The organism is Bradyrhizobium sp. ORS 86 (assembly GCF_045571475.1).
Taxonomy (GTDB): domain Bacteria; phylum Pseudomonadota; class Alphaproteobacteria; order Rhizobiales; family Xanthobacteraceae; genus Bradyrhizobium.
Map to the genome: position 1 here is coordinate 3,251,079 of NZ_CP120699.1, position 57,671 is coordinate 3,308,749.

Consider the following 57,671-nt stretch of genomic DNA (forward strand, 5'->3'; position numbering starts at 1 on the left):
ATCGGAATGGCCTTGGCGCTGCGGCCGCAGCTCCTGCTGCTGGACGAGCCGACCGCCGGCATGTCGCCGGAGGAAACCTACAAGACCGGCGAGCTGGTCAAGTCGTTCAATGCCGAGGGCATGACGGTTCTGGTGGTCGAGCACGACATGGCCTTCGTGCGCCAGGTCGCCCAGCGCGTCACCGTGCTGCACCTCGGCAAGATCTTTGCGCGCGGCAGCCTCGATGCGATCCTGCAAGACGAAAAGGTCGCCGACATCTACCTGGGTCAGAGCCATGCCCACTGATCGCATCCTGGATGTCTCGGGACTGTGGGCGGGCTACGGCGCGACGCCGATCCTGCAGGGCGTCAGCATGTCGGTCTCGCGCGGCGAGATCGTCGGCGTGATCGGCCGCAACGGCGTCGGCAAGTCGACGCTGATGCGGTGCCTGATCGGCTTGCTCCAGAGCTGGCGCGGAACGATCACCTTCATGGAGCGGGACGTGACCCAGCTCGAGGCCGATGCAAGGGCGCGTGCCGGCTTCGGCTATATCCCCCAGGGTCGCGACGTGTTCCCGCAGATGAGTGTCGAGGAGAACTTGCAGGTCGGCGAACTGATCGGCGGGCCTGACGGCAAGAAGCTGCCCGAGCTGGTCTACGAGTATTTTCCGCGGTTGAAGGAGCGCCGGCGCCAGATCGCGGGCACCATGTCGGGCGGCGAGCAGCAGCAGCTCGCCATCGGTCGCGCATTGATCGGCAATCCGACGCTCATGATCCTCGACGAGCCGTCCGAAGGCATCCAGCCGTCGATCGTGCAGCACATTTGCGAGGCGCTGAAATCCTTCCGCGACGAGCTCGGGACGACGATCATCTTCGTCGAGCAGAACCTCGACACGATCCTGGCGATCGCCCAGCGCTGCTACATCATGGAGAAGGGCAAGATCACCCGATCGCTGGCCGGGGAGGAGGTCAATGCGGACAATGTCCGCGCGCAATTGCTGCTGTGATCGGCGGGTCGGGAAACGGCCGCGTCCTGTATTCAATAACAAGGAGGGAACGACAGATGGATCTGGGACTCAAGGGAGCAAAGGTTCTCGTCACGGGCAGCACCAGGGGAATTGGCCGGGCGATTGCCGACACCTTCGCCGCCGAAGGCGCCGATGTCGGCATCTGCGCGCGCAATCAGGGCGACGTGGATAGCGCCGTTGCCGCGATCAAGGCCAAGGGTGTTGCCGCGTTCGGCAGCGCCGTCGATGTCTCTGATGGCGCGGCCCTCAAGACCTGGGTCGCCGACATGGCAACGAAGCTTGGCGGCCTCGATGTCGTGGTCGCCAATGTCAGCGCGCTGTCGATCGGGCAGGACGAGGAGAGCTGGGAGAAAGAGTTCTCAACCGACATGATGGGGACGGTGCGCCTCGTCAATGCGGCGATGCCCTATCTGGAAAAGAGCCGCGCCGCCGCGATCGTGACCATCTCCAGCGTGTCGGGGCGCGAAGTCGATTTTGCCAGCGGGCCTTACGGCACCTTCAAGGCCGCGATCATCCACTACACGCAGGGCCTGGCCTACCAGCTCGCGGCCAAGGGCATACGGGCGAACTCGGTGTCGCCGGGCAACACCTATTTCGAGGGTGGCGTCTGGAACATGATCAAGGACAACAACCCCGAACTGTACAAGACCGCGTTGGCGCTGAATCCCACCGGCCGCATGGGCACGCCGCAGGAGATGGCGAACGCCGCCGTGTTTCTCGCAAGCCGTGCGGCGAGCTTCATCACCGGGACCAACCTGGTGGTGGACGGCGCCTTGACGCGCGGCGTCCAGTTCTAGGCGCCGCGCAGGCAGCGAAGGCATGAAACCGCGCCGCCCGCGGCGCAGGCAACCATTTCGACAACAGCGGGGCATCAGATGTCAGCGGAACCGTTACACTACAAGTCGATCACCGAAATCTCCGACCTGTTTCGTCGCAGGGAGGCGCGTCCTTCTGAAATCACCGAGGCGGTCCTGAACCGGATTGCGCGGCTCGATGGCGAGTTTCACAGTTATGCCGTGGTGCTCGCGGAGCGCGCCATGGCACAGGCGAAGCGCTGCGATGACGAGATCGCCAAGGGCATCTGGCGCGGGCCGCTTCATGGTGTTCCGATTGGGCTGAAGGATCTCTGCTACACGACGTTTGCGCCGACCGCGGGCGGCACCACGATCCACGCCAGGTTCGTGCCGTCCTTCAACGCGACGATCGTGGATCGGCTGGAGCGCGCCGGTGCCGTCACGCTCGGCAAGCTCAAGATGACCGAGGGCGCCTATACCAGCCATCACCCCGACAATCAGGCGCCGCTCAATCCCTGGAATACGAATTATTGGGTCGGCTCCTCGTCCACCGGCTCGGGCGTGGCAACCTCGGCGGGGCTCTGCTACGGCGCGATCGGCAGCGACACCGGCGGCTCCATCAGGTTTCCGTCGGCGACCTGCGGCTTGACCGGGATCAAGCCGACCTGGGGCCGGGTCAGCCGGCACGGCATCTTTCCGTTGGCTGACTCGCTCGATCACGTCGGACCGATGTGCCGCAGCGCCGCCGATGCCGCCGGCATGCTTGGCGTCATCGCCGGCGCCGACGCCAATGATCCGACGGCGCTGCGGGCGCCGGTGCCGAACTATCTGGCCGGACTCGGTGACGGCGTCCACGGCCTGCGGATCGGGGTGGACCGCAGATACACCCAGGACGGCATCGACCCGCAAGTGGTCGTTGCGCTGCTGGAAGCCGAGCGCACCCTTGCTGAACTCGGCGCCGACATCCGTGAGGTCAAATTTCCGCCCTACGAGAAGCTCGTCAGCATGTGGATTCCGATGTGCTCGGTGGAGACGGCGGAAGCGCATCTGGAGACCTATCCGGCGCGCAAGTTGGAATATGGCCCGGACCTCGCGCTGCTGATCGAGCAGGGCCGCTCGGTCAGTGGCGTCGAGATCGCGGCCATTCATCACGAGCGGCTCAAATTCTCCGGGAGTCTTGCTGCATTGTTTTCGGACATCGACCTGCTGCTCGTCCCGACGATGCCGGTCCCGATACCGACCCTTGCTAAGATGAGCGAATATGGCGCCGATCCGAGCATATTGCTGAGCATCCTGCGCTTCACCGCCGTCTTCGACTTCAGCGGCAGCCCGACGATCACCCTGCCGATGGGGATGGCATCGGATCGCATGCCATTGAGCATGCAATTGGTCGGGCCGCATCTGTCCGAGGATGTGCTTGCGCGCGCCGGTCATGCCTTCCAGTCGGTGACGGACTGGCATACGCGGCGACCTCCGGTCGACTGAGATCGGAGCTGCGCGGCGATGGGGCTGGCTTGCTGGCCGGTTGAATGCGATCGCAAGGACGTGGCGCGAACTATTTGGCTGGAGACGGCATCATCCTCTATGAGTGACGAGGAGGGGGACACGCGCGGCTCGTCGTGTCCCGCTCGCTACGACTGGAAGGTGCCGAATGACTGCTCTCGACATCGAGATCCGGCGACTGACGGCCGCAGACGCTGCGATATATCGCGACATCCGCCTCGAGGCGCTGCGCGCAAACCCTGAAGCGTTCGGCAGCGCGTTCGAGACCGAAAGCGTCTGGCCCGTTGGCTGGTTCGCGGAACGGCTCGCGGGTGGCGCAGCGATGCTCGGGGCATTTCGCGGGAGCGAGCTCGTCGGCACCCTCGGATTGCTGAAGGCCGACGGACCGAAGCGGCAGCACAAGGGCATACTGGTGGGAATGTATGTGCGGCCCGCGGCACGGCGCGGCGGTGTCGGCCGCCGGCTGCTCGATGCCGCGCTCGATCTTGCCGCGCAATCGGTCGAGCTGGTCCAACTGAGCGTGGTGAAAGGCAACGAGCCGGCACATCGGCTCTACCAGAGCGCCGGTTTCGTGGAATACGGACTCGAGCAGCGCGCCCTGAAAGTCGACGGCCGCTACTACGACGATATCCTGATGGCGAAGGATCCGATCGGGGCCTGAGGGCGACGTCGCGCAACGACGCCATGACCTGCTCGGACACGGCACGGTGAGCCCGAGCCGCAACGGGCGGTTCCCGCACGAGAACGCGGCGCGGCGCCGGATCCGGCGTTGCGGAAGAGCCGGCGCGGCACCAATTTCAGCGCTGTGCAGGTGTTCGGATGGTGCTCATGACGGAGTGGTACTTCGTTTGGATCGACGGTCCGCGCGGACCGGAGCCCCAAAAATGGTCTGCGGACGGGCTGTGGGGGCAGCTCGGCCGCCAGGATATCATCGTCCGCTTTCCGTTGAGCGAGCGAGAAGCCGATCTGCCGCTCGACCAACTCGCAAGGCTGCACCCCATTCCCGGTTGAACGGGCGCCGCTGTGCCTTCGGGTCGTCGTCAAACCACGAGCCGTCGTCGCTGCGCGACGGTGACTCGCGCTCTCCTTCCCGAATTGAGACGACGTGCAGACGACCAGTGCGCGGCGTGTTGCATCGCGCTGTGGCACCAGACGTCTATCGATATCGGTCGCGCGCGAAAGCCAACACCACCATCGCGTGCATCGAGTCACGCGATGAGAGTTCTCGGGTTCCAGATCATCAATCGCTGGCAGTGCGCGACGAAGCATGAAACAGTGCTTGTCGGTGGTGGCAGTGGGAGTAAGCTTGATGCTAGCGACGCGGATGCTGCAGGGCGCGGTTGCGTGCATGACAACAACGATTGCGCTGCCATTATTCTGCCTGATCAGCGCGTTCGGAATTGTGCACGACGCCGCCGCGAGCGAATCCCTGCAGATCGTGGACGCGCACGTGCCAGCGGTCGACAAGGAGGGCGGGGATCTTCCCTTGACGATGACGATCAGGAACGAGGCCGACAGCGCCGACGCACTGCTTCGCGTCCGCTGTCCAGTTGCGAATTTCTCCGAGCGTCACACCGTCGACCGCGGCGAAGGCGCGCCCGCCATGCGGTCGATCCCGAACATCCCGGTCCCGGCCAAGGGAACGCTCGAGCTGAAGCGCGACGGCTACCACGTCATGCTGCTCCAGTTGCGTCAGGCGCTTGCGCCCGGCGAGTCGTTCAAATGCGCGATCGTTTTTCAGAAAGCAGGAACAATCGAGACGGAGGTGATGGTCCAGAAGTGACCACGGACGGCGGCGGGTCGACAGTCCACCCGCCGGGACTCAAGGCTTCTCACCCGAACACCCCGTATGTGACGGGCAATTCGATCAATGAAGATGCTAGATCCGGAGGAAACGACTATGACGAGGTTGAATTGGGCTAAATCCCATGTGCTCGCAGCGGCCGTAGCATCCGCTGCGACCATCGCCGGCTCTTTCGCATTCGCGGAAGATGTCAGCCAGGAGCGACTGCTCAATGCTGACAAGGAAGCCGGCAACTGGCTGCACCATCACAAGGACTACGCGGCCAACCGGTTCTCGACACTCACCGAGATCAACCATGACAACGTCAAGAACCTGAAGGTCGCCTGGACCATGGCGCTCGGCGGCGTCGAGGGCGGCGGAATCTGGTCGCATGGCGGCCTGGAAGGGACGCCGATCGTCGAGAACGGATTCATGTACGTCACCGACGGTTGGGGCTCGGTCTACAAGATCGATGCCCATGGCGGCAAAGGCACATTGCTCTGGAAGATGGATCCCAAGACAGATCACGACTGGGCCGGCGCCGTCGCCTGCTGCGGCGTCGACAACCGCGGCGTCGCGCTGTGGAACAACCTCGTCATCTCGCACACGCTCGACGGCCGCCTGATCGCGACCAACAAGGAGACCGGTCAGGTCGCCTGGCAGCGTCAGGTCGCCGATCCCGACAAGGGCGAGGTGGTCACCGGTGCGCCGCTGATCGTCAAGGATATGGCGATCACGGGCGTGGCCGGCGCCGAATACGGCATTCGTGGCTGGATTGCCGCCACCGATCTGAAGTCCCAAAAGGAACTCTGGCGCACGCACACGATCCCGGGCAAGGACGATCCCGGCCACGAGACCTGGAAGGACGACAAGAGCGCCGCCGCAACGGGAGGAGGATCGACCTGGGTCACCGGCAGCTATGACCCGTCGACCAACACGATCATCTGGGGTGTCGGCAATCCCGGCCCGGACTGGGATAATGAATACCGGCCCGGTGACAATCTCTATACCGACAGCTCGCTCGGGCTCGATGCCGACACCGGCAAGATCAAGTGGCATTACCAGCACACGCCGAACGATCCCTACGACTATGACAGCGTGGCGGAGAATGTGCTGGCCGATGTTCCCGGTCCGAACAACACGACGCTGAAGCTCGCGCTCGAGGCCGATCGCAACGGCTTCGCCTATGCGATCGACCGCACCACCGGCAAGTTCATCTGGGGCTTGCCGTTCGTGAAGAAGGTGACCTGGACCAAGGGCCTCGATCCGGAGTCGGGCAAGCCGGTGGAGTACGATGCGAAGCAGGGCGTGCAGCGCTACAACGTGTCGGTCACGCCGAGCCGGCAGAACAAGGTGACGGATATCTGCCCCGGCAACATGGGCGGCAAGAATTGGCCGCCGACCGCGTACAATCCGAACCTGAAGCTCTGGTACATCCCGGTGATCGAGAGCTGCAACCGGATCACGGTCGAGGAGATGACGCCGGAGAAGATCAAGCCGCGCGAGTTCTTCACCGGCGGCGGACCGAGCCAGCCGGTCAAGATCACCGGCAGCGTGACTGCGATCGACGTCACCACCGGCAAGGTGGCGGGGAAGGCGGAGACGGAGTTCCCGAACCTCGGCGGCGTTCTCGCTACACCTGACCTGGTGTTCTCCGGACAGCCGTCCGGCGAAGTGATCGCCTATGACGCGAAGTCCTTGCAGAAGCTCTGGGAGTTCAACACCGGCGGCGGTGTCAACGCGCCTCCGATGACGTTCTCGGTGGACGGCAAGCAGTACGTCGCGATCCTGGTCGGTCTCGGCGGTGCCTGGGACAAGTGGTTCATCGACGCCACGCCCGAGCTGAAAAAGATGCAGCCGGGCTCGATGCTCTACGTGTTCGCCCTTTGACCTCGCAGGCGCGGGAGGCTTCGGCCCGAAGCCTCCCGCGTCGACCGCAGCGCTTTCGAGCGAGGTGGATTACCGCCTCGCGTGAAGAAAACGCGACGAAACAGGAATCGCGAGCTCCGTTCCGATTCCGTCGGAACGGAGCGGGCTCTGGCCAAGAGAAACAAAAGCAAATGAAGCAAACATGGTTGGTTGGCGCGTGGCTCGGCTGCGTGCTCGTGATGGGATGTGTGGGTGGCGCGCATGCGCAGGCGGCAAGCGATCCGACCGATGCCGGCAAGGCGGTGTTCAAGCGGGCAAACTGCATGGGTTGCCACAAATGGCACGGCAACGGCGGCGGCGGCTATGGCGGCGACGCGCTGTCGCTTCGCAAAACCGAGCTGACACGCGAGCAGATCGTCGAGACCGTCAGTTGCGGACGGCCGGGCACCGGCATGCCGTTTTTCGTGCGCGGCTCCTACGACACCACCAAATGCTACGAGATGACGCGTCAGGATGTCGGCGATCGCATGCCGCCGGAGGCCAACGTCTTTCTGCGGCCCAACGAGATCGAGGCCGTCGCCGACTATGTGCTGGCTCATGTCAAGGGCAAGGGCGAGCCGACCTATGACCAATGCATCGCGTTCTTCGGCGAGGGCTCGCGCGTCTGCAACATCTACAAGGGGGACGGGCACGCCGCCGCGCCGTCAGATCAGAACGACAAGGCAAAACCATGAGCAAGCAGGGATCAGCAATTCGTGGCCTGGTCTTTGCGGCTACCGTCACGGCAGCCGTGCCGGCGATGGCGACCGCCGGAGACCTGCGCGACATCAGCGTCGGCATGCCGATCACCAGCGCCCCGAGCACGGGATATGTCAACCTGAGCTGTGCCGGCGACAAGGCGCACAAGCTGTCGGGCTGGACGCAGTGGTCGGACTGTCCGGCCGGCGCGGACCAGTTGCGCGCGATCCACTTTGAGTACGACCCGGCGACGTCGCGGGAAGGCACGTTGGTCGGCGGCCACCCGGCCATTCTCACCGTCATGGTCGATCACGACGCCAGGGTCGCGGCCCTGACGATCGAGACCGATCCGAAGGCGCGACTGTATCTGCGCAAGAAGGCGTTCCTGCTCGGGCTGCAGGCCAAGTCCCGCTACGGCGCCGACGGATGGACCTGCTCGGACGCGCAACCGGCCGGCGACAAGCAGGCCGTCGGCGGCAGCTTTGTCGACGAGCATTGCAGCAAGACGACCGAAGGCCGATCGATCGAGATCGAACGGCACCTCTATCGCGAGCCGAACAAGGAGCTGAGGGATTTCACCGACGAGACCCGGATCACGATTCGCCGCGCCGGGTCTTGAGGCGAAGCGAGTCTCTGGTCAGGTCGATTTGACCTGATCTAATGCCGCGCCAGGAGCACCACGATGATCACGGCGAGGATGGCGCACAGCACCTTCCAGAACATCACGGGATCGCGGTCGTGCAGCGATTTCCGGCCTGTTACCGCGGGGCCGGCCCAGGTGGCGCCGTTTTCCAGCTCATGGGCAAACTCGATGACATCGCCGTAGCGCTGAGCGGGCTCGATGCTGATCGCCCTGCCGATGACAGCGTCGAGCCAGGCCGGCAGGTCCGGGCGGTAGCGCGACAGCGGCGCTGGCTTGCCGAAGCGCGGCCGCGAGAACGGCTCGATCTCGCCGAATGGATAATTCGCCGTGAACATGCGGTAGACAGTGACGCCGAGCGCGAACAGGTCGGAGGCCTCGTTGCCCGCCGTGCCGCCGAATAGCTCGGGGGCCATGTAGCTCGCGGTGCCCGGAATGTCCTCGGCTGGAAAATCCTCCAGCAGGGGCACGCGCGCAACCCCGAGGTCGACGAGGCGCAAGCCGCCGTCCTTCAGCAGGATCACATTGTCCGGCTTGATGTCGCGATGGATGATGCCGGCGCGGTGCAGCGCCGTGACGGCGCGCACCAGCTTGGTCGCAATCGCGATCCCGTCGGCGAGCGATAGTCGCGGCGCGCGCTTCAGGCGCTGCTCCAGCGTCTCGCCGTCATAAAGCGGCATCGCTGAATAGAGCCGCGTCTGCCGCTCCGCCGGCAGTTCGATGATCTCGCCGATCCACAGGCTGCGCACCCGCGCAGCGACCCAGGCCTCGCGCACGAAGGCGAGGCGGTAGGAGCCTTCGCCGGCCACGCGCGGATGCGGAAACTTCAGCACGACCTCGCGGCCGACCCGCTTGTCGACGGCCTTGAACAGGCGGCTGTAGCGTCCGTCGGACAGGACATCGCCGAGCACGAAATCATCGATGACCTCGCCTGACGCAGGCAGGTCGAGGATCGGCAGCGCGGCGATCGCATGGGTAAGCTCGTCGCGGTCTGCGGGCGGCAGGTCGACGATGTCGAGCACCAGCGCAGTGGCGTTGTCGCTGCCGTCAGCGGCGAGCGCGGCCTCGACGATGGCGCGGGCAGTTTCCTCCGGCGGCGTACGCTCCTCGAGCAATTGCTGGATGCCAGCATCGCCGAGCGCGCCGTGCACGCCATCACTGCAGATGACGAGACGGTCATGCTGCCGAAGCCCCACGCTCGTGTAATCGAAGCGCGCGAATTCCTCGAACCCGATGGCCCGGTTGAGCATGTGCGCGAGGTCGCCGCGGCCGGCGATGTGATCCTGCGTCAGCCGCTCCAGCCGCCCCTCGCTCAGCCTGTAGGCACGGGTATCGCCGATATGGATGACATGACATTGCCGCCGCGCCAGCACGATCGACGAGAAGGCGCAGGCCATGCCGCTGCGTGCGGCGTCGACGCGGCCCTGGGCGTGGATCCAACTGTTCGCGGCCTCCAGCGCGCGTGCGGCGCGTCGGCGGACGCCGAGCGTCTCGGAAAGCGAATAGTACGCGTCGATGAAGCTGCGGACGGCGACCTCGGCGGCCTCTCGCCCGCCCTTGTGGCCGCCGACGCCATCTGCCACGGCCGCAACGACGTCGGGACTGAGGGTGCCGGGCCTACCGAGGCAGGCCGCGACATAGTCCTCATTGGCGGCGCGCTTGCCGGTCTCGCTGGCGAAACCGACGCGAACTCCGAGATCTCGTTGCAAGCCGTTCGCCACGTGCGTTCTGTCCTGCCGCGCTTGGGAGCGCGAGTGGGGTTCAGACGCGCGCTCCGGATACGGCGCCCCAGGTGGTGCGCCAGCGGACCTTGACCATGGCAAGTCCGATGAAGCCAAGCAACGCCAGCCCGCCGAAGAACAGGAAGCCGGCACCGAAGCCACCGGTCATGGCCTTGGCAGTGCCCAGCGTCTGCGCCAGGAAGTAACCGCCGATGCCGCCGGCACAGCCGACGAGGCCGGTCATCAGTCCGATCTCGTGACGGAAGCGCAGCGGGATGAGCTGGAACACGGCGCCGTTGCCCATGCCGAGTGCCAGCACGCCGATCGAAAACAGGAGGACCGAGATCCAGGCGATGCGCGGCATCGCGGTCAACGCCCAGCCGCCCTGGGCCGGTGCTACAGGACCCTCCGGCATGAAGGCGATCACGAGATAGGCCGCGACCACGACGCCGAACAGGATCGATAGTGCGCGGATGCCGCCGATACGGTCGGCGATCAGGCCGCCCACGGGTCGGAAGCCGGATCCGAAGGCGACGATCAAGGCCACCAGCAGGCCCGCTGCGACGCCAGAGACATGATACTGCACGGTGAAATAGAGCGGCAGCGCGTTGGCCAGTCCGACGAAGCCGCCGAAGGTGATGAAGTAGAAGAACATGAACCACCGGCTGTCGGAATCCTTGAGCAGGGTGCCATAGGCCTTCAGCGAGATCGGCTTGCGCTCGCCGGGCGCGTCCTTGGCGGCGGCGACGTAATAAGCGAGCACCATCAGCATCGGGATCAGAAGGCAGCCGAACACGGCCTGCCAGCCCCAATGTTCGGCAATGCTCGGCGCGAGCAGCGTGTCGAGCACCACACCCATGTTGCCGGCGCCGGCGATGCCCATCACGACGCCCTGGTATTGCGGCGGATACCAGCGGCTGGCCTGGGGCAGGGCCACTGCAAACGAGGCACCGCCGATGCCGAGCACCATGCCGAACAGTTCGATCGCAAGCTTGCTGGTCAAGCCGAACTGCCAGACTGCCACCGTCGCGGCGATCACGACGAGCTGGGCGATGATGCCGGTGCGCTTGGCGCCGATCACGTCGGCGAGCAGGCCCATCGGCACGCGCAGCAGCGCGCCAGCCAGCACGGGAATTGCAACCAGCGTGAACTTCTCGTTCACCGCCAGGTTCATGTCGCGCGCGATATAGACGATCAGCGGGCCGAGCGAGACCCACGCCATGAAACTGATGTCGAAGTACAGGAAAGCCGCCAGCAGCGTCGGCCAGTGACCTGCCTTCTTGAATTCAGCGAACTTCATTGTTCATTGCCTCGCGATGCTGCGACGAAGGCAGCCGCGTGAGGTGCGGCCGGTCTTGGCGCAAATGGACAGAATGGGGATGAAGGACGAGAGCGCTCGTCGTTGAGACGTTCCCGATCAGCAGGAACTTCAGCAATAAGCGTGCCATTCGAAATCGACGGCGATGCTTCGTCAGCAATCGCAAGGCGTTGTCCCGGTGCTCCCGGTCTGTCTGCGACAACTCCGATTGCTGTCGTGCGCAGCAGGCGCCGCCGCGCAAACGCGCATGGTGGTGCTTTTTTGAGCGCCGTGCCGAACGCGCGTGGTTGCACGTCAATCCCGCCTCGGGAACCGCACGAATGCTTCTTACGCTGTCATGCACAAGAGATCATCGGCGTGGCTAAAAAATCGGCCGGCGATCCGCGCGCCCCCGATCCGGAGGTTTTTGATGTCGCCGGAAACCATTTGATTTTGCTGCCGGATTCGGCCGCGCCGAATTGGCACGCGTTTTGAATATCAGTCTGCAAAGGAATATCGATCGTCAGTGACGACGGTCTGCGCCCGCGGCTGGGCTTCCGAACAATCCCATCTTCAATCGACGTTGATCGACGACGTGTGCTGCGTCGCTGCGCAGCGTCGTCGGAATCGAAAGGCAGACCATGCTCGATAAGGTGACGAAGCAAAAGCTTGTTGTGATCGGCAACGGGATGGCCGGCATCCGCACCGTGGAGGCGTTGCTCGAGCGTGCGCCCGATCTCTACGACATCACGGTGTTCGGTTCGGAACCCTACGGCAACTACAACCGCATCCTGCTATCGCCGGTGCTCGCCGGCGAGAAGACCGTCGACGACATCATGCTCAACACCGTCGATTGGTACGAGGACAACAACATCACGCTGCGCAAGGGCGAGACGGTCACGATGATCGATCGTCGCACCTGCGAGGTCGTCACTGAGGCCGGCGATCGCGTTCCCTACGACCGCCTGCTGATCGCGACGGGCTCGAATCCGATCATGCTGCCGCTGCCGGGCAAGGACCTGCCGGGCGTGATCGGCTTCCGCGACATCTACGATGTCGATCGTATGATCAAGGCCTCGACCGACTATCGCAACGCGGTCGTGATCGGCGGCGGCCTGCTGGGCCTCGAAGCCGCCAACGGGCTGATGAAGCGCGGCATGAACGTCACGGTCGTGCATCTGCTAGATACGCTGATGGAGCGCCAGCTCGATCCGGTCGCCGGCGGGCTGCTGCGCAAATCGCTGGAAGAGCGCGGCATGGTGTTCAAGATGCCGGCGCAGACGCAGGCCATCCTGGGTGAGGACCGCGTCACCGGTGTCCGCTTCGCCGACGGCACCGAGCTGCCGGCCGATCTCGTCGTGATGGCGGTCGGCATCCGGCCGAACTTCGAGCTGGCGAAGAAGGCCGGGCTCTATTGCGAGCGGGGCATCGTCGTCTCCGACACCATGCAGACCTATGACGGCCGCATCTATGCGGTTGGCGAATGCGTGCAGCACCGCCGCCAGACCTACGGTCTGGTCGCGCCGCTGTTCGACCAGGCCAAGGTCTGCGCCAACCACCTCGCGATGAAGGGCTTTGCCACCTATGACGGCTCGGTCACCTCGACCAAGCTGAAGGTCACCGGCATCGATCTGTTCTCGGCCGGCGACTTCGCGCCGGGGCCGGACAAGGAGGAGATCGTGCTGCAGGACGCCAATCGCGGCGTCTACAAGCGCATCATCCTGAAGGACAAGAAGATCGTCGGCGCCGTGCTCTATGGCGACACCATCGACGGCCCCTGGTACTTCCAGCATCTCCGCGACGGCACCGACGTCTCGCACATGCGCGAGCGCCTGGTGTTCGGCGCGGCCAATTTGGGCGACGGCGGCGTCAGCGGCCAGAGCTCGGTTGCCGCGATGAGCGACGAGACCGAGATCTGCGGCTGCAACGGCGTCTGCAAGGGCACGATCGTCAAGGCGATCACCGACAAGAAGCTGTTCACGCTCGACGACGTCCGCGCCCATACCAAGGCGTCGTCGTCCTGCGGCTCCTGCACCGGCCTGGTCGAGCAGGTGCTGGCATTCACGCTCGGCGGCGATTACTCGGCGGCGCCGAAGGTCAAGCCGCTGTGCAAATGCACCGATCACAGCCACGATGATGTTCGCCGCGTGATCGTCGAGCAGCAGCTCAAGACCATTCCCGCCGTGATGCGCTTCATGGAGTGGAAGACGCTGAACGGCTGCCATTCCTGCCGCCCGGCGCTGAACTACTATCTGCTCGCCACCTGGCCCGGCGAATATCGCGACGACCAGCAGTCGCGCTTCATCAACGAGCGCGTGCATGCCAACATCCAGAAGGACGGCACCTACTCGGTGGTGCCGCGGATGTGGGGCGGCGTCACCACGCCGAGCGAGCTGCGCGCCATCGCCGACGTCGCCGAGAAGTTCAACATCCCGACGGTGAAGGTTACCGGCGGCCAGCGCATCGACCTGCTTGGCGTCAAGAAGGAGGACTTGCCGGCGGTGTGGGCCGATCTGAACGACGCCGGTATGGTGTCGGGTCACGCCTACGCCAAGGGACTGCGCACAGTGAAGACCTGCGTCGGCTCGGAGTGGTGCCGCTTTGGCACCCAGGACTCGACCGGCCTCGGCATCAAGCTCGAGAAGTTCATGTGGGGTTCCTGGACGCCCGCCAAGGTCAAGCTCGCGGTCTCCGGCTGTCCGCGCAACTGCGCGGAGGCGACCTGCAAGGACGTCGGCGTGGTCTGCGTCGATTCCGGTTACGAGATCCACTTCGCCGGCGCCGCCGGGTTGCACATCAAGGGCACCGAGTTCCTGACCAAGGTCGAGACCGAGGATGAGGCGCTCGAGGTGATCGTGGCGCTGACCCAGCTCTACCGCGAGGAGGGCTGGTATCTCGAGCGGATGTACAAATGGTGCGACCGTGTCGGGCTCGAGCAGATCAGGAAGCGCGTCGTCGACGATGTCACGAACCGCAAGGCGCTGTTCGGACGCTTCGCCTACTCGCAGCAGTTCGCGCAGACCGACCCGTGGGCCGAGCGCGCCAGCCGCGGCGTCGACCGCAACGAATTCGCACCGCTTGCCGAATTGGAGATCGCATGACCGGCTGGATTGAAATCGGCGCGCTGGACGAGATTCCGCGGCTCGGCTCGCGGGTGGTCCGCACGCCTCACGGCAACATCGCGGTGTTTCGCACCGAGAGCGACGAGGTGTTCGCGCTCGACGACCGCTGTCCGCACAAGGGCGGGCCGCTGTCGCAGGGCATCGTGCACAACAAGCGGGTGACCTGTCCGCTGCACAATTTCGTCATCGAACTGGCGAGCGGTCAGGCGGTCGCGCCCGACGAGGGCTGCACACACACGTATCCGGCCAAGGTCGAGAACGGCGTGGTGTGGCTGTCGGTTCGGCAGACGGCGGCGGTGAGCTGAGCGACAGGCGATGTCGATCAAGACCACGTGCCCCTATTGCGGCGTCGGCTGTGGCGTCGTCGCGCGCAAGGATGCGGACGGCACCGTCCGCGTCGAGGGGGACCCGCAGCATCCGGCGAACTTCGGCCGGCTCTGCAGCAAGGGCTCGGCGCTTGCCGAGACCATCGGTCTTGAAGGGCGGCTGCTCGAACCGCTGATCGGCGGCGCGCCGGCGACCTGGGACGACGCGCTCGACCATGTCGCTGGCGGCTTCAGCCGGATCATCCGGGAGCACGGGCCCGATGCGGTGGCGTTCTACGTCTCGGGGCAGCTCCTGACCGAGGACTATTACGTCATCAACAAGCTCGCCAAGGGCTTTGTCGGCACCGCCAACATCGACACCAATTCGCGGCTCTGCATGGCCTCGAGCGTCGCCGGGCACAAGCGCGCGTTCGGCAGTGACACGGTGCCGGGCTGCTACGAGGATCTCGAACAGGCCGATCTGTTGGTGCTGGTCGGCTCCAACGCCGGCTGGTGTCACCCGATCCTGTATCAACGCATGCTGGCGGCTAAGGAGAAGAACCCGGCCTGCAAGATCGTGGTGATCGATCCGCGCCGCACCGCGACGTGCGAGGGCGCCGATCTGCATCTGCCGTTGCGCTCCGGCAGCGACTCCGTGCTGTTCAACGGGCTGTTCGCGTACCTCGCCGGCAGCAATGCGGTCGATCGCAGCTTTGTCGGCAATTGCACGACAGGCATCGTCGACGCCCTCAAGCAGGTGGCCGGCCAGACCCTGGCGCAGACCGCTGCGACCTGCGGCCTGACCGAAGGCGCGGTCGGGCTGTTCTTCGACTGGTTCACCCGCACTGAACGCGTCGTCACGCTGTATTCACAAGGTATCAACCAGTCGAGCAGCGGCGTCGACAAGGTCAACGCCATCATCAATTGCCATCTATTGACGGGACGGATCGGCCGTCCCGGCATGGGACCGTTTTCGCTCACCGGCCAGCCCAACGCGATGGGCGGCCGCGAGGTCGGCGGCCTTGCCAACCAGCTTGCCGCGCATATGGAGCTCGAGAAGCCCGAGCATCGCGAGAAGGTGCAGCGGTTCTGGCGGGCGCCTGTCATCGCGGAGAAGGGCGGACTGAAGGCCGTCGACATGTTCGACGCCATCGCCGACAAGCGCATCAAGGCGGTCTGGATCATCTCGACCAACCCGGTCGTCAGTCTGCCCGATGCGGATCGCGTGCGCGCCGCGCTCGAGGCGTGCGAGCTCGTCGTGGTGTCCGACTGCATGCGCGACACCGACACGACGCGTTATGCCGACGTGCTGTTGCCCGCGCTGGCGTGGGGCGAGAAGGACGGCACCGTCACCAACTCCGAGCGCCGCATCTCGCGGCAGCGGCCGTTCTTGCCGGCGCCGGGCGAGGCGCGCGCCGACTGGCGGATCATCTGCGACGTCGCGAGCCGCATGGGCTATTCCGGCTTCGACTACGCTTCCGTCGCCGAAGTGTTCCGCGAGCACGCCGCGCTATCCGGCTTCGAGAACGAGGGGACACGGGATTTCGACATCTCGGCGCTGGCGACGCTCGATAACGGCGGTTACGCCGCTCTGGCGCCCGTGCAGTGGCCGGTGACATCTGATCATCCGGCCGGCACGGCGCGGATGTTCGACACCCAAAAATTCTTCACGCCCGACCGCAAGGCCCGCTTCATCCCGGTGGCGCCGCGCCCGGCGGGCAACGCGACCAGCCGCGACTATCCGCTGGTGCTCAACACCGGCCGCGTCCGCGACCAGTGGCACACCATGACGCGGACCGGAAAGACGGCGCGGCTGCTGTCGCACATCTTCGAGCCCTATGCCGAATTCCACCCCGAGGACGCGCGTCTCGCCGGTCTGCAGCACGAGGGTCTGACCCGGCTGACGAGCCCGTGGGGCGAGATGATCGCGCGGGTCGTGGTCAGTGCCGATCAGCGCCGCGGCTGCGTGTTCGTGCCGATGCATTGGAACGAGGAGTTCGCCGGCGCGGGGCGCGTCAACGCGCTGGTCAATCCGGTGGTCGATCCGCTGTCGGGGCAGCCGGAATCCAAGCACACGCCGGTCAAGGCCGATCCCTACGCGCCGAAATGGCATGCCTTCATCCTGAGCCGCAACGCGATCAGGCGTCCCGCGACCGGCTATTGGGTTCACGGCAAGGCCGGCGATTGCTGGCGGCTGGAACTGACCGGCGATGCGCGCCCGGAGAGCTGGCGCGACTGGGCGCGGGCGCAGCTCGGCCTCGAAGGGGTCGAGATCGAATGGATCGCCTATCGCGATCCGGCCGCGGGACGGTTCCGCTACGCGGCGGTGCGCGACGGCAGGCTGGAAGGCTGCGTGTTCATCGCGCCCGACCACACGCTGCCGTCGCGGGCGTGGCTGGCCGGGCTGTTCGCGGAAGCGCAACTGTCGGCCAATGCGCGGATGTCGCTGCTGGCCGGCCGGCCATTCGGGGCAGGCGAGGACAAGGGGCCGATCGTCTGCTCGTGCTTCGGCGTCGGGCAGCACCAGATCACCGATGAGATCAGAAAGGGCGCCGACAGCGTCGCGGCCGTCGGCCGCAGCCTGAAGGCCGGCACCAATTGCGGCGGCTGCAAGCCCGAGATCAGCAAGCTGATCGGCGCCAGCGCGCCGCCGCGGCAGGCGATCGCGTCGTAGGCCTAGAGCATGATCCGGAAAACTGTGAAGCGGTTTTCCGAAAAGATCATGCTCAAACAAGGAGCTAAAGCGCGATGACGATTCGCCCCAATCTCATCGCGCTTTAGCAGCCGCGGCAGATGCTCTTCAGCTTGCTGTTGAGCAGGCGATCCTCCTCGTCCGAGGCCGCGTTGATGTAAGGATCGTCGGCGTGGCGCTTATCGGCGGCAAATGCCCCGGCGCCGGCTGCGCCGCCGCCGTGCATGCGATGCAAATGGCGCCCGCCGTGTCCGAATCCGTGCCCACCGCCGCGTGCGTCGGCCGCCGCCGTCGAGCCCGCCAGCACGGTCAGTGCCAGCGCCATCATCGTGATCGTCTGCATATCCGGCCTCCTTGCGGCGCCAAAATACCGTTGAAGGCGCCAAAACCGTGTCGGCTTCTTTCACAATTTCGCGCGGCGGCAATCAGCGGTCAGTTCCCGCACAGCGCCGCCGGGATCCGGCACATAGGCCGCAAGCGGATGGCTTCATGCCGACAATGCAGTGCTCGCCGCGCCAAAATGGTGTATCGGCAAGCTCGGCCGCGCGCGGGCAGAGGTCCGGCGCCGCACAATCAACATATCGGAGGAAGGTTCATGTCGGCTCTGCCACTCTCGGGCATCAAGATTCTCGACCTGACGCGGGTGCTCGCGGGCCCGTTGTCGGCCCAGATGCTGGCGGATCTCGGCGCCGAGGTGATCAAGATCGAGCGGCCCGGCGGCGGCGACGACGCCCGCGCCTTCGGCCCGCCTTACCTGACCGATCCCGAAGGCAAGCAGAACAACAACAACTCGTTCTATCTCTGCGCCAACCGCAACAAGAAGTCGGTCACCGTCAATATCGCCAAGCCCGAAGGGCAGGAGATCATCCGTGAGCTCGCCAAGACGGCTGACGTGATGATGGAGAACTACAAGGTCGGCGATCTCAAGCGTTACGGCCTCGACTACGAAACCATCAAGAAGCTCAACCCCGGCATCATCTATTGCTCCGTGACCGGCTTCGGCCAGACCGGCCCCTATGCGCCGCGCGCCGGCTACGACGCGATCCTCCAGGCGATGGGCGGGCTGATGAGCGTCACCGGCCATATCGACGGCGAGCCCGGCGAGGGCCCGATGAAGGTCGGCCCTTCGATCGTCGACTACATGACCGGCATGAATACCTCGATCGGAATTCTGTCGGCGCTCTACCATCGCGACGCCAATGGCGGGGAAGGGCAGCACATCGACGTCTGCCTGTTCGACACCGTGATCGCCTCGCTGTCGCATTGGCTGCAGATCTACCTCGTCAACGGCAAGACTCCGCCGCGCCGCGGCACCTGGGGCAATGGCGGCATGCCGGCCGGCGTGTTCCGCTGCACCGACGGCGAATTGATGCTGGTGGTCGGCAATGACGGCCAGTTCCAGCGCACCTGCGCCGTGCTCGGCGAGCCCGAGCTCGCCAACGACAAGCGCTTTATCAAGAACAACGACCGCGTCGTGCACGGCAAGGAGATCATGGCGATTTTCGCCGGCCTGTTCCTGAAGAAGCCGGTCGCGTACTGGCTGGAAAAGCTCGAGGAGGCCGGCGTGCCGTCCGGACCGATCAACAATTTCGAGCAGGTGTTCAGCGATCCGCACGTGCAGTCGCGCGGCATGCGGGTCAAGGTCAACCATCCGTTCGAGCCGAACCTGTCGCTGATCCGCAACGCGCTAACCTTCTCCGGCACGCCGATCACCGACTACCGTGCCCCGCCGCTGCTCGGCGCCAACACCGACGAGGTGCTGGCGACAATCGGTTATGACGCAGCTAGGGTGGAAAAGCTGAAGGCGCAGGGGATCCTGTAAGCCGAGTTGGCGACACGTGCAGCACGCTTTTCCGTCATCCTGAGGAGGCCGCGCAGCGGCCGTCTCGAAGGATCGACGGCCACCAGCCGGGCCGTTCATCCTTCGAGGCTCGCTCCGCTCGCACCTCAGGATGACGGTTAGACGGCGACGCTGCTTGAACCCGACGTGCCGGCCGCTTGACCTCTCCAATGGGAGAGGTGACGAACTCGCGGCGAAGCGTCAATCGCCGCGTACCGTGCGTGCAGGTGCGCTTCACAAATCCTGCCGCGTCAGGCGGCCGTGCATGGCGGCTGGCCGCGCGGGCGGCGGCGCGACGGCTGCGGGTTGGCCCTTCGACAGCGCCATCACGGTGACGGCGACCACGCGGTCGATGATGGCCTGCACGTCGTCGAGATCGCATTTGCCTTCGGAAAGCCGTAGCAGGCGCTCCTTCTCGCGGATGGTGTGATGGGCCATCGCCAGCGCGAAGTGCAGGCCCCAATAGAGCTCGGTGTCCTCGCGGCCGGGCATCGCGCGGCGCATTGCCGCGGCGAATTTGCGCAAGTGATCGACCTCGCGGTTCTTGATGCGGCGGATCGGCGGCACCGATTCAATCGACGCCCGGATCATGAAGCGCGCGGCGGTGGAGCCCTCGCGATCGGGCCCGAGGCAGCCGCGTAGGGTCGGGCCGACGAGGGCGCGCATGATGTCCTCGATTGAGGCGCGTCCGCCGCCTCTCTCCTCTGCCGCCTTCAGTTCATTGAGACGTTCGCGGTTGGTCTGGATGCTGCGGGTCACGAACAGCTCCGCGATCAATTCGTCCTTGGAGCCAAAATGGTAATTCACTGCCGCGAGGTTGACGTTCGCTTCCGCGACGATGTCGCGCAGCGTGACGTCGCCGAAGCCGCGGTCGGCATAGAGCCGTTCGGCGGCGGCGAGAATGGCGGATCGTGTCTGATCGCTGGCCATGGCCTGGAGCCTTTCGTCATTCCGGGGCGCGACGAGGTCGCGAACCCGGAATCTCGCGCCGCAACTTCTGGATTCCGGGCTCGGCGCTGGTGCGCCGCCCCGGAATGACGAAGACGGCAGGGAGTTGCATTTCAAACATTTGTATGAAACTATCGTTTGAAGAGCCGGAAATGTCAATCCGCCGATGTCGCGGCTGGCGTTCTGGCACACCACGATCGCGATCCCGTGAACGTCCTTGCGGCGTGCGCGCGCGGGGTGGACAGTGCGGCCCAAAGTCTAGGAACAACGAGGAGCGTCCCATGGATTTCACGATGTCGGCTCGGCAGAAGGAATGGCTCGAGCGCGTGCAGGCCTTCATGAAGGACCATGTCCGTCCCGCGGTGCCGAGCTACGAGAAGCAGGATGCCGAGGGCCCGCGCTGGAAGGTGATCCCGATCCTCGAGGAGCTGAAGAAGAAGGCGAAGGCCGAAGGCCTCTGGAACATGTTCATGCCGCCGTCCTCGCATGAGGACGATGAATTCCACGGCGCGGGATTGACCAACCTCGAATACGCGCTGCTGTCGGAGGAGATGGGCCACATCTCCTGGGCGTCCGAAGTGTTCAACTGCTCGGCACCCGATACCGGCAACATGGAAGTGTTCATCCGCTACGGCACCAAGGAGCAGAAGCGCAAATGGCTGCGCCCGCTGATGGACGGCGAGATCCGCTCCGCCTTCCTGATGACCGAGCCCGCCGTGGCCTCGTCTGACGCCACCAACATCGAAACCCGCATCGAGCGCGACGGCGATCACTACGTGATCAACGGCCGCAAGTGGTGGTCGTCCGGCGTCGGCGATCCGCGCTGCAAGATCGCGATCCTGATGGGCAAGACCGACCCGAGCGCCGCCAAGCACCAGCAGCAGTCGCAGATCCTGGTGCCGCTCGATACGCCCGGCATCAAGGTCGAGAAGATGCTGCCGGTGTTCGGCTTCGACGATGCGCCGCACGGCCACGCCCAGGTGCTGCTCGAAAACGTCCGTGTCCCGAAGGAAAACATCCTGCTCGGCGAAGGCCGCGGCTTCGAGATCGCGCAGGGCCGCCTCGGCCCGGGCCGCATCCATCACTGCATGCGCACCATCGGCCAGGCCGAGGAGGCGCTGGAGAAGATGGTGAAGCGGCTCGCCTCGCGTACCGCGTTCGGCAAGAAGATCATCGAGCATTCGGTCTGGGAGCAGCGCATCGGCGAGGCCCGCACCGACATCGAGATGAACCGCCTGCTGTGCCTCAAGGCCGCCGACATGATGGACAAAGTCGGCAACAAGACCGCGCAGCTCGAGATCGCGATGATCAAGGTCGCAGCCCCCAACATGGCGCTGAAGATCATCGACCAGGCGATCCAGGCCTTCGGTGGCGGCGGCGTGTCCGACGACGCCGGGCTGGCGCGCGCCTATGCGCATATCCGCACGCTCCGTCTCGCCGACGGTCCGGACGAGGTGCACAATCGCGCCATTGCCAGACTTGAGCTTCGGAAGTATGCAAACACGTCGCACTAAGATTGCTGCGTCGTAAATGCTTACCCCTCATCCTGAGGAGCCCGCGAACAGCGGGCGTCTCGAAGGATGCAGGCCGTTCCGCGCCCCTCACCACGAGGGGATGACGGAGTGAACCAACGGGAGCGCCTGCTGGCGCTCTCCAAGAACAGTTGAGGGAGCGTCACCGTGGCGGACGGCGTCAGGAAGGACGAGGAATTTTCCGGGACAAGGGAAGTCGAGGAGCGTCATCGTATCAACGAGGCGAATCTCGACGTCTGGATGCAGGACAACGTCGAAGGTTATCAGGGGCCGCTCAAGGTCCTGCAATTCAAGGGCGGTCAGTCCAACCCAACCTACAAGCTTGAGACTCCCGGCCGCAACTATGTGATGCGCCGCAAGCCGTTCGGTAAATTGTTGCCGTCGGCGCATGCGGTCGATCGCGAGTTCCGCGTCATCGCCGCCCTCGGCAAGCAGAACTTTCCAGTCGCGAAAGCCTATGCGCTGTGCACCGACGATGCCGTGATCGGCGCGGCCTTCTACATCATGTCGATGGAAGAGGGGCGGGTATTCTGGGACCCGACGCTGCCGAGCCAGCCGCCGGAGGCGCGCCGGAAAATCTTCACCAGCAAGATCGAGACGCTGGCGAAGCTTCATCTGTTCAATCCGGAAGCGATCGGACTCGCCGATTTCGGCAAGCCGGGAAATTATTTCGCGCGGCAGGTCGATCGCTGGACCAAGCAATACCGCGCGTCCGAGACGCAATATATCGAGGAGTTCGAAAAGCTCGCCGAGTGGCTGCCGAAGACCGTACCGGTACAGCAGCGCGTCTCGATCGTGCATGGCGACTATCGGCTCGACAACATGATCTTCCATGCCACGGAGCCGCGCGTACAGGCGGTGCTCGATTGGGAGCTGTCGACGCTCGGCGATCCCATGGCCGACTTCACCTATCTGTTGATGCAGTGGACCATGCCGGGGCTGGCCGGCGCCGATCTCAAGGCATTGAACATTCCAAGCCAGGACGAGGCCGCCGAGATCTACTGCAACGTGACCGGCATCCCGGTGCCTGATCTCAACTGGTATTTCTCCTACAACCTGTTTCGCCTTGCCGGCATCACGCAGGGGATCGCGGGACGGGTCCGCGACGGCACCGCGTCGAACGCCAAGGCCCTCGAGTCGGCCAAGCGCACCGTGCCGCTGTCGAAGGCGTCATGGGAATACGCGCAGAAAGCCGGCGCGCGGTAGCAATTGAGCGGCGCGATCCTTGAACAGGGGCGCGCCGTTTTCTCTTAACCTCGCCCCGCCTGCAGGGAGAGGTCGGATCGCATCGTCAGATGCGATCTGGGTGAAGGGGACTCTCCGTGAGTTCGTCTTTCACCGACTTTGCCGAGGCAGCCCCTCACCCCGACCCTCTCCCCGCAAGAGCGGGGCGAGGGAGCAAATCCCATCGCGACTGATCGCCTTGCTGTCGGCAGCGCAAATCGTTCGATAAGTGCGTTCCAGCCGGACCCTCATCTTGCACCTTTCTTCCAACCTTCGCGGCAGCCTGTTCATGGCCGCGGCCATGGCCAGCTTCACGATGAACGACACCATCACCAAGGCGGTGTCGTCGGAGCTCAACATCGGGGAGATCCTGGTCGTCCGCGGCGGGTTCGCGATCGTGCTGATCACGGCGCTCGCTTTCCATCGCAAGGCGCTGCGCAGCTTTCGGACGCTGTTGATCTGGCCGGTCGGCTTGCGGGTCGTCGGCGAGATCGGCGGCACGCTGACCTATCTCGCGGCGATCGCGCAGATTCCGCTTGCGAACGCCTCGGCGATCTTCCAGGCGCTGCCGCTCGTCATCACGCTTGGCGCGGCACTGGTGTTCGGCGAGCCGGTCGGCTGGCGGCGCTGGCTCGCGATCGCGGCCGGCTTCATCGGCGTGCTGGTGATCGTCCGGCCGGGCGCCGAGGGTTTCAGCCAGGCCGCGCTGCTGGCGCTGGCCTCGGTCGGCTTCTGCGCGGTGCGCGATCTTGCGACGCGCCGCATCCCGAAGGAACTGCCGACCTTGTTCATCACGTTGCTGACCACCGTGACGGTCAGCACGGCAGGCGCCGTGATCCTGTTTCCACTCGGCGGCTGGAAGCCGCCGTCCGGCCACGCAACAGCGCTTCTCGCGCTCGCCGCGGTGCTGATCCTGATCGGCTATCAATGCATCATCGTGTCGCTGCGCACGGGCGATATCTCGGCGGTGGCGCCGTTCCGTTATCTCGCGCTGCTATGGGCGATGCTGACGGGCTATCTCGTGTTCGGTCACAAGCCGGACAGTCCGATGCTCGCCGGCGCCGCGATCATCGTGACATCAGGTCTCTACGCGTTCTATCGCGAGCGCAAGCGCGACAAGCTGCGTCCCGCCGCGACCGGTCCCGGCCAACCGCCGGACGGGCTGTGATCCATCCGCGAAGCGATACCCGAGGAGCGTCCCGCTACACGATTGGTGCGGCTCAGGAGGGCGGATTCGCGCGACGTAATCCGCCCTCCGTCCATCACAACGTCATGGCCTGATACTTGAGCATCAGCCACCTCAGTGAAGGCCGCCCGTGACGTGCAACGTTTCACCGGTCACGTAGGAGGCGTCGTCCGAGGCAAAGAAGGCCACGGCTGCTGCGATCTCCTCGACCTTGCCGATCCGCGCCAGCGGTGTGACGGACTCGATCCACTTGCGCATGTCGCCCTCGGAAAGGCCGGCAGAAACGACACCTTCGGTCGCGATCATGCCGGGGTTCACGGTATTGACGCGGATCTTGCGCGGCGCCAGTTCCTTCGACAGCACCGAGGAGATCGCGTCCACCGCGGCTTTGGTCGCGGTGTAGACGGCAGTGTTCGGCGGCGCGATCGTCGACACGCCAGAACTGATATTGATGATGCTACCGCCGGCCGCATTGAAGTGCCGTGCGGCTTCCTGCGAAACCAGCAGCAGGCCAAGCACATTGAGATCGAAATGCTTATGGAAGTGCTCGGCGGTGATGCCGTCGAGCGGCGCGAATTCGTAGATGCCGGCGTTGTTGACCAGGATATCGATCGGGCCAAACGCCCTGGCGGTCTCGGCTACCACCGACTTCACGTGGCTGGGGTCGGTGAGATTGCCGTGGACGGCGATGGCTTTGCCGCCCTTGCCGGTGATCGCATCCACGACACGCTCGGCCGCCTGCTTGCTGGCGCTGTAGTTGACGGCAACCTTGGCCCCTTCAGCGGCGAGGCGGATCGCGATTTCGGCGCCGATGCCCTTTGACGCGCCGGTTACCAGCGCCACTTTGCCTTCGAGTTTCTTGGTCATCTTGTTCTCCATGCCCGAGATGGCCAAATCGACTCTGTCGAACCACTTCCGCGTCTTGCGGGAAGCCGGTTTGATTCGAACCACGAAAAAAGGCGTCGAGCACCGCAATGTGGTGCGCGAAGCCGATATCAACGCGCGCTTTCCCAAATTGCTGAAGACGATTCTGGGTTATCCGGAAAGCGCGTAGGGCGGATCCGCCGAAGCCGTAGTGCGCCCTCCGGATTTGCAGTTCATTTTGCGCAATGCGCGATGAGCCGCGCGACGAAGTCGCCGCAAGCCTCGAGCTGCGACATCTCGACGAACTCGTCCGGCGTATGCGCCTGCGCGATTCCGCCGGGGCCGACCACCACCGACGGAACGCCCGCCATGCTGACGAACAGGCCGGCCTCAGTGCCGAACGCGACCTTGGCGTGGTCGTTGCGGCCGGCAATCTGCTTGGCGAGCGTGACGAAGGGATCGCTGGCTGGCGTATCGAGGGCAGGATAGTCTAGGATCTCTTCGAAATCGATGCCGCATTCCGGATGGCGCTTGCGCATCGCAGGCTCGATCTCGGCCTTGGCCCAGGCGATGATCGCATCCGTCACCTGCTTGGACTCGCTGATGCCGATTCCGCGGCATTCGAATTCCACCATGCAATGGTCGGGCACGATGTTCAGCGCCGCGCCACCATGCACGATGCTGGTGAGCAGGGTGGTGTGGGGCATGTCGTACAGTTCATCGCGGTCGCCTTCCGCGGCGAGCCGTTCGGCGCGACGGCGGATCTCGGTAATCAGCTCGGCCGCATATTCGATGGCGTTGACGCCGTCGGGCGCAATCGAGGAATGGCGGGCGAGCCCGCGGAACGTGGCGCGGACGCCGTGCTTGCCTTTGTGCCCGATGATCACCTGCATCTGGGTCGGCTCGCCGACGAAACAGCCGAGCGGCTTCACCTTCTTGCGGCTGAGCTCGCGCAGCATCGGGCGCACGCCGACGCAGCCGATCTCCTCGTCATAGGAGATCGCAAGGTGGATCGGCGTCTTCAGTCCGGCGCCAAGCATCTCCGGAACCATGGCGAGGCAGACCGCGACAAAGCCCTTCATGTCGGTGGTGCCGCGACCATAGAGCCGACCATTACGCTCGACGAGTTCGAACGGATTGTGAGTCCAGTCCTGTCCCGCAACCGGCACCACGTCGGTATGTCCCGACAGCACCAGGCCGGGCTTGTCGGCGGGGCCGATGGTGACCCACAACGAGGCCTTCTGCCCGGTTTCGTCCACGATCCGCTCAGCGCTGACGCCGAGCGAGGCGAGGTAGCTCTCGATATAGGCGATCAGCGGCAGGTTCGAGCAGTCGCTGACGGTGTCGAAGGCGACGAGGTCGGTCAGCAGTTTGCGGATACGGTCGGGGCGTGGGCTTGGCATGGTGCGGCTCATTCGCAGAAACTGAGATTGTACCACTTTGAAGGCATTGAGTTGCCCGACAGGTCAAGCCCTTTGCGTAAAAATATTTCGGTTTTCACGAAGTTCAACTCAGTGTATGAATCACCAGTCTCACCCGCCTGAGGGGCGCTTCGCGATCGTCACGAGTGCTGGGTCGAGATGCGGTGGACGCTGATTGTGCAACTGACGAGCGCGCATGTGGCGGACGGCGAAATCGTGCAGGCCTGACGCCCTAGTGGCAGGTGTCCTGTTGCAAGACGCAATTGCGTCTTGCAACGGCGGTGACAACCAAGCCCAGTCTCGCCGGGGCGAGCACGTATAAGCCGTAACCCATCGCGCAGGGAAAGCCGGGATTGCTCCGGTTACACCTGTGGTCCTACCCCCGAGCTTTCTACCATTGCTCGGGGCCCATGGGTGCGATCGGCACCCGGCTTTCCCTGCGCCCTCTCTTCACGAGAGGGCGGAACGAGATGCAAAACTCGGACAATTCATGTCGCGAGAATGCAAAGCCGTATCTTCACGCCTGTCATCGCCCGCGAAGGCGGGCGATCCAGTATTCCAGAGGCAGCAGTGATTAATCGGAAAGGCCGCAGCGTACTGGATCCCCCGCATGCGCGGGGGATGACGCCGGAGCGATCGATTGCGCCTTGCCAAGGCTTCGGCGGACGAGTCGTCGCTTTCAGCACAAAATTGCTTTGCAATTTCGTCGCTACCCTCCTCGCAATGACGGCACGAGGCATCGAGCGAGAACTATCGTCAGCGTCGTCCCGGCGAAAGCAGGGACCCATTACCACGAACGGTCATTGTTGAGCGATGCCGGAACAGCTAGTCCCGTTCACAATACCCGCCGCGGCGTATGGGTCCCGGCATTCGCCGGGACGACGGCAGTGGGCGAGGGCCAGGATGGCGGTGATGAACCTAGAGCCATCCGGACCAGGACAGTGACACGAGAAAGCCCTTGCTAAACCGGCTTGCCCGTATACGGCATCGAAGCGGTGAGGCCGCCGTCGACCGGGATGGCCTGGCCGTTGACGTAGGATGCTTCGTCGCTTGCCAGGAACAGGCCCATCGCGGCGAGCTCGTGGGGCTGGCCGGCACGCTTCAGCGGATTGAGCTGGCCGATCTTGTCGGAGGTGCCGCGTTCCTTGGCGCGGTCGAACACGGGTTTCGTCATTCCGGTTTCGATCAGGCCGGGGCAGACCGCGTTGATGCGCACGCCGGTGCCGGAGAGCGAGTAGGCGGTGGTCTGCACCAGGCTGATGACGCCGGCCTTGCTGGCGCCGTAAGGATGGCCGCTCGCGCCGGCCTTCAGACCTGCGACCGAGGCCGTGCAGATGATCGAGCCGAAGCCCTGCTTGGTCATGTGCGGGATCGAATGCTTGATGGCGAGGAACGGGCCGATCAGGTTGACGCGCAGCACTTCCTGCCAATGCTCCACCGTCTGGTCGGCGAGCGGCACCAGGCCGCCGCTGACGCCGGCATTGGCCCAGATCGCATCGAGCTTGCCGTATTTCGTGACCGCCTTGTCGATGAAGGCCCTCACATCAGCTTCGGCGCCTGCATCGGCCGTCACGGCCTCGACGGTGCCGCCGGCATCGCGCACGAGCTTTGCGGTCTCATTGACCCCGTCGGTGCGATCGACCGCGATCAGCCTGGCGCCTTCCTTGGTGAACAGCAAAGATGCGGCGCGGCCGATGCCGCTTCCCGCGCCGGTGATGATGACGGATTTGCCTTCGAGGCGGCCCATGCGTTTCTCCCTGGTGGCGTGATCCGTGGCGCCTGCCGCGCGACGGAATTCAAACAAGATTTCAAACGTCCGAAGCACTTGAGACGATGTGCGGCGTGACGTACAGCGACGTGGGACACTATTGAAGGGCTCATCCGATGTCCAACCCAGACAAGTCCAACGTGACCGTGACGCGATGGTGGTGGGTTCGCCATGCGCCGGTGCGCAGCGACGGCGGCAACATCTACGGTCAAGCTGATATCGAGTGCGATACCGGCGACACGGAAGTGTTCGAAGCGGTCGCAAAAATCTTGCCGCGCAATGCGGTGTGGTACTCGAGCAATTTGAAGCGCACGCATCAGACGGCGGAAGCGATCTGGGCCGCCGACTTTCCGAAACCGGAGAGCATGACGCAGGAGCGCGACTTCGCCGAGCAGCATCTCGGCCAGTGGCAGGGCATGAACCGCGCCGCGCTGCTCGCCAGCCGTCCGCCCGGCAATGCCTGGTTCGCCGACGTCAACGAGCCGGCGCCCGGCGGCGAGAGTTTCATGGACCTCTACACGCGCGTCTGTCGCGCGATCGTGCGCATCAACGCGAAGGAATCGGGCAAGGATGTGATTGCGGTCGGTCATGGCGGTGTGATCAGAGCCGCGGTTGGTCTTGCGCTCGGCGGGCAGCCGGAGCGGGGGCTGTCCTTCGATATCGACAATGTCTCGGTGACGCGCCTCGATCACATCGCCGCACCGGGCTTTTCCACGTGGCGGCTGCCGATGGTGAATCAGCAGCCCTGGATCGCCGATCCCAGGCACGCCGCGATGCATCAGCCGTCCGGGCCGGAAGTCAGACCAGCGGGCAAGCTTGCGTGATGCCGCTATCGCAACACCACAATGCTGCCTAAGCTCGACGCAGAATTCAAAACCTTAGATCTGGGAGAGAAACATGACCTTGTTCGACATGAAGGGGAAAGTCGCCGTCATCACCGGTTCGACACGCGGTATCGGACGCGCCATTGCCGAGCGCATGGCCGAGCACGGCGCCAAAGTCGTGATCTCCTCGCGCAAGGCCGATGTCTGCGATCAGGTCGCAAAGGAGATCAACGAGACCCACGGCAAGGGCACCGCGGTTGCGATCCCGGCCAACATCTCTTCGAAGGAAAACCTGCAAAACCTCGTCGATGAGAGCAACCGCGCCTTCGGCAAGATCGATGTGCTGGTCTGTAACGCTGCGTCGAACCCATATTACGGTCCGCTCGCCGGCATCTCCGATGATCAGTTCCGCAAGATTCTCGACAACAACATCGTCGCCAACAACTGGCTGATCTCGATGGTGGTGCCGCAGATGATCGAGCGTAAGGACGGCTCCATCATCATCGTGTCCTCGATCGGCGGCCTGAAGGGCTCGACCATTCTCGGCGCCTACGCGATCTCCAAGGCCGCCGACATGCAGCTCGCGCGCAACCTCGCCTGCGAGTACGGCAAGCACAATATCCGCGTGAACTGCATCGCTCCGGGCCTGATCAAGACCGATTTCGCCAAGGCGCTGTGGGACAATCCGGACAATCTGAAGGCCTCGACGTCGCGCTCGCCGCTGCTGCGGATCGGCGTGCCGGACGAGATCGCAGGCGCGGCCGTGTTCCTGGGCTCGCGCGCCGGCGACTTCATGACCGGCCAGACCATGGTAATCGACGGCGGCGCGACGATTAGTTGATCTACGCCTGGGTGCGCAAAGCGCGCCACACACTCAACTCGTCATCACCCGCGAAAGCGGGTGATCCAGTAAACTCTGACCTCCCGGTTCCTCGCAACCATCGCGGCGTACTGGATGCCCCGCCTGCGCGGGGCACGACACTGTGGGATGGGCGGGAGTGCCGATCTCACTCCACCGCCGCATACACGCCGTTGCGCACCAGCGAGCGGAAATGTTCGCGCTGGCCGGGGCCCTGCATCATGAAGACCGCGATCAGGTCCTCGCTCGGGTCGATCCAGAAGAACGTGCCGGCCATGCCGCTCCAGAAGAACTGGCCAACCGAGCCGGAGAACGGCGCCATGCCCTGCTGCATGCGCACGGCGAAGCCGAGGCCGAAGCTGTGGCCCGGCGATACCAGCGTGCCCTGGATCTTCACATCGGGACCGAGATGATCCGACGCCATCAGCTCGAGTGTCTTGCGGCCGATGATCCTGGTGCCGTCGAGCGAACCACGGTTGAGCAGCATCTGCGCGAAGCGCGCATAGTCCATCGTGGTCGAGACCAGTCCGCCGCCGCCGGATTCCATCGCCGGCTTCTCGAGCATGTTGAAGAGCTGCACCTTCTCGTTGGTCCAGGGATCGTTCGCAAAGGCCTCGGCGAGCCGGCCGGCGTTCTCCTGGCCGGTGTGGAAGGCGGTCTCGGCCATCTGCAGAGGAGCAAGGATGCGTTCGGTCAGGAATGCGCCGAGCGTCTTGCCGCTGACGACCTCGATGATGCGACCGAGGATGTCGGTGGAGCGGCTGTAGTTCCACTCGGCGCCGGGCTGGCAGACCAGCGGCATGCCGGCGAGCATCGCGGCGTGCTCGGCATTGGTGATCTTGCGGCTGCGCAGCCGCGACTGTTGGTAGAGCTGCTGAACCAGGCCGTTGCCGGTGTGGTCGTAGGTCAGCCCGGAGGTGTGGCGGAGCAGGTCCTGGATCGTCATCTGCCGCTTGGCCGGAACCAGCTCGAGCTTGCCGTCGTGCTCGACGCCGACCCTGGTCTCGGCAAATTCCGGGATGAATTTCGCGACGGGGTCGCTGAGCAGGAAGTGACCGTCTTCCAGCAGCATCATGATGCCGACCGAGACGATCGGCTTGGTCATCGAGAAGATGCGGAAGATCGTGTCATGCGCCATCGGCGCGGAAGCCGCCGGGCTCTGCCGGCCGATCGCGTCGAACCAGCCGATCTGGCCGCGCCGTGCCACCAGCACGGTGACACCGGGCGTGTTGCCCTTGTCGACCTCGCGCTTGAAGGTGTCGGACATCGCCTGCAGCCGCGCGCTCGACAGCCCGATCGATTCGGGCTTGGCGAGGGGGAGGGACGGGGTCTTGGGGCTGGCAACGCGTTGCGTGGCGGTTTGAGCGTTCATGGTCTCTCCCTGTGCTCTTGTGATTGTTGCGGCGGGGTGCCGGCGAGGGGTGATCGCCGAAGTCTGGCGCAGAAGTTCTGCATTGAACAGGACGTTCACCGCTTCGCCCTTGCAAAGCGGCCATGCCCTGTGCTTGAAACGGCGCGAACCGGCGGCGACGCCGGTTCCCCGCAGGAGTGTAGCTCAATTGGTAGAGCACCGGTCTCCAAAACCGGGGGTTGGGAGTTCGAGCCTCTCCACTCCTGCCAGCTTTTACCGAACAATTTGAAAGAGTTGGCCGAGGTCCTGGACCCCGGCCATGATCGTTTTCACTCACTTGATGAGCGGGCAGCCGCCGTCCTTCAGCGGGCGGAAGGCCTGGTCGCCGGGCACCTCGGCGAGCACCTTGTAGTAATCCCACGGTCCCTTCGATTCCTCGGGCTTCTTCACCTCGAACAGGAACATCGAGTGCACCATGCGGCCGTCCTCGCGGACCACGCCGTTGTCGGTGAAGGCGTCGCGGACAGGGGTCTCGCGCATCTTGGCGAGCACCGGCTTGGTGTCCCTGGTGCCGGCGGCCTTCACGGCATTGAGGTAGTGCAGGGTGGCGCTGTAGGTCGCGGCCTGGTTCATGGTCGGCATCCGCTTCATGCGCTCGAAGAAGCGCTTGCCGAAGGCGCGGGTGCGGTCGTTGAGATCCCAATAGTAGGCCTCGGTGACGATCAGGCCCTGCGCCAGCTTCAGCCCGAGGCTGTGGATGTCGGAGATGAACATCACGATACCGGCGAGGTTCTGCCCGCCCGCGACAATGCCGAACTCGGCTGCCTGCTTGATGGTGTTGATGGTGTCGGCGCCGCCATTGGCCATCCCGATGATCTTGGCCTTCGAGGCCTGGGCCTGCAGCAGGAAGGACGAGAAGTCCGGCGTGTTGAGCGGGTGCCGCGCGCTGCCGATCACCTTGCCGCCGGCGGCGCGGACCACGTCGCCGGTGTCGCGCTCGATCGAATGGCCGAACAGGTAATCGGCGGTGATGAAGAACCAGGTGTCGCCGCCGTTCTTCACGATCGCGCTGCCGACGGTGTGGGCGTTGGCGTAGGTGTCGTAGGTCCAGTGCAGCGTGTAGGGCGAGCAGGATTTTCCGGTGATGTCGGAGCTCGCCGCATCCGTCACGATCATGATCTTCTCGAACTGCTTCGACATCTCCATGCCGGCGAGCGCGGTCGCCGATGTCGGCATGTCGATGATCATGTCGACACCCTCGGCCTCGTACCATTTGCGGGTGATAGTGGCGGCGACGTCGGCCTTGTTGAGGGGATCGGCAGTGACCATCTCGATCGGCTTGCCGAACATGGAGCCGCCGAAATCCTCGATCGCCATCTTGGTGGCCTCGACGTTCCCGGCGCCGCCGATGTCGGAATAGACCGACTGGAAATCGGTCAGCACGCCGATCTTGAGCGGCGCCTGCTGCGCAAGCACAGGGCCCGCCAGCGCTGCGGCGAGCAGGCCGGCTGCGGACAGACGAGTGACGATGGATTTCATGACGTGATGCCTCCCCAAGGTATTCTTATCGGTTTGTCCGACAAAGCTAGATTTGAGCCGTTTGGGAGTCAATTCACGCTGCCATACTGCGACAATTCGGCCGAACTGGCGCCATTTGACGCTTCTGGAGCGTTCGCCTATCCTTTGTCGGACAAGCAACAAACGGGAGCCCCAAGGTGCCCGCCACGCCGCTCTTCCGGCGCATCGATGTCGCGCCGGCCTACCAGAAGGTCGCCGACGCGATCGAACGGGAAATCATCAACGGCCGGATCAAGCCGGGCGAACCGATCGGCACCGAGCAGCAGCTCGTCGAGCAGTTCGGTGTCAATCGCTCGACGGTGCGTGAAGGCATTCGCGTGCTGGAGGAGGGCGGGCTGATCCGGCGTGATTCCAGCCGCCGGCTGCAGGCCTGCCTGCCGCGCTACAACAAGCTCGCAACGCGGCTGTCGCGTGCGCTGATCCTGCACGAGGTGACGTTCCGCGAATTGTTCGAGGCTTCGATGACGCTGGAGGTCGCGAGCGTCGAAGGCGCGGTGGAGCGCGCGACCGAGGAAAACATCGCCGAACTCGCCGGCAATCTCGCGCGCAGCGCCGAGGTGGTGGGCGATCCCGCAGCGCTTGCCGAGCTCGATGCGGAATTCCATGTGCTGATGGCGAAGGCCTCGCAGAACCGCGTGCTCCAGCTTGCCCGCGAGCCGGCGGCGCAACTGTTCTTTCCGACCACCGAGATGATCGTCGCCGGCGTGCCCGAGGGCGGCGCGCGCCTCATCGAAGCGCACGGTCATCTGCTGGATGCGATCAGGCGGCGCGACAAGGAAGCCGGTGTCGTCTGGACGCGGCGGCATTTGCAAGACTGGCGGCGCGGCTTCGAGAAGATCGCGTCGCTCGATCGGTCGGTCGAGCACATGTACATGGAGCACGCCTACGCCGCCCGACAGTAGGCGGCGGGACAAATCAGAACAACGACAACAAGCACATTCGGGAGGGACACAAATGAGTGGAGATATCGCAGCAACCATCCAGCGCGCCCGCGAGCACAGCATCGGCGACCTCTTGCGCCGCTCCGCGCGGCGCTATCCAAGCAAGACGGCCCTGATCTGCGGCGAGGTGACGTGGACCTTCGCGGAGATGGACGCGATCTGCAACCGGCTGGCGCGCGGCCTGCTCGGGCTCGGCATCGCAAAGGGCGACCGTGTGGCCGTGCTGTCGCGCAATTCTCATGCCTTCGCGGCGTTGCGCTTCGCGGTGGCGCGGATCGGCGCCATCCTGGTGCCGATCAACTTCATGCTGAACCCGGATGAGATCAACTTCATCCTCGCCAATTCGGGCGCGAAGCTGCTCGCGGTCGGGCCGGACTTTGTCGACACCGCGCGCGCCGCGGCCGCCAAGGGCTCCGCAGTCGAGACGCTGATCTGGCTGCCGGGAGAGGACCCCGCCACGGCGCCTAGCGGCATCAAGACCTTCGACGGCCTGCTGCACGACGATGCCTCCGCGCCCGATGCATCGGTCGACAGTCGCGACCCCGCGCAGATCATCTACACCAGCGGCACGGAGTCGCTGCCGAAGGGGGCCATCCTCACCCATGAAGCCGTGATGTGGCAGTATGTCAGTTGCATCATCGATGGCGGCATGTCGACCGACGACAACGTGCTGCACGCGCTGCCGCTCTATCATTGCGCACAGCTCGACGTGTTCCTGGGACCCGCGATCTATCTCGGCGCCAGCAGCCTGATCACCGGCAAGCCGGTGGCTGACCACATCCTGGCGCTGATCGCCGCCCACAAGATCAATGCGTTCTTCGCGCCGCCGACGATCTGGATCGCGATGCTGCGCTCGCCCGCGTTCGATCGCACCGATCTATCGACGCTGCGCAAGGGGTACTACGGCGCCTCGATCATGCCGGTCGAGGTATTGCTCGAGTTGCAGCGCCGGCTGCCCGACGTGAAGTTCTGGAATTTCTACGGCCAGACCGAGATTGCGCCGCTCGCAACCGTGCTGACGCCGCAGGATCAGTTGCCGAAGGCCGGTTCGGCCGGCAAGCCCGCAATCAATGTCGAGACCCGGGTGGTCAATCCTGACATGACCGACGTCAAGGTGGGCGAAGTCGGCGAGATCGTGCACCGTTCGCCGCATCTGCTCTCCGGCTATTACAACGATCCGGTCAAGACCGCGGCGGCATTCGCAGGCGGCTGGTTCCACTCCGGTGATCTCGCGACCGTCGACGCCGACGGCTACATCACCGTCGTCGACCGCGTGAAGGACATGATCAAGAGCGGCGGCGAGAATGTCGCAAGCCGCGAGGTCGAGGAGATGATCTACCGGTTGCCCGCGGTGTCGGAGGTGGCGGTGGTCGGGCTGCCCGATCCGCGCTGGATCGAGGCGGTGACGGCGATCGTCGTGGTCAAGGCCGGCGCGAGGCTCGACGAGGACGCCGTCATCAAGCACTGCGCCGGCGCGATGGCGCATTTCAAGGTGCCGAAGCGGGTCATCTTCGTCGACAGCCTGCCGAAGAACCCGAGCGGCAAGCTACTCAAGCGCGAGCTGCGCCAGCGCTATGTCGGCAGCGTCACGCTCGACCAGGCCGTGCAGAAGAGCTTTGCCGGATAGGCCGGCTATTGGCTGGCTGTCGCCGGCGCCTTGTCCGACCATTCCGGCGGCAGGCCAAGCTTGCCGGCGGCCATGCCGATCAGGCCGGGGTTGCGGCCGAACACCTCGCAGGCGGCGTATTTCGGCTTGCCGCCGAGCGTGGCGCCGATCTTGTCGAATGAGGGCAACTCCGGCGGCTTGCCGAATGGCGTCGCGCCGGTGACGACGAGCTTGCTGAAATCGTCGCTGAAGGAGGAAGCGAGATCGTAGGCGTCGGCGGCGCTCGAAACCCTTGGCGAGTTGGTGAAGGAATTCGCGCCGCGTGCCCAGACCATCGCCGCCTGTTGGCGGCTGGCCGGATCGCGCGCCTCGGCCTCAACGGTCAGGCTGCCGAGACCGATCGGCAGCCGCGGTATCGGCACGGGGACGTTGGCGCTGAGCGCGGTCGGCAGAAAGCCGATGACCGTGGAGGCGCCTGCGGCGACCTCGTCCGTGGGCGCTGCCTGGGTGACGAGCGCGTGCACGGTCAGATCAGCGGGCTGATCGGGAGCAACGACCTCGAGCCGATCGCTGAGGCCGACGCAGAGCGAACGGTCGATCGCGTTGGCGACGAGGTGGCGCTGCTCTCGCGACAGCGTCCGCGAGGCCGACTGCGAGAAGGTCGTCGGCATGATCCGCACCGTCTTCACGGCAAGCACGTCGTCCTTGTTGACGTGAACCAGCGATTTCGCCAGCAGCCCGTCGGACGGGGTCAGCTTGTCGTACGATGCCAGTGACCCGCCTTTGGTCATCGGTGCGCTGGCGCAGCCCGACAACAACGCAACCGCGACTGCGGCACCGGCGAACGAGGATGGCCGATTGTACCGGCGATCGAGCCGCACCTGGTCCGTGGCCTGCGCGTCAGCCGCAGCGCCCGGCAGAAATTCGACTTTCATGACACCCCTCGAACGACCGCTCACCCCAGAAACGATCGCGTGTCACGATAGAGCGGGGCCGCCGAGGTCGGGATTAAGAGATATTAAGTCAGATGTAGCGTGCGAAACCGCGCGACCTATTTGAGCCACATTTGGCCGCGCACGCTTAACAAACGCTATATTTGCGTGGCTGCGCATCTGCGGCAGATGCCTCTAAAATGCCGTGATGCAAATCCTGGAAGATGACCTCGTGGCTTTCCCCGTCACCAACGCGCGCATTCTCTGCGTCGAGGACGATGCCGATATCGCGCACATGCTGGCCGAGGTGCTGGAGGACAACGGCTTCAGACCAGTCCTGGTCGGTTCGGCCGTCGAGATGGATATGCTGCTCAAGCGCGAGAGCTTCGATCTGATCGTGCTCGACGTGATGCTGCCGGGCGAGGATGGACTGAGCATCTGCCGACGCCTGCGCATGTCGTCCTCGATTCCCATCATCATGCTGACGGCGCGGAGCGAGGACATCGACCGCATCCTCGGCCTCGAGCTCGGCGCCGACGACTATGTCACCAAGCCGTTCAATTCGCGCGAGATGGTGGCGCGCATCCGCGCGCTGTTGCGGAGGGTCGAGAGCGGCTCTGCATCCCGCTCGCGGCCGCGCTCTTTGACCTTCGCCGGATGGCGCATCAATCCGACCACGCGTGAACTGCATGACCCCGCAGGCGTCCGCATCACGCTGACCGGGGCCGAGTTCGACCTGCTGCTGGCGTTTTGCCGCAATCCGGGACAGGTGCTGTCGCGCGAGCAATTGATGGAGCAGGCCTTCGGCGGCCTGATCGCATCGGTCGAGCGCAGCGTCGACGTTCATATCAGCCGCATCAGGCAGAAGATCGAGCCGGATCCGAAGGACCGCTCGATGATCAAGACGGTGCGGCTCGGCGGATACGTGTTCACGCCGGCAGTCGAGCAAATCTGATGGGATGGGCGCAGCGGCTGATGCCGCGCCGCATCGCCGCGCAACTCACGAGCCTCGTCGCGCTCTCGGAACTGATCGGTGTCACGCTCGCAGCGGCGACCGTGATTTTTCTGTTCGACGCTCCCTCGGTCACCGACACGCAAAAGTTCCTGGCGGGGCGGGTCGCGGAGCTCACGCTGCTGCTGCGTTCCGCGAAGACGCCGACCGACGCGGATGAACTGCTGGCGACAGCCAGACGCGGCGGTCTCGATGTCAGGCGCGTCGCCTTGGGCGAACTCGTGCCGCGAACAGCCGGTGACATGCGATCGTTTTCCATGAGAGCGTTTCGGCAGCTTGCGGCCGAGCCGGGAATTGAATTGCTGGAGGGGTTCCGTCATCCGGCAGGCTCGTCGTCACAGGTGGTCGTGAAGCTCGACGACGGCCACGCCTTGATGGCCGACGTCACGGTCAAAGGCGGCTTTTGGTCCTTTCTGGTCCGCCCGGCGGCCGCGGGCGCGATCATCGTGCTGATGTCCATGGTGCTGCTGTCGATTTATGCGGTGCGCTGGGTGATCGCGCCGCTGGCCGAGGTCGCGCGCGCCGCGACCTCGTTCGGCCGCTCGCCCCGGGCTGCCGAGGTGCTGCGCCGCCGCGGTCCGCTGGAAATCGCCCAGGTCGCCGACGCGCTCAACGACATGCGTACGCGTATCGCAGCGCTGCTCGACGACCGCACCCGCATGCTGGCTGCGATCAGTCATGACCTGCGGACGCCGCTGACGCGACTGAGGTTGCGCTCGGAGCGCGTAAGCGAAGATACCCTGCGCACGGCGATGCTGGCCGATATCGCCAAGATGACCCGCATGATCAACGAGACGCTGGAGTATCTGCGCGAGGATGCCCGCTTGGAGGCGGTGTCGTGCATCGACCTGCCGAGCTTCCTGCAGACCATCTGTTCGGATTTCGCCGACATGGGCCACGCGGTGTCCTATGCCGGGCCGGTGCGGCTGCCCTATGTCTGTCGGCCCCGTGCGCTGTCGCGCGCCGTCACCAACATCGTCGAGAATGCGGTCAAGCACGGCAGCACGATCATGGTGGCGCTGCGGCCCACGGCGTCCGACCACATCGAGATCGAGGTGGCTGACGACGGACCCGGCATCCCGGCGGCGCTGCACGACAAGGTGTTCGAGCCCTTCTTCAAGGCCGACAGCGCACGGCAGGAGGGCGGCTTCGGGCTGGGGCTGTCGATTGCACAAGATATTGCCAAGCGCCATGGCGGCAGCATCGCACTGAGGCCGCGGGAGCCGAGTGGCTTGCTCGTCTCGATGCTGCTGCCGCCAAAACCCGTCCTGGTCTAGACGGGACGAGACGGGCGACAGCGATCTCGGCAGGACGTCGGGCTATCGCCGGGCGCCGGCTAAGCCCTTGATTTGGAGAGGCCAACACCCGATCGGCCCGAGCCGGGCAGGCGCCCGATGCGTCCCCGCCGACCTTGACGTTTGGCCAGTCCCGCAGTAGATAGCCGGCACTCGCAGCCGGCCCGCTTTGATGGCGGATATCCGGCGCGGCCTAATTCCCCGAACAATCGAGCTCGTTCATCGGCTCAACCTTCCAAACGAGGGCTGGGTCCTCAACATCGGCTGTTCGGATTCCTTGAAGCTTTGCAAATCGTTCGGTGACGGACGCGGATCTCACGATGGCTTTCAGCCCGTTCAAATTCCTGCAGGAAGTGCGCTCGGAGACCGCCAAGGTCACCTGGCCGACGCGCCGCGAGACGACCATCACCACCATTATGGTGTTCGTGATGGTGGCGCTGGCCTCGATCTTCTTTTTCGCCGCGGATCAGATCATCCGCTACCTGATCACCATGATACTGGGCATCCACTGATGAGCATCGGAACTCAATTGATGGACAAGCGCTGGTACATCGTCCACGCCTATTCGAACTTCGAGAAGAAGGTCGCGGAGTCGATCCGCGAGCAGGCCAAGCAGCGCGGCCTGGAGGAGCTGTTCGAGCAGGTCCTGGTGCCGACCGAAAAGGTCACCGAGGTGCGCCGCGGCCGAAAGATTGACGCAGAGCGCAAGTTCTTCCCGGGCTACGTGCTGGTGAAGATGAAGTTGACCGACGAGGCGTTCCATCTGATCAAGAACACCCCGAAGGTGACAGGCTTCCTCGGCGCCGAAAACAAGCCGATGCCGATCTCGGAGGCCGAGGCCATGCGCATCCTGCATCAGGTGCAGGAGGGTGTGGAGCGGCCGAAGGCGTCAGTGTCGTTCGAAATCGGCGAGAACGTGCGCGTGGCCGATGGCCCGTTCGCGTCGTTCTCGGGCGTGGTGGAAGAAATCGACGAGGCGCGCTCGCGCGTGAAGGTCGCGGTGTCGATCTTCGGCCGCGCCACGCCGGTCGAACTGGAATTCGGTCAGGTCGAAAAGGTGGTCTGACCGGACGGCGCGGGGTATATGCCTCGCGTCAGCAAAGGCCGTGGGAGGCGGGAGGTGGTCGCCAGCCCCTTCAACCGAACCACGGAACCTGAAACCGCCGGCACCGTCCGGCACAACAGGAGTGATAAATGGCAAAGAAAGTGACCGGATACCTGAAGCTTCAGGTCCCGGCCGGTGCGGCGAACCCGTCGCCCCCGATCGGTCCCGCGCTTGGTCAGCGCGGTCTCAACATCATGGAGTTCTGCAAGGCGTTCAACGCGCAGACCCAGAAGGAAGAGAAGAACACCCCGATTCCGGTGATCATCACCATCTATGCGGACCGTTCCTTCACCTTCGAGATGAAGACGCCGCCGATGTCCTACTTCCTCAAGCAGGCGGCCAAGATCCAGTCCGGCTCCAAGGCGCCGGGCCGTGACAAGGCCGGTCAGGTGACCAAGGCGCAGGTGCGCGAGATCGCCGAGAAGAAGATGAAGGACTTGAATTGCGACACCGTCGAAGCGGCCATGAAGATGGTCGAGGGCTCGGCCCGCTCGATGGGTCTGGAAGTTGCGGGGTAAGGCGCCATGTCAATCGGAAAGCGTTTGAAGAAAGCCCGCGAAGGTATTGATCGCGAGAAGCTTTACCCGCTCGCGGATGCCATCAAGATGGTCAAGGAGCGCGCCAAGTCGAAGTTCGACGAGACGATCGAGATCGCGATCAATCTCGGCGTCGATCCGCGCCACGCCGACCAGATGGTCCGCGGCGTCGTGAACCTTCCCAACGGAACCGGCCGTACGCTCCGCGTCGGCGTGTTCGCGCGCGGCGCCAAGGCTGAGGAAGCCAAGGCCGCCGGTGCCGACGTCGTCGGCGCCGAAGATCTGGTCGAGAAGGTGCAGGGCGGCACGATCGATTTCGATCGCTGTATCGCCACTCCCGACATGATGCCGCTGGTCGGTCGCCTCGGTAAGGTGCTCGGTCCACGCGGCATGATGCCGAACCCGAAGATCGGCACCGTGACCATGGATGTCACCAGCGCCGTGAAGGGCGCCAAGGGCGGCTCGGTCGAGTTCCGCGTCGAGAAGGCCGGTATCGTGCAGGCCGGCATCGGCAAGGCCTCGTTCTCCGAGGACAAGCTGGTCGAGAACGTCAAGGCGCTCGCCGATGCGGTCGCCAAGGCGAAGCCGGCAGGCTCGAAGGGCACCTACATCCAGCGCGTGGCGGTCTCCTCCACCATGGGCCCGGGCGTGAAGGTCGAGCCGGGTACGATCCTCGGCTAAGATCTTCCCAAGTCGTGCGATAGAGCAGGGCGGAATCGGGCAGTCGGTTCCGCCCTTTGTTTGTTTTGGCGGGTGAGGCCAATTCCAACTGGTCTGAATTTTGCTCTTGGCAAGTCGGACGAGACTCGCTAAATACCGCGCTTCCGGGCGTGCCAGCGGTTGCTGGCATGTCCGTGCTCGCATTCCGAAAACCCGAGACGATAGGAGACCATTCCTTTCCGCATGCCCGCAAGGACGTCGAGAGGAAGGGACCCCGTCGCTTCAAACGGAACGTGAGCGGGGGCGTTCGGCAGAGCCGAATCGCCTCGATCCTGTCCGAGACTGCAGGCGCCAGCGAGAACTTCGTGTTTTCAACGGCTTAATCGCATGGCCTGCATAGACGGGTGAAGACCGGATTTCGCATTCCAGTTCGCGATCGCCTCGCGGCTGGGCGCTGATTTGGTTCGAACCTCGACAGCCCATGGCCGCAAGGTCCTGGGAGGGCAGGCTTCTAGAACGTCGTCTTGCCCGGCATGTCCGAAGGGCTCACGCCCGACGGATCAGGTTTTGGGTGGGACGATGGGTGCAACCCGGCGGTCCTGTCCTCGCGGAAAGGCCGCCAACCGGAGAGAGCTTGCTGTGGAACGAGCGGCAAAAAAAGAGGCGGTCGAACAGCTCAACGAGGTCTTCAAGACCACGAGCGTCGCGATCGTTGCTCATTATTCCGGCCTCACCGTCGCCCAGATGCAGAAGCTGCGCATGCAGATGAAGCAGGCGGGCGCGTCGGTAAAGGTCTCGAAGAACCGTCTCGCCAAAATTGCTCTTGAAGGCACTGACGTCGCTTCCATCGGCTCCCTGCTGAAGGGGCCGACCGTGATCGCAACTTCCAACGATCCGGTCGCGGCGCCAAAGGTTGCCATCGAATTCGCCAAGGCGAACGAGAAGTTCGTCATCCTCGGCGGCTCGATGGGTAAAACCGTCCTGAATGTCGACAGCGTGAAGGCGCTTGCCTCACTGCCGTCGCTCGACGAACTGCGCGGCAAGCTTGTCGGCCTCATCCAGGCGCCGGCGACCAAGCTCGCTCAGCTCTCCAACGCGCCCGCGGCCAAGCTCGCACGCGTCATTCAGGCTCATGCCTCAAAGGGCGAAGCGGCCTGACCCCTTCGCTAATCTCAAACCTGGTTCGAACCAAACGTTTAAGGAAACTGATCAATGGCTGACTTGCAGAAAATCGTCGACGACCTCTCGAGCCTCACCGTGCTCGAAGCGGCCGAACTCGCCAAGCTCCTCGAAGAAAAGTGGGGCGTGTCCGCCGCTGCCGCCGTTGCGGTGGCCGGTCCGGCCGCTGGCGGCGCTGCTGCCGCTCCGGCTGAAGAGAAGACCGACTTCACCGTCGTGCTGGCTGCCGCCGGCGACAAGAAGATCGAGGTCATCAAGGAAGTCCGCGCCATCACCGGCCTGGGCCTGAAGGAAGCCAAGGACCTCGTCGAAGGCGCTCCGAAGCCGCTCAAGGAAGGCGTCAACAAGGAAGAAGCCGACAAGATCAAGGCCCAGCTCGAGAAGGCTGGCGCCAAGGTCGAACTCAAGTAACCGCTGGTTATTTGACCAAAATCCCGGGCGCGCGACAGCGGGCCCGGGTCTGCCCGAACGGGGCGCGAGAGCCGGGTTCCGGTCATGGCGGCACGGGTGGGGCAGGACACTGCAGAGCCCCAGAGCGCGGTCAGTCTCCGGGATCATGCAAACGGCGTGCGACGGATTGTCGCGTGGCGTGGTGGACACAAGAAAGTGTGGGGAATCGTAGACTTAACCCTCGAATCTCCATTATTGCCTACCCATATCGGGTCGGCAGCGGAAAAACACGGTCGGCGGCGGGAGCGGCAGGGTCTCCCGGCGGAAGCCGTTGGGAGACAGTCAGATTTCGGGCTTTTTCAGTCCGTGAAGCGAAAGGTTTGGACGAGCGGGTGCAGGCATGCGCCCCGCGCGTCGTTTTGCGTTTTGAAGGCCGCCGGTCCGGGTTGGGGATTTAATTCCTGAATTTGGGCTTCGTTCCTTCGAGGCGATTCGAAATTCAACCCGGGGGCGATGGCAGTCGCGTCCCGGAAGGTTCGCCCCACAAAGGCGACGAAAATGAGAGGCCACGATGGCGCAGCAGACATTCACCGGTCGCAAACGCGTACGCAAGTTTTTTGGTCACATCAAGGAAGTCGCAGAGATGCCGAACCTCATCGAGGTTCAGAAGGCGTCCTATGACCAATTCCTGATGGTGGACGAGCCGGCCGGCGGTCGCCCGGACGAGGGCCTGCAGGCTGTGTTCCGCTCGGTGTTTCCAATCTCGGATTTCTCCGGCACCTCGATGCTCGAATTCGTCCGCTACGAGTTCGAGCCGCCGAAGTATGACGTCGACGAGTGCCGCCAGCGCGGCATGACCTTTGCTGCGCCGCTCAAGGTGACGCTGCGCCTGATCGTGTTCGATATCGATGAGGAAACCGGCGCCAAGTCGGTGAAGGACATCAAGGAGCAGGACGTCTACATGGGCGATATCCCGCTCATGACGATGAACGGCACCTTCGTCGTCAACGGCACCGAGCGCGTCATCGTCTCGCAGATGCACCGTTCGCCCGGCGTGTTCTTCGACCACGACAAGGGCAAGACCCATTCGTCCGGCAAGCTGTTGTTTGCCGCGCGCGTGATTCCGTATCGCGGCTCCTGGCTCGACATCGAGTTCGACGCCAAGGACATCGTGTTCGCGCGCATCGACCGCCGCCGCAAGATTCCCGTGACCTCGCTGATGTACGCGCTCGGTCTCGACGGCGAGCAGATCCTCTCAACCTTCTACAAGAAGATCACCTACAAGCGGACCAAGGACGGATGGCGCGTGCCGTTCGACGCCAACCGCTTCCGCGGCTATTCGACCGTCAACGACCTGATCGACGCCGACACCGGCAAGGTGGTGCTCGAGGCCGGCAAGAAGCTGACCGTGCGCCAGGCGCGCCAGCTTCAGGAGAAGGGCCTGAAGGCGCTGCGGATGGCGGACGAGGAGCTGGTCGGCAACTATCTCGCCGAGGACCTCGTCAATCCGAAGACCGGTGAGATCTACGCCGAAGCCGGCGAGGAGATCACCGACAAGTCGCTCAAGGTGCTTAACGAGCAGGGCTACAAGGACCTGCCGCTGCTCGACATCGACCACGTCAATGTCGGCGCCTACATCCGCAACACGCTCTCGGCCGACAAGAACATGACGCGCGAGGACGCGCTGTTCGACATCTACCGCGTGATGCGTCCGGGCGAGCCGCCGACGCTGGACTCGGCGCAGGCCATGTTCCAGTCGCTGTTCTTCGATTCCGAGCGCTACGACCTGTCCGCGGTCGGCCGCGTCAAGATGAACATGCGCCTCGAGCTCGATGCGCCCGACACCCATCGCACGCTGCGCAAGGAAGACATCCTGGCGGTCATCAAGACGCTGGTCGACCTGCGCGATGGCAAGGGCGAGATCGACGACATCGACCATCTCGGCAACCGCCGTGTGCGTTCGGTCGGCGAGCTCATGGAGAACCAGTACCGGATCGGTCTGCTCCGCATGGAGCGCGCGATCAAGGAGCGCATGTCGAGCGTCGACATCGACACCGTGATGCCGCAGGATCTGATCAACGCCAAGCCCGCGGCTGCCGCGGTGCGCGAGTTCTTCGGCTCCTCGCAGCTCTCGCAGTTCATGGACCAGACCAACCCGCTGTCGGAGATCACCCACAAGCGGCGCCTGTCGGCGCTTGGCCCGGGCGGTCTGACCCGCGAGCGGGCCGGCTTCGAGGTCCGCGACGTCCATCCGACGCATTACGGCCGTATCTGTCCGATCGAGACGCCGGAAGGTCCGAACATCGGTCTGATCAACTCGCTGGCGACGTTCGCGCGCGTCAACAAGTACGGCTTCGTCGAGACGCCCTATCGCAAGATCAAGGACGGCCGGGTCACCGACGAGGTGGTCTACCTCTCGGCGATGGAGGAGGGCCGCTATCGCGTCGCGCAGGCCAACGTGCCGCTCGACGCCAAGGGGCGCTTCACGGAGGACCTGATCGTCTGCCGTCACGCCGGCGAAGTGCTGCCGATCACGCCCGACAAGGTCGATTACATGGACGTGTCGCCGAAGCAGCTCGTTTCGGTCGCCGCGGCCCTGATCCCGTTCCTCGAGAACGACGACGCCAACCGCGCGCTGATGGGCTCGAACATGCAGCGCCAAGCGGTGCCGCTGGTTCGCGCCGAGGCGCCGTTCGTCGGCACCGGCATGGAAGGCGTGGTGGCCCGTGACTCGGGTGCCGCGATCGCCGCGCGCCGTTCCGGCGTGGTCGACCAGATCGACGCCACCCGCGTCGTGATCCGCGCCACCGAAGATCTCGATCCGACCAAGTCGGGCGTCGATATCTACCGGCTGATGAAGTACCAGCGCTCCAACCAGTCGACCTGCATCAACCAGCGTCCGCTGGTGAAGGTCGGCGACATCGTCAAGAAGGGCGACATCATCGCCGATGGTCCGTCGACCGATCTCGGCGAGCTCGCCCTCGGCCGCAACGTGCTGGTCGCGTTCATGCCGTGGAACGGCTACAACTTCGAAGACTCGATCCTGCTCTCCGAGCGGATCGTGAAGGACGACGTCTTCACCTCGATCCACATCGAGGAGTTCGAGGTGATGGCTCGCGACACTAAGCTCGGGCCTGAGGAAATCACCCGCGACATTCCGAACGTCTCGGAAGAAGCGCTGAAGAACCTCGACGAAGCCGGTATCGTCTACATCGGTGCGGAAGTCCGCGCCGGCGACATCCTGGTCGGCAAGATCACGCCGAAGGGCGAGAGCCCGATGACGCCGGAAGAGAAGCTGCTCCGCGCCATCTTCGGCGAGAAGGCCTCCGACGTCCGCGACACCTCGCTTCGTGTCCCTCCCGGTGTGCAGGGCACGATCGTGGAAGTCCGCGTGTTCAATCGTCACGGCGTCGACAAGGACGAGCGTGCGCTGGCGATCGAGCGCGAGGAGATCGAGCGTCTGGCCAAGGACCGCGACGACGAGCAGGCGATCCTGGACCGTAACGTCTACAATCGCCTTGCCGAGCTCCTGGAGAACCGCCAGGGCATCGCCGGCCCGAAGGGCTTCAAGAAGGATACCAAGATCACCCGCGCGGTGCTCGACGAGTATCCGAAGTCGCAATGGTGGCTGTTCGCCTCGCCGAACGACAAGCTGATGGCCGAGATCGAGGCCATGCGGAAGCAGTACGACGAGTCGAAGAAGGGCCTCGAGCAGCGCTTCCTCGACAAGGTCGAGAAGCTGCAGCGCGGTGACGAATTGCCGCCCGGCGTGATGAAGATGGTCAAGGTCTTCGTCGCGGTGAAGCGCAAGATCCAGCCCGGCGACAAGATGGCCGGCCGTCACGGCAACAAGGGTGTGGTGTCGAAGATCGTTCCGATCGAGGACATGCCGTTCCTCGAGGACGGCACCCATGCCGACATCGTGCTGAACCCGCTCGGCGTGCCGTCGCGCATGAACGTCGGCCAGATCCTGGAGACGCATCTGGGCTGGGCGTGCGCCGGCCTCGGCAAGCGCATCGGTCAGACCATCGACGCCTACTATCACAAGCAGGATCTCAAGCCGCTGCGCGAGACCCTGAAGAAGATCTACGGCGAAGATGAAACCATCAAGTCGCTGAACGATAACGAGCTGATCGAGCTTGGCCGCAACCTGAGCCACGGCGTGCCGATCGCCACTCCGGTGTTCGACGGCGCCAAGGAGACCGACATCGAGGAGATGCTGAAGCTTGCCGGCTTCGACGCCTCCGGCCAGTCGACCGTCTATGACGGCCGCACCGGCGATGCGTTCGATCGCAAGGTGACGATGGGCTACATCTACATGCTCAAGCTGCACCACCTGGTGGACGACAAGATCCACGCGCGTTCGATCGGTCCGTACTCGCTCGTCACCCAGCAGCCGCTGGGCGGCAAGGCGCAGTTCGGCGGCCAGCGCTTCGGCGAAATGGAGGTCTGGGCGCTCGAAGCCTACGGCGCTGCCTACACGCTGCAGGAAATGCTGACGGTGAAGTCGGACGACGTCGCCGGCCGTACCAAGGTGTACGAGGCGATCGTGCGCGGCGACGACACTTTCGAGGCCGGTATTCCGGAATCGTTCAACGTGCTGGTCAAGGAAATGCGCTCGCTCGGCCTCAACGTCGACCTGCACAATTCCAAGATGGGACCGGCACCGACCTCGGAAGCGGCCGAGTAACGCTGCGATCTATGCCCGGCGCGACAGCGCCGGGCCTTCGCACTCCGCTCGGACGTTGAGCGGGGCGCGGGCCGAATAAAAGTTTCGAATTTGCTGCCGGTGACGATCGGCACGCGAGGAGAAGACCATGAACCAAGAGATTATGAATCTTTTCAATCCGACGACGCCGGCCCAGGTCTTCGACCAGATCCGGATATCGATCGCGTCTCCGGAGAAGATTCTGTCGTGGTCCTACGGCGAGATCAAGAAGCCGGAGACCATCAACTACCGCACGTTCAAGCCGGAGCGTGACGGCCTGTTCTGCGCGCGCATCTTCGGTCCGATCAAGGACTACGAGTGCTTGTGCGGCAAGTACAAGCGGATGAAGTACAAGGGCATCATCTGCGAAAAGTGCTCGGTCGAGGTGACGCTGTCGCGCGTGCGGCGCGAGCGCATGGGCCACATCGAGCTGGCCGCACCGGTCGCCCACATCTGGTTCCTGAAGTCGCTGCCGTCGCGCATCGGCCTGCTGCTCGACATGACGCTGAAGGATCTCGAGCGGATCCTCTACTTCGAATATTACGTCGTGCTTGAGCCGGGTCTGACCGCGCTGAAGGACCGTCAGCTCCTGTCGGAAGACGAGTATCTGAAGGCGCAGGACGAGTACGGCCAGGATTCCTTCACCGCCATGATCGGCGCGGAGGCGATCCGCGAGCTGCTCAAGGGGCTCGACCTCGACAAGCTGGAGGCGCAGTTGCGCGCCGAGATGGCGGAGACCGATTCCGACATCAAGCACAAGAAGCTCGCCAAGCGTCTGAAGATCGTCGAGGCGTTCCGCGTCTCCGGCAACAAGCCGGAATGGATGATCATGACGGTCGTGCCGGTGATCCCGCCGGACCTGCGTCCGCTGGTGCCGCTCGACGGCGGCCGGTTCGCGACCTCGGACCTCAACGATCTCTATCGCCGCGTCATCAACCGCAACAACCGCTTGAAGCGGCTGATGGAGCTGCGCGCACCCGACATCATCATCCGCAACGAAAAGCGCATGCTGCAGGAGGCCGTCGACGCACTGTTCGACAACGGCCGCCGCGGCCGCGTCATCACGGGCGCCAACAAGCGTCCGCTGAAGTCGCTCGCCGACATGCTGAAGGGCAAGCAGGGCCGGTTCCGCCAGAACCTGCTCGGCAAGCGCGTCGACTATTCGGGCCGTTCGGTGATCGTGGTCGGTCCCGAGCTGCGCCTGCATCAGTGCGGCCTACCGAAGAAGATGGCGCTCGAGCTGTTCAAGCCGTTCATCTATTCGCGGCTCGACGCCAAGGGCCTCTCCACCACGGTGAAGCAGGCCAAGAAGCTGGTCGAGAAGGAGCGTCCGGAGGTCTGGGATATCCTCGATGAGGTGATCCGCGAGCATCCGGTGCTGCTCAACCGCGCGCCGACGCTGCATCGTCTGGGCATCCAGGCGTTCGAGCCGGTGCTGATCGAGGGCAAGGCGATCCAGCTCCATCCTTTGGTTTGCGCCGCCTTCAACGCCGACTTCGACGGCGACCAGATGGCCGTGCACGTTCCGCTGTCGCTCGAAGCGCAGCTCGAAGCGCGCGTCCTGATGATGTCGACCAACAACATCCTGCATCCCGCGAATGGCCAGCCGATCATCGTGCCGTCGCAGGACATCGTGCTTGGTCTGTACTACGTCTCGATCATGCGTGAGGGTCTGCCCGGCGAGGGCAAGATCTTCGGCGACATGGCCGAGCTCGAGCATGCGCTGCACTCGAAGGTCATCCATCTCCACACCAAGATCAAGTATCGGTGGGAGGGGCTCGGCGAGGACGGCAAGCCGTCCAAGCGCTGGATCGAGACCACCGCGGGCCGCATCATGCTCGGCAATCTGCTGCCGAAGCACTCGAAGATCTCGTACGACATCATCAACAAGCTGATGACCAAGCGCGAGATCTCCGGCGTCATCGACCAGGTCTATCGTCACTGCGGCCAGAAGGAGACGGTGATCTTCTGCGACCGCATCATGGCGCTCGGCTTCTACAATGCGTTCAAGGCCGGCATCTCGTTCGGCAAGGACGACATGGTCGTGCCGCACGGCAAGTGGAAGATCGTCGATACCACCCGTACGCTGGCGAAGGATTTCGAGCAGCAGTACAACGACGGTCTGATCACCCACGGCGAGAAGTACAACAAGGTCGTCGACGCCTGGTCGAAGGCGACCGAAGAGATCGCCAAGGCGATGATGAAGGAAATCTCCGCCACCAAGAAGACGGCGAGCGGAGCCGACGCCGACATCAACTCGATCTACATGATGGCGCACTCCGGTGCGCGTGGTTCGCCGGCGCAGATGCGCCAGCTCGCCGGCATGCGCGGCCTGATGGCCAAGCCGTCGGGCGAGATCATCGAGACGCCGATCATCTCCAACTTCAAGGAAGGTCTGTCGGTGCTCGAGTACTTCAACTCGACCCACGGCGCCCGCAAGGGCCTCGCGGACACCGCGTTGAAGACCGCGAACTCGGGCTACCTGACCCGCCGTCTGGTCGACGTCGCGCAGGACTGCATCATCACGCAGTCCGACTGCGGCACCACGCTCGGCATCAAGATGCGCGCCATCGTCGACGCCGGCACGGTCGTTGCCTCGCTCGGCTCGCGCATCCTGGGCCGCGTGGCCTGCGATGACGTGCGCGATCCCGCCACCAACAACGTGATCGTCAAGCGCGACACGCTGATGGAGGAGAGCCATGTCGACGCGATCCAGCAGGCCGGCATCCAGGAGGTGAAGATCCGCTCGGCGCTGACCTGCGAGCTGATCAACGGCATCTGCGGCAAGTGCTACGGCCGCGATCTGGCCCGCGGCACCCCGGTCAACCACGGTGAGGCCGTCGGCGTCATCGCGGCGCAGTCGATCGGCGAGCCGGGCACGCAGCTCACGATGCGTACGTTCCACATCGGCGGCGCAGCGCAGCTCAACGAGCAGTCGTTCGTCGAGTCGAACTTCGACGGCAAGATCGTGATCAAGAACAAGGCAATCGCCCGCAACAGCGAAGGCCACCTGATCGCGATGGTGCGCAATATGGTCGTTGCGATCGTCGATGCCGACGGCGCCGAGCGTGCGACCCACCGTATCCAGTACGGTTCGCGCATGCACGTCGACGAAGGCGACACGGTCAAGCGCGGCCAGCGCATCGCCGAGTGGGATCCCTACACCCGCCCGGTGCTGACCGAAGTCGAGGGCACGATCGGGTTCGAGGACCTCGTCGAGGGCCAGTCGATCTCGGAAACGCTCGACGAGTCCACCGGTATCGCCAAGCGCGTGGTCATCGACTGGCGTACGACGCGCGGCGGCTCGGACCTGCGTCCGGCCATCGTGGTCAAGGGCAAGGATGGCAAGGTGATGAAGCTCGCGCGTGGCGGCGATGCCCGCTACATGCTGTCGGTCGACGCCATTCTGTCGGTCGACATCGGCGCGAAGGTCATGCCGGGCGACATCCTGGCGCGTATCTCGACCGAGAGCGCCAAGACGCGCGACATCACCGGCGGTCTGCCGCGGGTGGCGGAGCTGTTCGAGGCTCGCAAGCCGAAGGACGCGGCGATCATCGCGGAGACCGCGGGCACGATCCGCTTCGGCCGTGACTACAAGAACAAGCGCCGCATCTCGATCGAGCCGTTGGACAAGACCGAGGAGCCGCGCGAGTACCTGATCCCGAAGGGCAAGCACATCCACCTTCAGGACGGCGATATCGTCGAAAAGGGCGACTTCATCGTCGAAGGCAACCCGGCACCGCACGACATCCTGGCGATCAAGGGCATCGAGGAGCTCGCTGCCTATCTGGTCAACGAAATCCAGGAGGTCTACCGGCTGCAGGGCGTGCTCATCAACGACAAGCACATCGAGGTGATTGTCCGTCAGATGTTGCAGAAGGTGGAGATCACCGATCAGGGCGACACCGACATGATCTCGGGCGAGCAGGTCGACAAGATCGAGTTCGACGCGCTCAACACCAAGGCCAAGGAGGAGGGCAAGAAGCCCGCCACGGGTACGCCGGTTCTGCTCGGCATCACCAAGGCGAGCCTGCAGACCCGCTCCTTCTTCTCGGCGGCGTCGTTCCAGGAGACCACGCGCGTGCTCACTGAAGCTGCCGTCAACGGCAAGGTGGACCCGCTCGAAGGCCTCAAGGAGAACGTCATTGTCGGCCGTCTGATCCCGGCCGGCACCGGCGCCTCGATGGCGCGGATCCGCGAAGTCGCAATGAAGCGCGACAAGCTGATCCTCGACGAGCGCGAGAAGCAGCAGGCGGCGATCGTGCCGACGGCCCCGGAAGCGGAGCCGCTGGCGCTGCCGCCGGCCGAATAAGGGCCCGCAGAACTACGGTAACAAACGAGAAGGCCGGCTTTGCGCCGGCCTTTTTGCTGCTTTCTTTCGGTGCTGCGGTGCAGGAACGCACTTTGTTCATCTTTCCTTCAGGCAGAAAAGTGCTTTTGCTAGGCTGACTTAGACCGGCTGCTTTGCAGTTTCCGGAGACGACGGAATCCTCATGCTTGACTTGGCTATCGTTGGCGGCGGCCCCGGGGGGCTGATGAGCGCCTGGTATTTGAAGCGTAAGCTCGGCGACCTCTGCCGCGTCACGATCTTCGAGGCGTCGAACCGGCTCGGCGGCAAGATTCTCACGCGCAAATTCGAGTCGGCGCCCGCGACATACGAGGCCGGCGTTGCCGAGATCTACGACTACTCGATGACGGGGCCGGACCCGCTGCGCGACCTGATCCAGCATTTCGGACTGCAGACGATTCCGATGGACGCCGAGCAGGTGCAGCTCGACGGCGAGCTGCTCGCCGATGTCGCGGGCATGCGTCGCAAATACGGCGCGAAGACCGCGGCCGCGATCGAGGCGTTCCGCAAGCGCTGCACCGAGCTGGTGTCGCCGATCGAATATTACGAGGGCGTCGGCGCTCACGACAACGAGCACCCATGGGCCTACAAGACCGCCGAGCAGGTGCTCGACGAGGAGGTCGAGGACGACACCGCCAAGCGCTTCTTCAAGGTGATGGCGCGATCCGACATCGCGACCGAGAGCCACAACACCAACGGCCTCAATGCGCTGAAGAACTACGTGATGGACGTCGACGGCTATATCGGCCTGTACTCGATCCAGAACGGCAACGAGCAGTTGATCGACTGCCTGCGTTCGGAAGTCGACGCCGACATCCAGCTCAATCACCGCGTCCTCAAGGTCGGCAAGACCGCAAGCGGCCGTTACCAGCTCAACATGATGAACGGCAAGGGGCCGGAGACGCGCGACTTCGACCTGGTGCTGGTCTGCCTGCCGCATTCCTGGCTCGCGACCATGCGCTGGGACGGCGAGGCGCTGCGCCGGTCGATGGTCAAGCATGTCGCCTATTTCGACCGTCCGGCGCACTATCTGCGGGTCTCGATCCTGTTCGACGAGCCGTTCTGGGGCGAGAAGATCCCGGGCGCCTGGTTCATGTCGGAAGCGTTCGGCGGCTGCTGCGTCTACAATGAGGGCGCGCGCCACGACGTCGGCAGGCACGGCGTGCTGAATTGGCTGATCGCGGGCTCCGATGCGCTCGCCTTCGCCAATCTCAGCGACCAGGAGCTGATCGACGCCGCGTTGAAGTCGTTGCCGGCCTCGCTCGGCAATGCGCGCGAGCATTTCCTGGAAGGCAAGATCCACCGCTGGCTGTCGTCGGTCAACGCGCTGCCTGGCGGCCTGCCGGTGCGCGATATCATGACCAATCACCGTCCCGAGCCGAAAGAGCATCCGGGCATCGTGGTGGTCGGTGACTATCTGTTCGATTCGACGTTGAACGGGCTGCTCGACTCCTCGGACGCCGCCACCGACATCGTCGTCACCGAGATGATGCGGCTGCGCCGCGCCCGCGCACAGGCCGACGCGACATTGTCCGACAAGATCGACCGCAGCTACTTCGACAACTATCGCGGCGCCGGCCCGTATAGCGATGCCTGGCGCCAATTCAGCGATCCCGATTATCTGATCGATCTGATCAAGACAGTGTGGGGCCGGGCCAAGGGCTACAAGCTGCTGATCGCCGGTTCCGCCAGCGGCGAGCTCGTCGGCGCGTTGCGCGACCGTGGCGTCGACGCCTGGGGCATCGAGAACAACCGCTACATCCATGGCAAGACGCCGAAGGCGCTGAAGAAGTACAACAAGCTCGGTTCGGTCGCCGACCTGCCGTTCAAGGCCAATGAGTTCGACTTCGTGTTCGAGACCAGCCTGTGCCATCTCGGCGAGAAGCAAGTGTCGCGTGCCGTGCGCGAGCTCAACCGGGTGGTGAAGACCGGCCTCGTGTTCGGCTCGGTGACCTCGGACATGGCGCCGGCCGTGATCGACCGCTACGACCTGCTGCGAGGCGTGAAGAAGCTCGGCACCTGGTGGGAATGGTCGGAGCTGTTCTTCGGCAACGGGTTCGACCTCGCGATGCATCGCCGCGACTGCACCGATGCGTTGTGGGCGCTGACGCTCGCTGCCAACAAGGGGCCGGGGCAGTGGTACGCCGACTCCGATAGCCTGCGCTATTCCTTCTTCGACAAAGTCGACGCCGACGAGGATTAGCTGGAATGGGCGCGAGCAGACATCTCGCGTCAACAAACCGTTAAGGTGCAGCGGCGGTCCTGCCGAATCCGTGGGGCGCCGCACTACACGTTGATTGCCCCAAACGCTTTGCCGAACTGGTCCTGATCGCATAGGATCGCCGCCGCAGTATTGCCGCTGCGATGTGGATTTGCGGTCATGCCGGCCGTGGAGCATCGGTTGGTTTCATGGCGCCAAAGTCTCCCGCATCCGACACCCCGAAACTGCTCGATCCCGACGATCCCGAGCTGAAGAAGAAGCTCGCGGTTGCGTCCGGCGCGACCGCGCCGGCCTCGCCGAAGCCGACCGCCGCGCCGGTGCAGGACGATGACGACGAGGAGGATAACGACGACGAACTCGACCTCGACGATGATGATGACGACGAGGAATTGGCGGTCTTCACTGCCAAGGAAGCCGCCGGCGCGCTCTCCACGATCTTCGCCTTCGTCAAGCCGATCCTGGCAAGCTACAAGAAGCCGTTCGCGTTCGTTACCATCGGCGTGCTGGTCGAGACGTTGTTCAACGTCATCATGCCGCTCAGCCTCAAGTTCCTGATCGACGACGCGCTCGGCGAGGAGGATTTCGGAGCCCTTTACAGGATTCTCGGCGTGCTTGCCGTCGCGGGCATCGTCACCTCGATCATCGCGGTGTGGTACGAGCGCTGGGATGCGCGGCTCGCCGCCGGCATCATTGCCGACGTACGGACGCGGCTGTTCGAGCACGTCCAGAATCTGCCGTCGGCCTATTTTGCGCGCACCAAGCGCGGCGAGATACTGTCGCGCTTCTCGATCGACCTCTCGGCGTTCGAGGGCTCGATCAAGAGCTTTGCCAACAGCGCGGCGCTGCCGTTGTTCGAATTGGTCGCCGGCATCATCCTGATGCTGTTCCTGAGCTGGCAGCTCGCCGCGATCGCGCTGCTGATCTTTCCGATCACACTGATCGGCCCGCGCATCCTGACGCCGAAGGCGGTGCAGGCGAATTACGAGCAGAAGCTGAACGAGGCGGCGCTGCTGGGGACAGTGCAGGAGAACGTGGCCGCGCAGGCGGTCGTGAAGGCATTCAACCTGCAGCGCCGGGCGCTCGGCTGGTTCACCCTGCGCAACCGCGACGTCAGGGCGAAGGCGGCCTCCGCCATGTTCCTGTCGACCATGGTGGAGCGCACCGTCACCATCGCGGTGCTGCTGCTGCACCTCGTTGTGCTGGCGCTCGGCGCCTATCTGGCGACCAAGGGACAGATCACCGTCGGCACTTTCGTGACCTTCGAGAGCGCGTTCTGGGAGGTGTCGTACAACATCGCCCACCTCATGCATTTCATTCCGGTGTCGATCCAGTCAGCGGCGGCGGTGCAGCACATCCAGGAACTGCTCGATGAGCCGACCCGCGGCGCCGACCGTCCCGGCGCCCCCGATCTGCCCCGCATCACCAACGACATCAGCTTCGACCACGTGACGTTCAAATACGAGGGCGCTTTGACGCCGGTGCTGGATAATCTCAGCCTCAAGCTCAAGGCCGGCAAGAGCGTCGCGATCGTCGGCCCCAGCGGATCCGGCAAGAGCACGCTACTGAACCTGATCTTGCGCCTCTATATGCCGGACGAGGGCCGCATCGCCATAGACGGCGTCGACATCCGTAAGGTGACGCGGGAATCGCTGCGGGCCAACATGGCGATCGTGTTCCAGGAGAACATGCTGTTCAACATGTCGATCCGCGAGAACATCCGGCTCGGCAAGGAGGGAGCAACTGACGCGGAGGTCGAGGACGCCGCGAGGAAGGCCGAGATCCACCGCTACATCATGAGCCTGCCGCAGAAATACGACACGCCGGTCGGCGAGCGCGGCGACACGTTGTCGGGCGGTCAGCGCCAGCGCATCGCGATCGCGCGCGCGATCATCCGCAATCCGTCCGTGCTGCTGCTCGACGAGGCGACCTCGGCTCTCGACCAGACCACGGAAGCTGCGATCAATCGCACGTTGCTCAAGGTCGCCAAGGGCCGCACCATGATCTGGTCGACACACCGCCTGACCTCGGTCGTCGAAATGGATGAGATCATCGTGATCTCGGGCGGCCGGGCGATCGAGCGCGGCTCGCATGCCGAGTTGCTTGCCAGGAACGGCGTCTACCGCAAACTCTGGGACGATCAAGGACACGCGCTGCACGGCGCGGACGATGACGACGGCGATGATGAGGACGAGGACGACGAGGAGTGATCCCGTCGTGGTTGCTGCCGGACGTACGCGCAGATCAGGCGAGCCGGCCGCGCTGCGATTGTCCGCCGATCGCGCGGCGTCCGGGGCGGACAGACCTGATCGGCACCCGTTTGTGGATTGTGTAGCGGATGGAGGCGGGCGCCAGCTCGGTTACCAGCTACTGCGGCGTCTGCGGCACCGCGTCCGCCACCGCCGCCCGGCCGTCGCCGCTGCGCAGCCGCCGAAGGCGTCCTTTGACAAAATAGGCGAAAAAGCGCGCCCAGCGCTGAGCGCGCCAATAGAGCCCGGGGTCGATCGACACCGAGCGGAACGAGAACGCCTTGGCGTTTGACCAGGCATCGCACGCCGCCTTGAGCGGATCGTCATAGTAGGTTGCTATCTTGTCCGCACCCATGCCGCAGGTCGCGAGCCAGGCCGGGATGTGAACGCTGCAGAGTTGCACCACGTCGGTGAACACCTTGTCGGTTCCGGTGCCGCTGACCGGGCAGGTGGCCGCGAAGGCATCGCCGACCAGCACAATGCCGGCCTGTCGATAGCCGGTGCTGACATAGAGGTCGGTCGGCCTGACCCTGACGTCGCCGGAGACATCGAACTCGCCGGTGATCCGGCGCAACCGCGGCAGCGCGGCGTTGAGTGCCTCGACCGGATTGTGCCGCATCGCGCGCAGCCAGGGATCGTCGGCTTGACGATAGGTGAAGAGATTGGCGCGCATCCGATCGTCGATCGGAAACAGCGTCAGGTAGGCGATGCGGTCGCTTGGCCGCTCCGAGAAATAAGTCATCGCCGCGAACGGGAAGGCGGAACGTCCGACCGGCACGAGATCGAAGCCGAATGAGATGGAGTGGCAGGGGCTGGTGATCTCGCGTCCGATGCCGAGGCTATGGCGCAGGCCGACGTTCAGTCCATTGGCGAGCACCACGAGCCGTGCCGAGATCGTGTCGCCGTTGGAAAGCGTTACCGTTTGGCGTTCGGCGCTGGTCCTGACAGCGACGACCTTGTCGCAGATAAATTCCGCCGGTCCGGCGATTTCGGCGCGGATCGCCGCGATCAGCTCGTCGTACATGATGCCGAACTGCTGGTTCGGGGGAGTGTCGAGCAGGTGGCCGAATCGCGCGATCCAGTTTTCGCCGCTCCGTGTCGCCGAGCGCAGCACTGATTCTGCGAATCCCGTCGCGGCGAATCGCTGCAGTTGCTCAACTCCGCCGAGCTTCTCGACGCGGAAATCGAACGGATAGGTCTGATGCGGGTCGATTAGGATGCTCGAAATCCCGGCGCGCCCGAGCATGGCCGCCGCGGTCGACCCCGCGAGGCCTCCTCCGATGATCGCAATGTCGGTGTGCCGCATGAAGGGGTACCGGGACGACAGAACCCGCTTTTTGCGCCGTGAATAGCAAAGGAAACCTTAGTTTTGCGGCCAACCCCGGTACCCCGATCGGGGAATAATTGTTTCTGATTATATTATACCCGGATAAAATATGATTCAGCCGACGCGCCCGAAGGTGACGTGGAGGCGGGGAGTTGTCATAATCCGGCCTGCACGCGAGCGCGGAGGAAATGCGAAATCCGCAGGCGCCAGAGGCGTTTCTTTGATTATCGTTTTGCTTGACTTCACTATCTTGCGCTTATACAAGGCGGCCACTTAACGACAGGCGGTGAGCAACGCCAG

General features: G+C 64.2%; 44 protein-coding genes, 1 tRNA gene and 1 pseudogene (1 of these 46 only partly in view). 35 read left to right on the forward strand and 11 right to left on the reverse strand.

All coding sequences use genetic code 11. The features are described 5' to 3' along the window. The 10 genes from P6U25_RS14780 to P6U25_RS14825 all read left to right on the forward strand — a co-directional run. Positions 1 to 285, forward strand: the 3' end of a protein-coding gene (locus P6U25_RS14780; protein WP_407151888.1) for an ABC transporter ATP-binding protein. 435 nt of this gene lie to the left of the window's left edge; only the last 285 of its 720 coding nucleotides appear in the window; the start codon falls outside the window, past its left edge; it ends in the stop codon at positions 283 to 285. Next, entirely contained in the window at positions 275 to 985 is a 711-nt protein-coding gene (locus P6U25_RS14785; protein ID WP_407151889.1) for an ABC transporter ATP-binding protein, read from the forward strand. Before P6U25_RS14780 ends, P6U25_RS14785 begins: the two co-directional genes overlap by 11 nt. A 56-nt stretch (positions 986 to 1,041) precedes the next feature. Further along, positions 1,042 to 1,803, forward strand: coding sequence for an SDR family NAD(P)-dependent oxidoreductase (locus P6U25_RS14790; RefSeq protein WP_407151890.1), 762 nt, complete (start codon positions 1,042 to 1,044; stop codon positions 1,801 to 1,803). A gap of 78 nt (positions 1,804 to 1,881) precedes the next feature. Continuing rightward, the gene (locus tag P6U25_RS14795; protein WP_407151891.1) at positions 1,882 to 3,285 is read left to right on the forward strand and encodes an amidase; all 1,404 of its coding nucleotides are present in this window, start codon (positions 1,882 to 1,884) and stop codon (positions 3,283 to 3,285) included. Between the two features lie 166 nt (positions 3,286 to 3,451). After that, positions 3,452 to 3,964 carry a GNAT family N-acetyltransferase gene (locus tag P6U25_RS14800; RefSeq protein ID WP_407151892.1) on the forward strand — a complete coding sequence of 171 codons (513 nt, stop codon included), beginning with the start codon at positions 3,452 to 3,454 and terminating at the stop codon, positions 3,962 to 3,964. Positions 3,965 to 4,131: 167 nt separating this feature from the next. Then, the gene (locus P6U25_RS14805) at positions 4,132 to 4,314 is read left to right on the forward strand and encodes a hypothetical protein (protein WP_407151893.1); all 183 of its coding nucleotides are present in this window, start codon (positions 4,132 to 4,134) and stop codon (positions 4,312 to 4,314) included. 337 nt (positions 4,315 to 4,651) lie between these two features. Next, on the forward strand, positions 4,652 to 5,086 hold the full coding sequence (locus tag P6U25_RS14810) for a copper chaperone PCu(A)C (RefSeq protein WP_407151894.1): 435 nt from the start codon (positions 4,652 to 4,654) through the stop codon (positions 5,084 to 5,086). Between the two features lie 117 nt (positions 5,087 to 5,203). After that, complete coding sequence (locus P6U25_RS14815; RefSeq protein ID WP_407151895.1) at positions 5,204 to 6,976, forward strand: PQQ-dependent dehydrogenase, methanol/ethanol family; 1,773 nt, start codon at positions 5,204 to 5,206, stop codon at positions 6,974 to 6,976. Between the two features lie 218 nt (positions 6,977 to 7,194). Then, positions 7,195 to 7,689 carry a c-type cytochrome gene (locus P6U25_RS14820; RefSeq protein ID WP_407152525.1) on the forward strand — a complete coding sequence of 165 codons (495 nt, stop codon included), beginning with the start codon at positions 7,195 to 7,197 and terminating at the stop codon, positions 7,687 to 7,689. Then, on the forward strand, positions 7,686 to 8,312 hold the full coding sequence (locus tag P6U25_RS14825; RefSeq protein ID WP_407151896.1) for a hypothetical protein: 627 nt from the start codon (positions 7,686 to 7,688) through the stop codon (positions 8,310 to 8,312). The genes P6U25_RS14820 and P6U25_RS14825 overlap by 4 nt, the downstream gene beginning before the upstream one ends. A gap of 38 nt (positions 8,313 to 8,350) precedes the next feature. Here the strand turns inward: P6U25_RS14825 and P6U25_RS14830 are convergent, their stop codons facing one another. Both P6U25_RS14830 and P6U25_RS14835 read right to left on the reverse strand, forming a co-directional pair. Further along, the gene (locus P6U25_RS14830) at positions 8,351 to 10,054 is read right to left on the reverse strand and encodes a protein kinase domain-containing protein (RefSeq protein WP_407151897.1); all 1,704 of its coding nucleotides are present in this window, start codon (positions 10,052 to 10,054) and stop codon (positions 8,351 to 8,353) included. A 40-nt stretch (positions 10,055 to 10,094) separates the two neighbouring features. Continuing rightward, entirely contained in the window at positions 10,095 to 11,354 is a 1,260-nt protein-coding gene (locus tag P6U25_RS14835) for an MFS transporter (RefSeq protein WP_407151898.1), read from the reverse strand. Between the two features lie 638 nt (positions 11,355 to 11,992). On the opposite strand from P6U25_RS14835, the gene nirB reads away from it, so the two are divergent. The 3 genes from nirB to P6U25_RS14850 are packed head-to-tail and all read left to right on the forward strand — an operon-like array spanning position 11,993 to position 17,452. Next, positions 11,993 to 14,452 carry a nitrite reductase large subunit NirB gene (gene nirB / locus P6U25_RS14840; protein WP_407151899.1) on the forward strand — a complete coding sequence of 820 codons (2,460 nt, stop codon included), beginning with the start codon at positions 11,993 to 11,995 and terminating at the stop codon, positions 14,450 to 14,452. Next, a complete protein-coding gene (nirD, locus tag P6U25_RS14845) occupies positions 14,449 to 14,778 on the forward strand; it encodes a nitrite reductase small subunit NirD (RefSeq protein WP_407151900.1) in 330 nt (109 codons plus the stop codon). The genes nirB and nirD overlap by 4 nt, the downstream gene beginning before the upstream one ends. Before the next feature lie 10 nt (positions 14,779 to 14,788). Beyond that, entirely contained in the window at positions 14,789 to 17,452 is a 2,664-nt protein-coding gene (locus P6U25_RS14850; protein ID WP_407151901.1) for a molybdopterin-dependent oxidoreductase, read from the forward strand. A gap of 103 nt (positions 17,453 to 17,555) precedes the next feature. On the opposite strand, the gene P6U25_RS14855 is transcribed toward P6U25_RS14850, so the two are convergent. Next, positions 17,556 to 17,813 (reverse strand): hypothetical protein, encoded by a 258-nt coding sequence (locus P6U25_RS14855; protein WP_407151902.1) that lies wholly within the window; start codon positions 17,811 to 17,813, stop codon positions 17,556 to 17,558. 252 nt (positions 17,814 to 18,065) lie between these two features. Here P6U25_RS14855 and P6U25_RS14860 point away from each other — a divergent pair, with 252 nt between their 5' ends. Then, positions 18,066 to 19,292 (forward strand): CaiB/BaiF CoA transferase family protein, encoded by a 1,227-nt coding sequence (locus tag P6U25_RS14860; protein ID WP_407151903.1) that lies wholly within the window; start codon positions 18,066 to 18,068, stop codon positions 19,290 to 19,292. Between the two features lie 252 nt (positions 19,293 to 19,544). On the opposite strand, the gene P6U25_RS14865 is transcribed toward P6U25_RS14860, so the two are convergent. Then, positions 19,545 to 20,240 (reverse strand): TetR/AcrR family transcriptional regulator, encoded by a 696-nt coding sequence (locus tag P6U25_RS14865; protein ID WP_407151904.1) that lies wholly within the window; start codon positions 20,238 to 20,240, stop codon positions 19,545 to 19,547. Positions 20,241 to 20,539: 299 nt separating this feature from the next. Between P6U25_RS14865 and P6U25_RS14870 the strand changes: the two genes are divergently transcribed. From P6U25_RS14870 to P6U25_RS14880, 3 genes are all read left to right on the forward strand, one after another. Beyond that, complete coding sequence (locus P6U25_RS14870; RefSeq protein WP_407151905.1) at positions 20,540 to 21,772, forward strand: acyl-CoA dehydrogenase family protein; 1,233 nt, start codon at positions 20,540 to 20,542, stop codon at positions 21,770 to 21,772. Between the two features lie 165 nt (positions 21,773 to 21,937). Beyond that, positions 21,938 to 22,996: a phosphotransferase family protein gene (locus P6U25_RS14875; RefSeq protein ID WP_407151906.1), complete on the forward strand. Its 1,059-nt coding sequence runs from the start codon at positions 21,938 to 21,940 to the stop codon at positions 22,994 to 22,996. 271 nt (positions 22,997 to 23,267) lie between these two features. Continuing rightward, the gene (locus P6U25_RS14880; RefSeq protein WP_407151907.1) at positions 23,268 to 24,182 is read left to right on the forward strand and encodes a DMT family transporter; all 915 of its coding nucleotides are present in this window, start codon (positions 23,268 to 23,270) and stop codon (positions 24,180 to 24,182) included. A 132-nt stretch (positions 24,183 to 24,314) separates the two neighbouring features. Here P6U25_RS14880 and P6U25_RS14885 read toward each other — a convergent pair whose 3' ends face one another. Next, positions 24,315 to 25,067: an SDR family NAD(P)-dependent oxidoreductase gene (locus P6U25_RS14885; RefSeq protein ID WP_407151908.1), complete on the reverse strand. Its 753-nt coding sequence runs from the start codon at positions 25,065 to 25,067 to the stop codon at positions 24,315 to 24,317. 13 nt (positions 25,068 to 25,080) lie between these two features. On the opposite strand from P6U25_RS14885, the pseudogene P6U25_RS14890 reads away from it, so the two are divergent. After that, positions 25,081 to 25,254, forward strand: a pseudogene (locus P6U25_RS14890) (ArsR/SmtB family transcription factor); the annotation flags it as partial. 43 nt (positions 25,255 to 25,297) lie between these two features. On the opposite strand, the gene argE reads toward P6U25_RS14890, so the two are convergent. Both argE and P6U25_RS14900 read right to left on the reverse strand, forming a co-directional pair. Continuing rightward, positions 25,298 to 26,467, reverse strand: a complete 1,170-nt coding sequence (gene argE / locus P6U25_RS14895) for an acetylornithine deacetylase (RefSeq protein ID WP_407151909.1) — start codon at positions 26,465 to 26,467, stop codon at positions 25,298 to 25,300. Between the two features lie 979 nt (positions 26,468 to 27,446). Next, positions 27,447 to 28,232, reverse strand: coding sequence for an SDR family NAD(P)-dependent oxidoreductase (locus tag P6U25_RS14900; RefSeq protein WP_407151910.1), 786 nt, complete (start codon positions 28,230 to 28,232; stop codon positions 27,447 to 27,449). Positions 28,233 to 28,369: 137 nt separating this feature from the next. Here P6U25_RS14900 and P6U25_RS14905 point away from each other — a divergent pair, with 137 nt between their 5' ends. Further along, complete coding sequence (locus tag P6U25_RS14905) at positions 28,370 to 29,077, forward strand: histidine phosphatase family protein (protein ID WP_407151911.1); 708 nt, start codon at positions 28,370 to 28,372, stop codon at positions 29,075 to 29,077. Positions 29,078 to 29,150: 73 nt separating this feature from the next. Continuing rightward, positions 29,151 to 29,918 carry an SDR family NAD(P)-dependent oxidoreductase gene (locus P6U25_RS14910; RefSeq protein ID WP_407151912.1) on the forward strand — a complete coding sequence of 256 codons (768 nt, stop codon included), beginning with the start codon at positions 29,151 to 29,153 and terminating at the stop codon, positions 29,916 to 29,918. A 166-nt stretch (positions 29,919 to 30,084) separates the two neighbouring features. Here P6U25_RS14910 and P6U25_RS14915 read toward each other — a convergent pair whose 3' ends face one another. Next, positions 30,085 to 31,308 carry a serine hydrolase domain-containing protein gene (locus tag P6U25_RS14915; protein ID WP_407151913.1) on the reverse strand — a complete coding sequence of 408 codons (1,224 nt, stop codon included), beginning with the start codon at positions 31,306 to 31,308 and terminating at the stop codon, positions 30,085 to 30,087. Between the two features lie 172 nt (positions 31,309 to 31,480). Between P6U25_RS14915 and P6U25_RS14920 the strand changes: the two genes are divergently transcribed. Then, a tRNA-Trp gene (locus P6U25_RS14920) sits at positions 31,481 to 31,556 on the forward strand. 64 nt (positions 31,557 to 31,620) lie between these two features. On the opposite strand, the gene P6U25_RS14925 is transcribed toward P6U25_RS14920, so the two are convergent. Then, entirely contained in the window at positions 31,621 to 32,826 is a 1,206-nt protein-coding gene (locus tag P6U25_RS14925; protein WP_407151914.1) for an ABC transporter substrate-binding protein, read from the reverse strand. 176 nt (positions 32,827 to 33,002) lie between these two features. Here P6U25_RS14925 and P6U25_RS14930 point away from each other — a divergent pair, with 176 nt between their 5' ends. After that, entirely contained in the window at positions 33,003 to 33,767 is a 765-nt protein-coding gene (locus P6U25_RS14930) for a FadR/GntR family transcriptional regulator (RefSeq protein WP_407151915.1), read from the forward strand. Between the two features lie 52 nt (positions 33,768 to 33,819). After that, a complete protein-coding gene (locus P6U25_RS14935; RefSeq protein ID WP_407151916.1) occupies positions 33,820 to 35,433 on the forward strand; it encodes an acyl-CoA synthetase in 1,614 nt (537 codons plus the stop codon). Positions 35,434 to 35,438: 5 nt separating this feature from the next. On the opposite strand, the gene P6U25_RS14940 is transcribed toward P6U25_RS14935, so the two are convergent. Next, the gene (locus tag P6U25_RS14940) at positions 35,439 to 36,347 is read right to left on the reverse strand and encodes a DUF3313 domain-containing protein (RefSeq protein ID WP_407151917.1); all 909 of its coding nucleotides are present in this window, start codon (positions 36,345 to 36,347) and stop codon (positions 35,439 to 35,441) included. A gap of 205 nt (positions 36,348 to 36,552) precedes the next feature. Here P6U25_RS14940 and P6U25_RS14945 point away from each other — a divergent pair, with 205 nt between their 5' ends. The 12 genes from P6U25_RS14945 (at position 36,553) to P6U25_RS15000 (ending at position 56,005) form a co-directional block, all read left to right on the forward strand. After that, positions 36,553 to 37,299, forward strand: coding sequence for a response regulator (locus P6U25_RS14945; protein WP_407151918.1), 747 nt, complete (start codon positions 36,553 to 36,555; stop codon positions 37,297 to 37,299). Next, a complete protein-coding gene (locus P6U25_RS14950) occupies positions 37,299 to 38,633 on the forward strand; it encodes an ATP-binding protein (protein WP_407151919.1) in 1,335 nt (444 codons plus the stop codon). Before P6U25_RS14945 ends, P6U25_RS14950 begins: the two co-directional genes overlap by 1 nt. 338 nt (positions 38,634 to 38,971) lie before the next feature. Continuing rightward, positions 38,972 to 39,163, forward strand: coding sequence for a preprotein translocase subunit SecE (secE, locus tag P6U25_RS14955; RefSeq protein WP_407151920.1), 192 nt, complete (start codon positions 38,972 to 38,974; stop codon positions 39,161 to 39,163). Positions 39,164 to 39,183: 20 nt separating this feature from the next. Continuing rightward, positions 39,184 to 39,717, forward strand: a complete 534-nt coding sequence (gene nusG, locus P6U25_RS14960; protein ID WP_016840553.1) for a transcription termination/antitermination protein NusG — start codon at positions 39,184 to 39,186, stop codon at positions 39,715 to 39,717. A gap of 128 nt (positions 39,718 to 39,845) precedes the next feature. After that, entirely contained in the window at positions 39,846 to 40,274 is a 429-nt protein-coding gene (gene rplK / locus P6U25_RS14965; protein WP_027583240.1) for a 50S ribosomal protein L11, read from the forward strand. Positions 40,275 to 40,280: 6 nt separating this feature from the next. Beyond that, complete coding sequence (rplA, locus tag P6U25_RS14970) at positions 40,281 to 40,973, forward strand: 50S ribosomal protein L1 (RefSeq protein WP_407151921.1); 693 nt, start codon at positions 40,281 to 40,283, stop codon at positions 40,971 to 40,973. Positions 40,974 to 41,591: 618 nt separating this feature from the next. Then, positions 41,592 to 42,110, forward strand: coding sequence for a 50S ribosomal protein L10 (rplJ, locus tag P6U25_RS14975; protein WP_407151922.1), 519 nt, complete (start codon positions 41,592 to 41,594; stop codon positions 42,108 to 42,110). Between the two features lie 54 nt (positions 42,111 to 42,164). Further along, the gene (rplL, locus tag P6U25_RS14980) at positions 42,165 to 42,542 is read left to right on the forward strand and encodes a 50S ribosomal protein L7/L12 (protein WP_016847588.1); all 378 of its coding nucleotides are present in this window, start codon (positions 42,165 to 42,167) and stop codon (positions 42,540 to 42,542) included. Positions 42,543 to 43,092: 550 nt separating this feature from the next. Continuing rightward, positions 43,093 to 47,211, forward strand: coding sequence for a DNA-directed RNA polymerase subunit beta (rpoB, locus tag P6U25_RS14985; protein WP_407151923.1), 4,119 nt, complete (start codon positions 43,093 to 43,095; stop codon positions 47,209 to 47,211). Positions 47,212 to 47,338: 127 nt separating this feature from the next. After that, positions 47,339 to 51,541, forward strand: coding sequence for a DNA-directed RNA polymerase subunit beta' (gene rpoC / locus P6U25_RS14990; RefSeq protein ID WP_407151924.1), 4,203 nt, complete (start codon positions 47,339 to 47,341; stop codon positions 51,539 to 51,541). A gap of 181 nt (positions 51,542 to 51,722) precedes the next feature. Next, on the forward strand, positions 51,723 to 53,780 hold the full coding sequence (locus tag P6U25_RS14995) for an FAD-dependent oxidoreductase (RefSeq protein WP_407151925.1): 2,058 nt from the start codon (positions 51,723 to 51,725) through the stop codon (positions 53,778 to 53,780). Positions 53,781 to 53,986: 206 nt separating this feature from the next. Further along, a complete protein-coding gene (locus P6U25_RS15000) occupies positions 53,987 to 56,005 on the forward strand; it encodes an ABC transporter ATP-binding protein (RefSeq protein WP_407151926.1) in 2,019 nt (672 codons plus the stop codon). A 157-nt stretch (positions 56,006 to 56,162) separates the two neighbouring features. Here the strand turns inward: P6U25_RS15000 and P6U25_RS15005 are convergent, their stop codons facing one another. Continuing rightward, positions 56,163 to 57,350 (reverse strand): FAD-dependent oxidoreductase, encoded by a 1,188-nt coding sequence (locus P6U25_RS15005; RefSeq protein WP_407151927.1) that lies wholly within the window; start codon positions 57,348 to 57,350, stop codon positions 56,163 to 56,165. Between the last annotated feature and the right edge of the window lie 321 nt (positions 57,351 to 57,671).

What these genes read in the sequence shown, in the direction of transcription:
- P6U25_RS14785 (WP_407151889.1), top strand. Translation starts at nt 275, where the DNA reads ATGCCCACTGATCGCATCCTGGATGTCTCGGGACTGTGGGCGGGCTAC.
- P6U25_RS14790 (WP_407151890.1), top strand. Translation starts at nt 1,042, where the DNA reads ATGGATCTGGGACTCAAGGGAGCAAAGGTTCTCGTCACGGGCAGCACC.
- P6U25_RS14795 (WP_407151891.1), top strand. Translation starts at nt 1,882, where the DNA reads ATGTCAGCGGAACCGTTACACTACAAGTCGATCACCGAAATCTCCGAC.
- P6U25_RS14800 (WP_407151892.1), top strand. Translation starts at nt 3,452, where the DNA reads ATGACTGCTCTCGACATCGAGATCCGGCGACTGACGGCCGCAGACGCT.
- P6U25_RS14805 (WP_407151893.1), top strand. Translation starts at nt 4,132, where the DNA reads ATGACGGAGTGGTACTTCGTTTGGATCGACGGTCCGCGCGGACCGGAG.
- P6U25_RS14810 (WP_407151894.1), top strand. Translation starts at nt 4,652, where the DNA reads ATGACAACAACGATTGCGCTGCCATTATTCTGCCTGATCAGCGCGTTC.
- P6U25_RS14815 (WP_407151895.1), top strand. Translation starts at nt 5,204, where the DNA reads ATGACGAGGTTGAATTGGGCTAAATCCCATGTGCTCGCAGCGGCCGTA.
- P6U25_RS14820 (WP_407152525.1), top strand. Translation starts at nt 7,195, where the DNA reads ATGGGATGTGTGGGTGGCGCGCATGCGCAGGCGGCAAGCGATCCGACC.
- P6U25_RS14825 (WP_407151896.1), top strand. Translation starts at nt 7,686, where the DNA reads ATGAGCAAGCAGGGATCAGCAATTCGTGGCCTGGTCTTTGCGGCTACC.
- P6U25_RS14835 (WP_407151898.1), bottom strand. Translation starts at nt 11,354, where the DNA reads ATGAAGTTCGCTGAATTCAAGAAGGCAGGTCACTGGCCGACGCTGCTG.
- nirB (WP_407151899.1), top strand. Translation starts at nt 11,993, where the DNA reads ATGCTCGATAAGGTGACGAAGCAAAAGCTTGTTGTGATCGGCAACGGG.
- nirD (WP_407151900.1), top strand. Translation starts at nt 14,449, where the DNA reads ATGACCGGCTGGATTGAAATCGGCGCGCTGGACGAGATTCCGCGGCTC.
- P6U25_RS14850 (WP_407151901.1), top strand. Translation starts at nt 14,789, where the DNA reads ATGTCGATCAAGACCACGTGCCCCTATTGCGGCGTCGGCTGTGGCGTC.
- P6U25_RS14855 (WP_407151902.1), bottom strand. Translation starts at nt 17,813, where the DNA reads ATGCAGACGATCACGATGATGGCGCTGGCACTGACCGTGCTGGCGGGC.
- P6U25_RS14860 (WP_407151903.1), top strand. Translation starts at nt 18,066, where the DNA reads ATGTCGGCTCTGCCACTCTCGGGCATCAAGATTCTCGACCTGACGCGG.
- P6U25_RS14865 (WP_407151904.1), bottom strand. Translation starts at nt 20,240, where the DNA reads ATGGCCAGCGATCAGACACGATCCGCCATTCTCGCCGCCGCCGAACGG.
- P6U25_RS14870 (WP_407151905.1), top strand. Translation starts at nt 20,540, where the DNA reads ATGGATTTCACGATGTCGGCTCGGCAGAAGGAATGGCTCGAGCGCGTG.
- P6U25_RS14885 (WP_407151908.1), bottom strand. Translation starts at nt 25,067, where the DNA reads ATGACCAAGAAACTCGAAGGCAAAGTGGCGCTGGTAACCGGCGCGTCA.
- argE (WP_407151909.1), bottom strand. Translation starts at nt 26,467, where the DNA reads ATGCCAAGCCCACGCCCCGACCGTATCCGCAAACTGCTGACCGACCTC.
- P6U25_RS14900 (WP_407151910.1), bottom strand. Translation starts at nt 28,232, where the DNA reads ATGGGCCGCCTCGAAGGCAAATCCGTCATCATCACCGGCGCGGGAAGC.
- P6U25_RS14905 (WP_407151911.1), top strand. Translation starts at nt 28,370, where the DNA reads ATGTCCAACCCAGACAAGTCCAACGTGACCGTGACGCGATGGTGGTGG.
- P6U25_RS14910 (WP_407151912.1), top strand. Translation starts at nt 29,151, where the DNA reads ATGACCTTGTTCGACATGAAGGGGAAAGTCGCCGTCATCACCGGTTCG.
- P6U25_RS14915 (WP_407151913.1), bottom strand. Translation starts at nt 31,308, where the DNA reads ATGAACGCTCAAACCGCCACGCAACGCGTTGCCAGCCCCAAGACCCCG.
- P6U25_RS14925 (WP_407151914.1), bottom strand. Translation starts at nt 32,826, where the DNA reads ATGAAATCCATCGTCACTCGTCTGTCCGCAGCCGGCCTGCTCGCCGCA.
- P6U25_RS14935 (WP_407151916.1), top strand. Translation starts at nt 33,820, where the DNA reads ATGAGTGGAGATATCGCAGCAACCATCCAGCGCGCCCGCGAGCACAGC.
- P6U25_RS14940 (WP_407151917.1), bottom strand. Translation starts at nt 36,347, where the DNA reads ATGAAAGTCGAATTTCTGCCGGGCGCTGCGGCTGACGCGCAGGCCACG.
- P6U25_RS14945 (WP_407151918.1), top strand. Translation starts at nt 36,553, where the DNA reads ATGCAAATCCTGGAAGATGACCTCGTGGCTTTCCCCGTCACCAACGCG.
- P6U25_RS14950 (WP_407151919.1), top strand. Translation starts at nt 37,299, where the DNA reads ATGGGATGGGCGCAGCGGCTGATGCCGCGCCGCATCGCCGCGCAACTC.
- secE (WP_407151920.1), top strand. Translation starts at nt 38,972, where the DNA reads ATGGCTTTCAGCCCGTTCAAATTCCTGCAGGAAGTGCGCTCGGAGACC.
- nusG (WP_016840553.1), top strand. Translation starts at nt 39,184, where the DNA reads ATGGACAAGCGCTGGTACATCGTCCACGCCTATTCGAACTTCGAGAAG.
- rplK (WP_027583240.1), top strand. Translation starts at nt 39,846, where the DNA reads ATGGCAAAGAAAGTGACCGGATACCTGAAGCTTCAGGTCCCGGCCGGT.
- rplA (WP_407151921.1), top strand. Translation starts at nt 40,281, where the DNA reads ATGTCAATCGGAAAGCGTTTGAAGAAAGCCCGCGAAGGTATTGATCGC.
- rplL (WP_016847588.1), top strand. Translation starts at nt 42,165, where the DNA reads ATGGCTGACTTGCAGAAAATCGTCGACGACCTCTCGAGCCTCACCGTG.
- rpoB (WP_407151923.1), top strand. Translation starts at nt 43,093, where the DNA reads ATGGCGCAGCAGACATTCACCGGTCGCAAACGCGTACGCAAGTTTTTT.
- rpoC (WP_407151924.1), top strand. Translation starts at nt 47,339, where the DNA reads ATGAACCAAGAGATTATGAATCTTTTCAATCCGACGACGCCGGCCCAG.
- P6U25_RS14995 (WP_407151925.1), top strand. Translation starts at nt 51,723, where the DNA reads ATGCTTGACTTGGCTATCGTTGGCGGCGGCCCCGGGGGGCTGATGAGC.
- P6U25_RS15000 (WP_407151926.1), top strand. Translation starts at nt 53,987, where the DNA reads ATGGCGCCAAAGTCTCCCGCATCCGACACCCCGAAACTGCTCGATCCC.
- P6U25_RS15005 (WP_407151927.1), bottom strand. Translation starts at nt 57,350, where the DNA reads ATGCGGCACACCGACATTGCGATCATCGGAGGAGGCCTCGCGGGGTCG.